This window comes from Burkholderia sp. AU6039 (assembly GCF_002223365.1).
GTDB lineage: Bacteria > Pseudomonadota > Gammaproteobacteria > Burkholderiales > Burkholderiaceae > Burkholderia.
Genome location: NZ_NKFK01000001.1, coordinates 1 through 55473, shown reverse-complemented (window position 1 = coordinate 55473; position 55473 = coordinate 1). Strand labels below are relative to the sequence as shown.

Below are 55473 nucleotides of genomic sequence, written 5' to 3'. Positions count from 1 at the left end.
TTGCGCGAAAAAGTCGGGAAGCTGTGAGCGGCTCGGGTGAGCGGTCAGCCGGCCTGGCCGACGCGGCGCGCGCGCAACGCGCGGATCAGGAAGCGTGCAGGGTCGACGGCATCGGCAAGTTCGCGCTCGAGCGGCCAAGGCTCGCCTTCGAGTTGCGACGCGATCAGTTCGGCGCCGAGCGCCGCCCATACGAGGCCGCGCGAGCCGAAGCCGAATGCGCCGTAGAGCCCGGGCATGCGCGGCAGGTCGCGTGCCTGCGCACCGCTCAGCGCGCGGGCATTGGCGATGGCGCCTGCTTCGTCCGCGAGCGGGCCGAGCAGCGGCAGGCGGTCGCCGACGACCCAGCGGAACGCAACGCGGCCGCGTAGTGTGTCGGGATCCGGCAGGTCGCCGATCAGGCCCGGCAGCAGATGTCGTACGCGCTCGATGTTTTCGAGGTGGCCGGCTGCACGCATCGCGGGATCGACGTCGTCGGGTTCGAACGTCGCGCCGATCAGCAGCGTGCCGTCGTCGAGCGGCACCGCGTAACCGTCGCCGATCGTCGGGCACGGCAGCGATGCCGTGCTGCCGGCCGGCAGCAACGTGAGCTGGCCGCGCACCGGTTGCAGCGCGACATGGTGCAGCCCGGCGAGCCGCGCGGCGTCGCCGGCATTCGCGAGCACGACGACGGGCGCTTCTGCCAGCGTGTTGCCCGCATCGTCGAGTGCATGCCATGCGTCGCCCCGCCGTTCGAGCTTGGCAACGCGGGTGGGCGCGAGCAAGCGCACGCGCTCGCCGGCCGCCGCAAATTGGGCCGCGCACAGGCCGGCCGGCCAGACGGCGCCGCCGTGCGGAAACAGCAGGCCGCCCTGCGCGACCGGCAGGTTCAGATGCGCGCGCGCGGCTTCGACGTCGAGCAGCGAGACATAGTCGGACGGCGCACCGAACGCATCGAATGCCTCGCGCATCCGCTCGAAGTCGCCGGCCGATTCGGCGAGATGGATCATCCCGTGCGTGCTGCGCGCGAATGCGTGACCTGCGCGTTCGAGTGCCCGCCAGCGTGCGAGCGCGTGCAGGAAGCCGCCGCGCGTGAGCCGGCTCGCGACGTTGTCGTCACGTGTCATCAGCGGATGGAATACACCGGCCGGATTGCCCGACGCGTCGCTCGCGATCCGGTCGTGCCGCTCGATCAGCGTGATTTCCCAGCCGCGCGCGGCCAGGCGTTCGACGACCGCGCAGCCCGCCAGCCCCGCGCCGATCACGATCGCACGGCGCGTCGCAACGGGCAGTGCGAGCGGCGGCTCGTGCCGGCGCGCGCGCCAGCGTGGCGCATATTCGCCGACGAGCAGATCGTCGACCTCGCGATACGTGAAACCCGATTTGTCGAGGGCGTGTTTCAACGCGTCAGAACTCGCATGCGCTGCAAAGGTGGCGCGTTCTCCGGCGATTTTCGACAGCGCGCGAACCACGTCGGCCGATTGGAGATCCGCGTCGCTCGATGACGCGAAGTGGTCGAGACAGAACGCGTCGGCGCGCGCGACGATCTTCCCCAACATGTCGATCGCATCGCCGAATGCCAGCGTGAGCACCACGCGCCCTTCGTCGAATTCGAGCCGATGAAGGCCCGGCACGCGCATCGGCCACGCGTCGGCAAGGGCATCGACATCCGCCGATATGGTTGTGTCCGCAACGATATGCGAAGCGGCGCGGCGCAGGTCGTCGCGTGAGAACGGATGCGGTTCGACTGCGACGAAATGCAGCCGCTCGCAGCGCGCGGGATCGTCGCGCCAGGCGGCCCAGGCCGCGAGAAAGCTGCCGCCCGCGCCGAATCCGGTCGCCACGATCGTGAACGTGCGACGGCCCTGCCAGCGCGCCGGCAGCCCGTTGCCCGCGACGAACATGCGATGCGCGAGCGCGCCGGATGCGCCGCGATGGAGATCGCCGAACTCGGGCGAGACGAGCGTGCGGTCGTCGCGGCGCGCGAGCGTGGCGGGAACAAGTCGGTCGGTCATGCGAAACAAAAAACGTGGCAGCCAAGCCTGGCAAGGGATTGCGCGGGGCCGTCCGACCGGTCGTTGGAAAAAGCCAACGGCGCGGCGCACGGGCGGACCGCGCTGCGTATCCTGTCCGGTTGGCGCTGGTCAAAAAACGGGCAGTCGATGATTCATTCGGCGAAATACCGATGAAAATCTTTGAAACCCTTGTCGTTATTGGGTTTGCGCTGCGCTATCATAGCAACGCCGTACCGCGGGGTGGCCACCGGCTCACCGGAGGGCGCGTCGCGCGGGCCAGGATTCGGCGCTGTGTCGTCGGAGTCTGACTCTCGACGGCACGGTTCGCGCACGTATAATCGGCGCGTTCGCGCTGTTCGTGTCAACCTAACCTGATAAAGGAACCTTAATGAACAAACAGGAACTGATCGACGCCGTCGCCGCCCAAACGGGCGCCAGCAAGGCTCAAACCGGCGAAACGCTGGACACGCTGCTCGAAGTCATCAAGAAGGCCGTGTCGAAGGGTGATGCGGTTCAGCTGATCGGCTTCGGCAGCTTCGGTTCGGGCAAGCGCGCAGCACGTACGGGCCGCAACCCGAAGACCGGCGAAACCATCAAGATCCCGGCAGCCAAGACGGTCAAGTTCACGGCTGGCAAGGCGTTCAAGGACGCCGTCAACAAGCGTTAAACCAGCGCCTGTTCCAAGAAAAACCCGCCTTTCGGCGGGTTTTTTGTTGGGCGCGCGCAGCATTTTCGCCACAGTCCGCGCCCCTCTTGCAAGATTTAACGGTTGTTTTTACAACGCGTTACGCGTGCACGATCTGCGTGTCGCCGTGATCGTCGTCGTCGTGCGAATCGACATCCCACGCCGGGAACGGATCGTCGAACGCGTGCCATCCGGCCGCGCCGAGCGCGAATTCCGCATCGGTCAGCAGGCACGCATCGAGCTTCTCGCGCCATGCATCCGCGTCGAGCGCGATACCGATCAGCACGAGTTCCTGCCGGCGATCGCCCACTGTGCGATCGTCGATGTCGCCGTGCCATTCGGCGCGGATTTCACCGAGCAGCTCGTCGTCGTCCGGCCATTCGGCGCGATCCTGCGCCGCCCACCAAAGCCCCGCCGGGCCATGTCGGCATACGCCGCCCGCCTGCGACAGCGAACCCGCGATGTCGTTGCGCGTCGCGAGCCAGAAGAAGCCCTTGCTGCGCAGCACGCCCGGCCACTCCTGATGCAGCAGCGCCCAGAGTCGCGCCGGATGAAACGGCCGGCGCGCGCGGTAAACAAAATTGCCGATCCCGAATTCGTCGGCTTCGCCGTGCACGTGCGCATGATGTTCGTCATGGCAGTCGGGGTCGTCGCAATGCGTGTGATCGTGATCGAGCGACGCGAGCCAGCCCGGAGCGTTCGCGGCCTCGTCGAAATCGAAGCGGCCCGTGTTCAGCACTTCGTCGAGCGGCACGTTGCCGAACGTCGACACGACCTGGTGCGCGCGCGGATTGAGTCGCGCGAGGATGTGCTGCAGGCGGGCAAGGTCGTCCGCGGCGACGAGGTCGGCCTTGTTGATCACCAGCACGTCGCAGAATTCGATCTGCTCGATCAGCAGCTCGACGAGCGTGCGGTCGTCCTCTTCCGATGCGGCGATGCCGCGCGTCGCGAGCGCATCGTCCGAGCCGTAGTCGCGCAGGAAGTTGTACGCGTCGACCACGGTGACGAGCGTGTCGAGCCGCGCGATGGTCGACAGCGACGTGCCGTCATCGTCGACGAACGTGAAGGTTTCGGCGATCGGCATCGGCTCCGCGATGCCGGTCGATTCGATCATGATCGCGTCGAAGCGGCCTTCGGATGCGAGCGTGCGGATCTCGACGAGCAGGTCGTCGCGCAGCGTGCAGCAGATGCAGCCGTTCGACATCTCGACGAGGCGCTCCTCGACGTGCGACAGCGCCTGCGCGTCGCGCACGAGCGACGCATCGATGTTGACCGCCGCGAGATCGTTGACGATCACGGCGACTTTCAGGCCCGCGCGGTTCGCGAGGACGTGATTGAGCAGCGTGGTCTTGCCGGCGCCGAGGAAGCCGGACAGCACGGTGACGGGCAACGGCTGGTTCATTGCCGGATTCATAGCGATATGCACCAACGGAAAAATTGAAAAAGCGGCCGCGACGCCCTTCCGGGGCGCGATCGTCCCGCGGACGGGCGAAATTGCGGCGTGAGATCCGCATTGTGCATCAAACGCGCGCCGGCCGGCCGGTACGGCATCAGGCCGCGCTGCGGCGCGGCGTCACTGCACGGGCGGCAGCAGCTTCCACTGCGTCAGGATGCCGGCGATCTGCCGTGCATACTTGTCGCGCAGCGACGGGGTTTCCGAATGATAGGCGCCGACCGCCTGCCACGTGTTGCCGTAACGGTTCATCTTCTGCTTGAGATGCCACGCGGCGATATAGACGTTCTTGCACGGCTCCATCAGCGTGTCGCGGCCGATGCCATAGCGCGACAGCGTCGGCAGGTGGATCGAATTGATCTGCATCAGGCCGTAGTCGACCGAGCCGTTCGTGTTCTTGTTCAGCGCGCCGGGCCGGTTGCGCGATTCCTGCCACGCGATCGCACGCAGGATCAGCGGATTGACCTGCTGATATTTAGCGGCCTCGTCGAAACAGTCCGCGCGAGCGTTCGCGCTGGCGAAATACCCGCCGGCGGCGATCAACACGATCGAAACGAACCGTCTGTTCATGGTGCGAAATCGACAAGAAAATGCGTGAGGGTCGGGAAAACCCGTGCCTGTTATTCGTGCGACGAGAATCGTGCCGCCCGTATCATACCGACAGTCCGTCAGCTTGCGACAGTCAGGAATACGGCCGCCCGGTTATACCGCATTTCCGTGTCGGTTCATCGTGAAACGGGAGCGATGGCCGCATGCCGAGAATAATGCCGAATCTTACAGATTGCATACGGTTCGCCGGATACATGTCGTATGTGAGACAGTCCTCGGATCAATGTGATATTTCGGACATGAAAAACTGCTAATGTCGCCTCTTTCGGACTTGGATCCCAGCACTACCGCCGGAAGTGGCCTGAGCCGGCATCGACCCATTCATCCATGACAAGAAATCGCTTCGTTATGCGGCGTGTCGCCACGACCCTGATCGTCGCCGGCATCATCGTCTCGCAGGCCGCCTACGCTCAGGTCACGCTCAATTTCGTGAATGCGGATATCGACCAGGTCGCCAAGGCGATCGGCGCCGCAACCGGCAAGACCATCATCGTCGACCCTCGTGTGAAGGGGCAGCTCAACCTCGTGGCCGAACGGCCGGTGCCGGAAGACCAGGCGCTGAAGACGCTGCAGTCGGCGTTGCGCATGCAGGGCTTCGCACTCGTGCAGGATCACGGCGTGCTGAAGGTCGTGCCCGAGGCCGACGCGAAGCTGCAAGGCGTGCCGACCTACGTCGGCAATGCGCCGCAGGCGCGCGGCGACCAGGTGATCACGCAGGTGTTCGAGCTGCACAACGAATCGGCGAACAACCTGCTGCCCGTGCTGCGGCCGCTGATCTCGCCGAACAACACGGTCACCGCCTATCCGGCGAACAACACGATCGTCGTGACCGACTACGCGGACAACGTGCGGCGCATCGCGCAGATCATCGCCGGCGTGGACAGCGCCGCGGGCGCGCAGGTGCAGGTCGTTCCGCTGCGCAACGCGAACGCGATCGACCTCGCCGCGCAGCTGCAGAAAATGCTCGACCCGGGCGCGATCGGCAACAGCGACGCGACGCTGAAGGTGTCGGTCACGGCCGACCCGCGCACCAACTCGCTGATGCTGCGCGCGTCGAGCGCGTCGCGCCTCGCGGCCGCGAAGCGCCTCGTGCAGCAGCTCGATGCGCCGAGCGCGGTGCCCGGCAACATGCACGTCGTGCCGCTGCGCAACGCCGATGCGGTGAAGCTCGCGAAGACGCTGCGCGGGATGCTCGGCAAGGGCAGCGGTAGCGACAGCGGCTCGTCGGCGTCGTCCAACGATGCGAACAGCTTCAACCAGAACGGGGGCTCGTCGTCGAGCGGCAACTTCTCGACCGGTACCTCCGGCACCCCGCCGCTGCCGTCGGGCGGCCTCGGCGGCTCGTCTTCGTCGTCTTCATACGGCGGCACGTCCAGCAGCGGCGGGCTCGGCGGCGGCGGCCTGCTTGGCGGCGACAAGGACAAGGGCGACGACAACCAGCCCGGCGGGATGATCCAGGCCGATGCGGCAACCAACTCGCTGATCATCACCGCATCGGATCCGGTTTACCGAAACCTGCGCTCGGTGATCGACCAGCTCGATGCGCGGCGTGCGCAGGTTTATATCGAGGCGCTGATCGTCGAGCTGAATTCGAACACGCAGGGCAACCTCGGCATCCAGTGGCAGGTGGCGAGCGGCCAGTTCCTCGGCGGCACGAACCTGAACCCCACGGCCGGCCTGGGCAACAGCATCGTCAACCTGACGGCGGGCGGTGTGACCAACGCTGCCGGCGGCATCACCGGAGGCGGTCTGGCCGCCAACCTCGGGTCGCTGACCCAAGGGCTCAACATCGGCTGGCTGCACAACATGTTCGGCGTGCAGGGGCTCGGTGCACTGCTGCAGTATTTCGCGGGCGTAAGCGACGCGAACGTGTTGTCGACACCGAACCTGGTCACGCTCGACAACGAGGAAGCGAAGATCGTCGTCGGCCAGAACGTGCCGATCGCGACCGGTTCGTATTCGAACCTGACGAGCGGCAATACGAACAACGCGTTCAATACCTACGATCGCCGCGACGTCGGCCTGACGCTGCACGTGAAGCCGCAGATCACCGACGGCGGGATCCTGAAGCTGCAGCTCTACACCGAGGATTCGGCGGTCGTCGCGGGCACCACGAGCGCGCAGACCGGCCCGACCTTCACGAAGCGCTCGATCCAGTCGACGATCCTGGCCGACAACGGCGAGATCATCGTGCTCGGCGGCCTGATGCAGGACAACTACCAGGTGTCGAACAGCAAGGTGCCGCTGCTCGGCGACATCCCGTGGATCGGCCAGCTGTTCCGTTCCGAATCGAAGGTGCGCGCGAAAACCAACCTGATGGTGTTCCTGCGCCCGGTGATCATCTCCGATCGCAGTACCGCGCAGGAAGTCACGTCCAACCGCTACGACTACATCCAGGGCGTGACGGGCGCGTACAAGTCGGACAACAACGTGATCCGCGACAAGGACGATCCGGTCGTCCCGCCGATGCCGATCGGCCCGAGCCAGGGCGGCACGGCCGCGGGCAACCTGTTCGATCTCGACAAGATGCGTCGCCAGCAGCTGCAGCGCCAGGTGGCGCCGGTGCCGGCCCAGCCGTTGCCGGAAGCGACGCCCGCGCAGCCGCAGAGCGTGCCGCAGCAGGCGGTGCCGCAACAGCCGCTGACGGCCACGCCGGGAGCGTCGCAGTGAGCGACGTGCACGCCTCTTCCGCCCACGACGGCGCGCCGGGCGAACGGCAGCCGCCGTCGCCGCTCGCCGCGCGACTGTTGCCGTACGGCTTCGCGAAGAGCGGCCAGGTGCTGATCGCGCATCAGCTCGACGACACGCTCGAGGTGTGGATCAGCGAACGCACGAGCGACGCCGCGCTCGCGGAAATCGCGCGCAACTTCGGCTCGATCTCCGTGCATCGCGTGCCGGCCGACGAGCTCGCGCAGGCGATCAACCATGCGTACGCACGCCAGGACGGCAGCGCCGCGCAGGTGGTCGGCGAAGTCGAGGGCGAAGTCGACCTGTCGCGGCTGATGCAGGACATCCCCGAAGTCGAGGATCTGCTCGAATCGGAAGACGACGCGCCGATCATCCGGATGATCAACGCGCTGCTCACGCAAGCGGCACGCGAACAGGCGTCGGACATCCACATCGAGCCGTTCGAGAACGCGTCGGTCGTGCGCTTTCGCGTCGACGGCACGCTGCGCGACGTCGTGCGGCCGAAGAAGGCGCTGCACGGCGCGCTGATCTCGCGGATCAAGATCATGGCGCAGCTCGACATCGCCGAGAAGCGCCTGCCGCAGGACGGCCGCATCACGCTGCGCGTCGGCGGGCGGCCGGTCGACGTGCGGGTGTCGACGCTGCCGACCGGGCACGGCGAGCGCGCGGTGCTGCGTCTGCTGGAAAAGGATGCGCAGCGCCTGAACCTCGAGGCGCTCGGGATGGGCCGCGACACGCTCGTGCAGTTCGACAAGCTGATCGCGCGCCCGCACGGCATCGTGCTCGTCACGGGCCCGACGGGTTCGGGCAAGACGACCACGCTGTATGCGTCGATGTCGCGGCTCGAAACCGCGACGACCAACATCATGACCGTCGAGGACCCGATCGAATACGACCTCGGCGGCATCGGCCAGACGCAGGTGAACGAGCGGATCGGGATGACCTTTGCCCGTGCGCTGCGCTCGATCCTGCGTCAGGATCCGGACGTGATCATGATCGGCGAAATCCGCGACCTCGAAACCGCGCAGATCGCGGTGCAGGCGTCGCTGACGGGCCACCTCGTACTCGCGACGCTGCACACGAACGATGCGGCCTCGGCCGTCACGCGGCTGACCGACATGGGCGTCGAGCCCTACCTGCTCGCGTCGTCGCTGCTCGGCGTGCTCGCGCAGCGGCTGGTGCGGCAGCTCTGCCCCGTCTGCAAGGAAGAACGCCAGGAAGAAGGCCGCACCGTGTGGCATCCGGTCGGCTGCGACAAGTGCGGGCATTCGGGGTATTCGGGCCGGCGCGGCGTATACGAACTGCTGCTGGTCGACGAGTCGATCCGCTCGCTGATCCACCGCAACGCGGCCGATGCGGAGATTCTCGCCGCCGGCCGGGCGGAAGGGATGCGCACGCTGCGCGACGACGCCGAGCGCTGGCTCGCGTCCGGCGCGACGTCGCTCGAGGAAGTGCTGCGCGTGACGGGAGGCGCATAGCGCGATGCCGGCATTCCGTTTCGAAGCAATCGATTCGGCGGGACGCGCGCAAAAAGGCGTCATCGATGCCGACAGCGCACGTGCCGCGCGCGGGCAACTGCGTACGCAGGGGCTCACGCCGCTCGTCGTCGAGCCGGCCGCCAGCGCGACGCGCGGGGCGCGCTCGCAGCGGCTCGCGTTCGGCCGCAAGCTGTCGCAGCGCGAACAGGCGATCCTCACGCGCCAGCTCGCGAGTCTCCTGATCGCCGGGCTGCCGCTCGACGAGGCGCTCGGCGTGCTGACCGAGCAGGCCGAGCGCGACTACATCCGCGAACTGATGGCCGCGATCCGCGCCGAGGTGCTCGGCGGCCATTCGCTCGCGAATGCGCTGGGCCAGCATCCGCGCGACTTCCCGGAAATCTACCGCGCGCTCGTCGCCGCCGGCGAGCACACCGGCAAGCTCGGCATCGTGCTGTCGCGCCTGGCCGACTACATCGAGCAGAGCAACGCGCTGAAGCAGAAGATCCTGCTGGCGTTCACGTATCCGGGGATCGTCACGCTGATCGCATTCGGCATCGTCACGTTCCTGCTGAGCTACGTCGTGCCGCAGGTCGTCAACGTGTTCGCGAGCACGAAGCAGCAGCTGCCCGTGCTGACGATCGTGATGATGGCGCTGTCGGATTTCGTGCGCCACTGGTGGTGGGCGATCCTGATCGCCGTCGTGCTCGTCGTGTGGTTCGTGAAGGCGACGCTGTCGCGCGACGGGCCGCGCCTCGCATTCGACCGCTGGGTGCTCACCGCGCCGCTCGCGGGCAAGCTCGTGCGCGGCTACAACACGGTGCGCTTCGCGAGCACGCTCGGCATCCTCACCGCGGCGGGCGTGCCGATCCTGCGCGCGTTGCAGGCGGCCGGCGAGACGCTGTCGAACCGCGCGATGCGCGCGAACATCGACGACGCGATCGTGCGTGTGCGCGAAGGCTCCGCGCTGTCGCGCGCGCTGAACAACGTGAAGACGTTTCCGCCGGTGCTCGTGCACCTGATCCGTTCCGGTGAAGCGACGGGTGACGTGACGACGATGCTGGATCGCGCGGCCGAAGGTGAAGCGCGCGAGCTCGAGCGTCGCACGATGTTCCTGACGAGCCTGCTCGAGCCGCTGCTGATCCTGGCGATGGGCGGCATCGTGCTCGTGATCGTGCTGGCCGTGATGCTGCCGATCATCGAGCTGAACAACATGGTGCAGTGACGGCCTGACCGCGGGTCGGGCCGTCGCCTTCGGCTTCAGCGCACGTAGATCGCCGGGGACGGCGTGTTGGCGGGCAGCTGGACTTCGGTGCGGGCGCCGTTGCGCTCGACGATGATCGAGCGGGGGCGGACTTCGGCGAGCTTCGCGCCGGACGTGACGTCCGCGCCGAGCGACACGGCACGCGGCGGTTCGCCACCGACACCGATGATCGCGGCGCCGCCGTGGTCGAGCGCGAGGATGCCGAACAGGTGGATGTCCTGCACGGCATTCTTGTCGAGCTGACCGCCGAAGAGCGCCGCGGCGTCCTCGGTGCGGATCGGCAGCCGCGCGGCGGCGGCGGGCAGCGGCGCTTCGCGGGCGGACAGCGTGACGACCCAGTAGGTGGCCGTCGCGCACAAACCCGCGAAGAGGGCTAGGGAGAGGATCCGGATCGAGAGCGCGTTCATGCGCGCTATTGTACGGATGTATATGAAATTTGCGTTGGGTGAAAGCCCTCGGCAATGCGCGCCTTACAATGCGTGCTCCGCGCCCGCGGGTTCGGAAGGTTGCCGTCAGGCAATCGTCCGGTGCGCCGGGTGCGTCACCCGACCAACGACATTTTTTGGAAAGAGGTAGTCAGTCATGCAAACGTGGATCACTCGCCGCAACGCGGCCGTGCGTCGCCAGCGCGGTTTCACGCTGATCGAGATCATGGTGGTGGTCGCGATCCTCGGGATCCTGGCGGCGCTCATCGTGCCGAAGATCATGAGCCGCCCGGACGAGGCACGCCGCATCGCCGCGAAGCAGGACATCGGCACGATCATGCAGGCGCTCAAGCTGTACCGTCTCGACAACGGCCGCTACCCGACCCAGGATCAGGGCCTGAACGCGCTGATCCAGAAGCCGTCCACCGATCCGATCCCGAACAACTGGAAGGACGGCGGCTATCTCGAGCGCCTGCCGAACGATCCGTGGGGTAACGGCTACAAGTACCTGAACCCGGGCGTGCACGGCGAGATCGACGTGTTCAGCTACGGCGCCGACGGCAAGGAAGGCGGCGAAGGCAACGACACCGACATCGGTTCGTGGCAATAAGCGCTCACTGACCGGCCCGACGCTTCGTCCCCTTCTTCATGCTCGCCACTCGCACGACCTTCCGCTGCGGCCGCGATCGCCGTGTGCGTCGCGGCGCGGCTTCGTCCGCACCGGTGCATGCCGACGGCGGGCAGGCGTTGCATGAGGCGCGGCGTCATCGCGCGCGCGGCTTCACGCTGCTCGAAATGCTGGTCGTGCTCGTGATCGCGGGGTTGCTCGTGTCGCTCGCGTCGCTGTCGCTCACGCGCAATCCGCGCACCGACCTGCGCGAGGAAGCGCAGCGCATCGCGCTGCTGTTCGAGACGGCCGGCGACGAAGCGCAGGTGCGTGCCCGGCCGATCGCGTGGCAGCCGACCGCGCACGGCTTCCGTTTCGACGTGAGCTCGCCCGACGGCTGGCGCACGCTGCGCGACGACCTGCTGCGCCCGCGCGACTGGGACGGTGGCGTCACGGGCGCCGACATCGATTATCCGGGGTCCGACACGCATGCGAACCGCGTCGTGTTCGGCACCGAGAGCATCGACACGCCGGTGCGCGTGACGCTGCATTCGGCGGTCGGCAGCGCGACGATCGTCGGCACCGGCAACGGCCGCTACGAGGTGCAATGACGATGCGTCGTCGCCTGCCCTCTTCCGTTTCTTCATCGCGCGGTTTCACGATGATCGAGGTGCTGGTCGCACTCGCGATCATCGCGGTCGCGCTCGCCGCATCGATCCGCGCGGTCGGCACGATGGCGACCAACGCGTCCGACCTTCATCGCCGCCTGCTCGCCGGCTGGAGCGCCGACAACGCGCTCGCGCAGATGCGGCTCACGCACGCGTGGCCGGAGATCGGCGAACAGAGTTTCGACTGCTCGCAAGGCAACGTGCAGCTCGTCTGCACGCAGCGCGTGAGCACCACGCCCAACCCGGTGTTCCGGCGCGTGCGGATTTCGGTGAGCATGCCCGGGCACACCGGCGTGCTCGCGCAAATGGTGACGGTGGTCGCGAATGAAACCAGCCGTCCGCTCTGACGCGCCGATGCGACGCCCGCTCGCCCGCCCCGCCCGCGGCTTCACGCTGATCGAGCTGATGATCGCGATCGCGATCCTCGCGGTGGTCGCGATCCTCGCGTGGCGCGGGCTCGACCAGATCATGCGCGGTCGCGACAAGGTCGCGGCCGCGATGGAAGACGAGCGCGTGTTCGCGCAGATGTTCGACCAGATGCGCATCGACGCGCGGCTCGCCGCGACCGACGACGAAGCCGGCCAGCCGGCGATCGGCGTCGCCGGCAATACGCTGCAGATCGTCCGCGAACTCGAGGTGCCGGGCGTGGCGCCGCGGCTGCAGGTGGTGCGCTACCGGATCGCCGGCGGGCGCGTCGTGCGCTATGCATCGCCGCCGATCGACGACGCGAACCGGCTGCGCAACATGCTGAAGGACAGCAGCGTCGAAGGCTGGAGCTGGGTCGCGCTGATGGGCGGCGTCGGCGCGATCGACGCGAAGCTGTATGTGCCGCGCGTGGGCTGGACCACCAACCTGCAGACGGCCAACGACGCGCTCGCGCAGAACAACGATGCGCTCAAGGTGCCGCAGATCGGCAACGCGCCGCCCGCCCGCGCGGTGACGGGGCTGCAGGTCAGCATCGGCGCGACGTCGCTGCGCGTGCCGGTCACGCGCATCTTCCTCGTCGGGGAATGACGATGCGCGCGCGCCCTCTCCGCTCATTATTGGTTGCCCGTGCCGCCGGTCACGCACGGGCACGCGGCCGCCAGCGCGGCGCGGCGATCATCACCGCGCTGCTGGTCGTCGCGCTGTCGGCGATCCTCGTCTCGGGGATGCTGTGGCGCCAGCAGGTGCAGATCCGCCGGATCGAGAACCAGCGCGTGATCGCGCAGGCGCAGTGGGTCGCGCGCGGCGCGCTCGACTGGACCCGGATGATCCTGCGTTCCGAAGGCGATACGGCGCCCGGCATCACGTATCTCGGCGGCATCTGGGGCGTGCCGATCGCGAAGACGAAGCTGTCGGACTTCCTCGGCCGGATCGGTGCGCCCAACGACGCCGGCGGCGAAGACACCTATCTCTCCGGCTCGATCGAGGACGCGCAGGCGAAGTTCAACCTGCGCAACCTCGTGGCGTCGCCGGCGCCCGGCGTGCTGCAGTTGAACGTCACGCAGGTCCAGGCGTTCCAGCGCCTGCTGACGACGCTCGGCTACGACGGCGCGTTCGCGAAGCGCATCGCGCTGCAGGTGCGCGCGAGCCTGCTGAATTCGGCGACGCGTTTCCAGATGCCGACGCTGCCGGGCGGCGGCACGGCGCCGCCGGTCACCGCGCCGGTGACGACCGATCAGCAAGGCGGCGGCGGCTTCACCGACGATCCCGGCATGACGGGCGGCGATCGCGGGCCCGCGCCGCTGATGATGACGGGCGTCGACAGCCTGCTCGACGTCGACGGCGTGACGCCCGAGATGGTCGCGCGGTTGCGCCCGTTCGTCACCGTGCTGCCGACTACCACGCCCGTGAACATGAACACCGCGCCGGCCGAAGTGATCGCGGCGCTGATGCCGGGGATGAGCGTGTCGTCCGCGCAGGCGCTCGTGTCGCGCCGCGAGACCGTGTTTTTCCGCAACGTCGGTGACGTGCAGCTCGCGCTGCGCGGCGCCGGTGCGCCGAACGTGACGCTCGACTCGAGCGTCATCGACGTCAATTCGAGCTATTTCATCGTGCATGGCCGGATCCAGCATGACCGGGCGGAGGTTGATCGCACCTCGCTCGTGTATCGTGATCCGACCACGCACTCGACACGGGTCGTGCGCATTCGCGACCAGCTATAACGACGCCAATCGGGAGAGGAGCTCTTGTGAGCACGTTGATTGTTTCTTTGCCGCCGCGCGAGCCTGCCGTGCCGTTGCAGGAATGGCAGTGGCCCGAGCTGCCGTTCACGCTCGTCGACAAGGCCGGCCACGTGCAGCGCGCCGGACGCGCCGCGCTTGCGTTGCTGCCGCGCGCGAATGCGACCGTGCTGATCGTCGCCGCGCGCGACGTGCTGCTGCTGGCCGCGACCGTGCCGCCGCTGAAGGGACCGAAGCTGCGCCAGGCGCTGCCCAACATCGTCGAGGATCAGCTGATCCAGGATCCGCTCGGCTGCCATATCGCGCTCGATCCGGACGCGCTGCCCGACGGGCGCCGCGTGCTGGCCGTCGTCGATCGCGCGTGGTTCCGCACGATCTGCGACGCGTTCACGGCGGCCGGCCACCGGCACCTGAGCGCGGTGCCCGCGACCCGCTGCCTGCCGGCGCCGCACGTCACCGCCGCGCCGGCCGACAGCGAAGTCGATGCCGCCGCGGTGGCTGCCGACGCCGTCGAGGCGCCGCCCGCGCGTCCGGCGACGGTGGCCGCGGTGCTCGGGCTTGCGGCATCGGTCGAGCCGGTACTCGTCGAAGCCGGCGCGCTGCCGGCTGCAGCCGGTGCGCCGCGCCTCGAACTCGCGGTCGCGCGCGGTGCGCTCGGCGAAGGCTTCGCGGCGCCCGCGTCGCGCGCGGCCGGCACGCTGGCCGCGCTGGCGGGCGGCGGCGACGTCGAACTGTACGAACTCGGCGAACCGGGCGCGGAGCCGCGCCTGGCATCGATCGGCCGCACCGACGGCGGCCCGCTGCTGCCGGGCGCCGCGCCGCTGTCGTTCGACGCGTTCGCGCGGCGCGCGCTGACCGAGAAGTTCGACCTGTGCCAGTTCGAATTCGAATCGCAGCCGTGGCGCTTCGACCGCGCGACGGTGAAGCGCCTGCGCGTGCCGCTCGCGCTCGTCGCGGCGACGCTCGGCGTGGCGGTGATCGGGATGAACCTGCACTGGTGGAAGCTGTCGCGCGAGCGCGATGCGCTGTCCGCGCAGATCACCGAGACGCTGCTGTCCGCATTCCCGAAAACGACGACGGTGCTCGATCCGCCCGCGCAGATGCAGCGCCAGCTCGACCAGTTGCGTCTCGCGGCCGGCGAGCTGTCGCCGAACGATTTCCTCGCGCTGGCGAGCGGGCTGTCGCGTTCGATGGGCGCGCTGCCGCTGAACGGCATCGCGTCGCTCGACTATCACGACCGGCGGCTCGACGTCGGCTTCAAGCCCGAGGTCAAGGTCGATCCCGATTTCACGCAGCGCCTCGCGCGTAACGGACTGTCCGGCGAAGTCGACAGCAACACGGGCAAATGGACGATCCGGAGCCGCTCATGAAGACGGAACAACTGAACCAGACGCTGGCCCAGTTCTGGGGCGAGCGCTCCCAGCGCGAAAAGATGCTGCTCGGCTGGGGCGGCGCCGTGCTGGCGGTCGCGATCGCGTATTCGGTGCTGTGGTCGCCCGCGCAGGAAGGCCGCGCGCGGATCCAGCGCGAGCTGCCGACGATGCGCCGCGAGCTGGCGCAGATGACCGCGCAGGCGAACGAGGCGAAGTCGTTGACGGCCGCCGCACAGGGCGTGGCACCGACCGGCCTCGCGCTGAAGGACGCGCTGACCGCGTCGCTGTCCGATCACGGGCTGCAGGGCGCGCAGGTGCAGATCGTCGGCAACGGCGTGCAGATCCAGATGAAGAACGTGTCGTTCCCGGCGTGGACGCAGTGGCTCGACGATGCGCGCCGGCAGTTCAAGGTGCAGGTCGGCGAGGCGCATGCCACCGCGCTGAAGGACGATGGCCAGGTCGACCTGACGGCCGTGATGCAACCGTCGACGCAGAAATGACGCAGTTGGACGACGCAAGTGGCGGTCGGCCGATGAGGCCGGGGATCAAGCGGCTCGTCACCGCATTGCCGTGGGTACTGGCGGGCGGCCTGGCGACGGCGGTGACGCTCGTCGCGCTTGCGCCGGCCGCGTGGATCGCGCCGCAGTTCGCGCGCGCGACCGGCGGGCACGTGAATCTCGTCGATCCCGACGGGTCGCTGTGGCACGGCTCGGGCACGCTGATGCTCGCGCCGGGGGCCGACCAGAGCGCGGCGACGCTGCTGCCCGGCCGGGTCGAATGGACCACGCGCTTCTGGCCGCTGCTGACCGGGCGCGTGCAGATGCGCATGCGGCAGACCGAGGCGATGCCCGACGCGGTCACGCTCGATGCGACGTGGCGCGGCGCGGTGCTGTCGGCGGGCACGATGGCCGTGCCCGCGTCGCTGCTCGCGGGGCTTGGCACACCGTTCAACACGCTCGACCTGCAGGGCGACGTGCGGCTTGGCTGGAGCGACTGGCGCCTGATCGGCAACAACGCGTTCGGCCAGCTGACGGTGACGATCGAGTCGATGAGTTCGCGCGTCTCGCGCGTGAAGCCGCTGGGTTCGTACCGCGCGGTGCTGCAGGCGAAGGGGGCCGGCGCCGATCTCGACCTGTCGACGACGCAGGGCCCGCTGTTCCTCGACGGCCACGGCACCTTCGGCCCGGGCCAGGGCTCGTTCCGCGGCACCGCGCACTCGGCGCCCGAGCAGCAGGCGAACCTCGCGGGGCTGCTGAACCTGCTCGGCCACCCGATCGGCAACAACGAGGTGTCGCTGATCTTCGGCGACGCGCAGCGCTGACGCGCGCATCGCCCTTTCCTTCCTACTTCTGCGCGAGCGGCGCGGCGACCGCCGGTGCGGTGGCCGCGGGCGCGGCCGCACCGGACGCCGGCACAGGTGCAGGCGCCGCCACGTCGCCGTTCTCGCGCGCCATCTCCGCGACGTTCCAGCCGCCGCCGAGCGCCTTCACGAGCCCGACCGACGACGTCATCCGCTGCCCGGCGATCGTCGCGAGCTTCTGCTGCGCGGTGAACGCGGTGGTCTGCGCGGTCAGCACGTTCAGGTAGGCGACCGTGCCGGCCTTGTACTGGTTCGTGACGATCGAAAGCGAATGCTCGGCGCTGTCGACCGCCTGCCGCTGCACGTCGATTTCCTGCGCGAGGATGCGCTGCGACGCGAGGTTGTCCTCGACGTCCTGGAACGCGGTGAGCACCGCGAGGCGGTACGCGGCGACGTCCTGGTCGTAGGTCGCGCGCGCGGCGTCGGTCTGCGCGGCGCGCAGCCCGGCGTCGAACAGCGTGGCCGCGAGCTGCGGGCCGACCGTCCAGAAGCGCGCCGGCAGCGTGAACAGCTGCGACCACACCGAGCTCTGGAAGCCGCCGGTGGCCGACAGCGTGAGCGTCGGGAAGAACGCGGCGATCGCGACGCCGATCTGCTCGTTCGCCGCCGCCGCACGGCGCTCGGCCGCCGCGATGTCGGGCCGGCGCTCGAGGATCGCGGACGGCACGTCGACCGGCGTGATCGGCGGCTCGGCGGTGAGCGGATTCGGCGGCAGCGAGAAAGTCGACGCCGGTTCGCCGATCAGCGTCGCGATTGCATGCTCGTACTGCGCGCGGGCCACGCCGTTGTCGATCGATGCGGCCTGCGCGCTCTGCAGCTGCGTCTGCGCCTGGATCACGTCCGCACGTGCGGCAACGCCCTGCGCGTACTGGTTCTGCGTGAGTTTCAGCGACTGTTCGTACGACTTCACGGTGTCGTCGAGCAGCTTCTGCAGCGCATCGGACGTGCGCAGCTGGAAATAGGTTTGCGCGAGCAGCGCCTGCTGCGACAGCCGCGCGTTCGCGAGATCGGCCGCGGCGGCCGCTTCGCCGGCACGCTGCGCGCTGACGGTGCGACTCACTTTGCCCCACAGGTCCGGTTCCCAGCTCGCGTCGAGGCCGACGCTGTAGCTGTTGTTGATCGAGCCGGACGAACCGCTGCCGAAGCTCGACGACGAACCCGACGACACCGACGTGCGCGGCGTGCGGGCGCGCGAGCCCGACGCGGTCAGCCCGACGGTCGGGAAATACGCGGCCCGCGCCTCGGTGACGAGCGCGCGCGCCTGCCGGTACGCGGCCGCCGATTGCGCGATGGTCTGGTTCGACGCGTTGAGCCTGCCGATCAGCGCATCGAGCTGCGGATCGTTGTAGACCGTCCACCACGCGCCGCGGTCGGTGCGGTCGGCGGGCTGCGCGACCTTCCAGCCGGCCGGCGCTTCCTTGTAGGCGGCGGGGATCGACGTGTCGGGCCGGTGATAGTCGGGCCCGACGGCGCAGCCGGCGAGCAGCACGGCCGTCGCGACGGCGACGGCGGCGCTCAGCGGGCGAAGGGCGCGCGGGAGGGAGGCGTACGGCATGGTGGTTTTCCTGTCTGGGCGCGACGTCCGGCGAGCGGCGTCGCGCGATGCGGTCGTCGTGCCGCTGGCGGACAAATGGTAACTGACGGCTGGAAAGCTGCGCAGCCCCAAGGGTACGGTGCGCGGCGACAGGAATGTGTTACCGGCGCGAGCGGCCGGTTTACCGGCCATTACGGCCAGCTGACGGGAAGACGGGGAGGCCACGCCGGCCGTGCGGGGCGCGGCCGGCGCTCAGTCGGAGCAGCCAGGAAGGCGGGACACGCGCGCGGTCAGCGGTCAGTGGCAGCGCGCGGGCAGCGGGAGCGGTTCGGCGGCGGACCGCCATGTCGACGGCTCCGTCGCGGCCGCCTGGCCCGCGCGGCGAGCGCCGTCTTTCGCGTTGCGCTGCCGGCGATGATCGAACCATGCGAACCCGAGCGCCGCGAGCGAGCCGCCCGGGACCACCAGCATCGTCACGTACAGCGCGATCTTCCAGCCGCGGTGCGGCCCGGAAAACGCATGATGAGCGGTATCGGTCAGGTTGCGGCGCAGCGCGCCGGCGGCATTTTTCAGGAACAGCATCGCGAACATCCTCGGGGTGCCCGCAGCGCGGGCGCATCGGTCAGAACATAGTCTCCGGCAGTGCAACATGCACGTCGTAACTGGTTGCCTCAAATAATATTGACTAAGCAAGCAATTTTCAAGATACTGGGCGCGTTTAAATCTGAAACGCACTATTGCTGCGCGCGCAATCGCATGACCGGCGGCCTCTACGATCCCGAGAACATCGCGCTGGAAACGAGCCTCGGCTATTACCTGTCGAAGGCGAAGCAGGCGCTCGTCGAGCGGATGGACCGTGCGCTCGAGCCGCTCGACCTCACCGCGCAGCAGATCGGCGTGATCCTGCTGCTGTCGCGCGGCTATGCGCGCACGCCGTTCGAGCTGTCCCGCAAGATGTCGTACGACAGCGGGTCGATGACGCGGATGCTCGACCGCCTCGAACGCAAGGGGCTGGTCGCCCGCTCGCGCAGCGAGCAGGATCGCCGGATGATCGAGCTGACGCTGACCGAACGCGGCGCCGACGCCGCGCGTGCGCTGCCGTCGCTGATCGCGAACGCGCTCAACGCGCAACTCGACGGTTTCTCGGCCGACGAGCTCGTGACGCTCACCGGCCTGTTGCAGCGCTTCATCGCCAACGGGCCCGGTTCGACCGGTTGCCCGAAACCCGACGACGAAGCGGACGGCTGAGGTGCGCGGAGGCCCCATGTCTAGGTTAAGCACTCGCTTATTTATCTGTCTGGGCAGAAGATGACAAGGCACGCGCTCCCCTTTTCCCTTTATCCGTTCCACCCGGCCGGGTTGCGCTGCGGCGCACACCCGTGCGTTGCGCCGGCGCATCGCGCGCGCCGCGTCTAGGAGATTCCGATGTCCGCCACCACGGCATCCGCCGCCCCCGCCGCCGAACCCGCGCCGTTGTCCGGCGGTGCGCTCGCGCTGCTCACCGTCGGGCTCGCGCTCGGCACCTTCATGGAAGTGCTCGACACGTCGATCGCGAACGTCGCGGTGCCGACCATTTCCGGCAGCCTCGGCGTCGCGACGAGCGAAGGCACCTGGGTGATCTCGTCGTACTCGGTGGCGTCCGCGATCGCGGTGCCGCTCACCGGCTGGCTCGCGCGGCGGGTCGGCGAGGTGCGGCTGTTCACGCTGTCGGTGCTCGCGTTCACCGTCGCATCGGCGCTGTGCGGCCTCGCGACCAACTTCGAGACGCTGATCGCGTTCCGGCTGCTGCAGGGCCTCGTGTCGGGGCCGATGGTGCCGCTGTCGCAGACGATCCTGATGCGCAGCTACCCGCCCGCGAAGCGCGGGCTCGCGCTCGGGCTATGGGCGATGACGGTGATCGTCGCACCGATCTTCGGCCCGTTGCTGGGCGGCTGGATCAGCGACAACTACACGTGGCCGTGGATCTTCTACATCAACCTGCCGATCGGCATCTTCTCGGCGACCTGCGCGTATTTCCTGCTGCGCGGGCGCGAGACGAAGACGTCGAAGCAGCGGATCGACGCGATCGGCCTGGCACTGCTCGTGATCGGCGTGTCGTGCCTGCAGATGATGCTCGACCTCGGCAAGGACCGCGACTGGTTCAACTCGACGTTCATCGTCGCGCTCGCGCTGATCGCGGTCGTGTCGCTCGCGTTCATGCTCGTGTGGGAGGCGACCGAGAAGGAGCCGGTGGTCGACCTGTCGCTGTTCAAGGACCGCAACTTCGCGCTCGGCGCGATGATCATCTCGTTCGGCTTCATGGCGTTCTTCGGCTCGGTCGTGATCTTCCCGCTGTGGCTGCAGACGGTGATGGGCTACACGGCCGGCAAGGCCGGCCTCGCGACCGCGCCGGTCGGGCTGCTCGCGCTCGTGCTGTCGCCGCTGATCGGCCGCAACATGCACCGGCTCGACCTGCGGATGGTCGCGAGCTTCGCGTTCATCGTGTTCGCCGGCGTGTCGATCTGGAACTCAACGTTTACGCTCGACGTGCCGTTCAACCACGTGATCCTGCCGCGGCTCGTGCAGGGGATCGGCGTCGCGTGCTTCTTCGTGCCGATGACGACGATCACGCTGTCGAGCATCTCCGACGACCGGCTCGCGAGCGCGTCGGGGCTGTCGAACTTCCTGCGCACGCTGTCCGGCGCGATCGGCACCGCGGCGAGTTCGACGTTCTGGGAGAACGACGCGATCTACCACCACGCGCGGCTGTCGGAATCGGTGAGCGTGTATGCGCAGAACACGACCGACTACCAGGGCGCGCTGTCGCAGCTCGGCATCGTCGGCCAGACGGCCAATGCGCAGCTCAACCAGCTCGTCACGCAGCAGGGCTTCATGATGGCGACCAACGACTTCTTCCTGCTGTCGGCGTTCATGTTCGGCGCGCTCGCGGCGCTCGTGTGGGTCACCAAGCCGAGGAAGGGGGCGGGGCCGGCGATGGGGCATTGACCGCGCGGCGGGCGGCTGTTGCGCCCGCCTCGTTCGCTTGACCACCCGCCTCGGCGGACGTCACTCCCTCGCCCGCAACCCGCCGAACGCCAGATCGTCACCCGGCGCGATCGGCAGCGTCGCCCGCGCCACGTCGAGCCACGCGCGCGCCGCGTGCGACAGATACCCCTTCTTCAGCCACCCAAGCGCGATCGCCCACGTGATCTCCGGCTCGACGATCGGCCGGCACGTGAACTGGCCCGCGTCGAGCCGCCGGCAATACGGCTCGGGCAGCAGCGCGATGCCGACCCCCGCATGCACGAGCGCGGCCATGAAATCCCAGTGGCCGCTGCGGCTCACGATCGACGGCGTGAAGCCGGCCTGCCGGCACGCGTCGAGCACCGCGTCGTGCAGCGCGAGGCTTTCCGCGTAGAACACGAACGACTCGCGCGCGAGATCCGCGAGCGGCACGGCCGCGTGATCCTCCCAGCGCGACTCGCGCGGCGCGACGAGCCACAGCGGCGCGCGCACCATCGGCAGCCGCTCGAAGGTGCCGGGATCGACCGGCTCCAGCAGCCCGCCGAGCTCCAGCTCACCCGACGTCAGCGCGGCCTCGATCATCCGCGCGCCCTGCTCGAACAGCTTCAGCTCGATGTTCGGATAGCGCTGCTTGTACGCGGCGATGATCGGCGTGAACAGCGAGCCGCCGAGCGGCGGGATGCCGATCGTCAGCTCGCCGCGCCCGAGCGTGCCGAGATCGTTCAGCTCCGACTGCAGCTGTGCCTGCGCGGCGAGCACGTCCTGGCCGCGCTGGAACACGATCCGCCCCGCGTCGGTCAGCACCATCTGCCGGCCGTCGCGCAGCAGCAGCGGCGAGCCGATCTCGTCCTCGAGCGCCTTCACCATCTTGCTGATGGTCGGCTGGGTCACGAACAGCTTGTCGGCGGCCGCCGTGAAGCTCTGCTGGCGAACCACCTCGACGAAGTACCGCAACGCGCGCAATTCCATCGATGACTCCCCAAAGTGGTGCGGCGATCAGAAAGCGAATTCCGAATTGGAATGACAAGGATAGAGACAAGTCATTTTATTTATGGTTAGGGGAAACCCTATACTCCCACCATCAACGGAATATCTGTAGGGAGCCCGCCATGACCAAGCCGACCGCCGCACTCGCCGCCCGCCCCGCCGCTTCGGGCAGCCTCGCCCGCACGGGCCGGATCGCGCTGCAGGCCGCCGCGCTCGGTGCGCTGTGGATGGCGGTCGACTGGGCCGTGCGCAAGATCGGGCTGCCGATTCCGTCCGGCGTGATCGGCCTCGCGGTGCTCCTCGTGCTGCTGTTCTCGGGCCGCGTCGCGCCCGCGTGGGTGAAGGACGGCGCGAACTGGCTGCTGTCCGACATGCTGCTGTTCTTCGTGCCGGCCGCCGTCGCGGCCGTGCAGTACGGCGGGCTGTTCCGCGAGGACGGCTGGCGCATCGCGCTGGTGATGCTCGCCGGCACCGCGTTCGTGATGGTCGCGGTGGCCGTCGCGGTCGACCTCGCCGCGAAGCTCGAGCGCCGGCTCGCCGCGCAGCGCGTGTTCGCCGAACGCCGCCGCACGCGTCTCACCGCCGCGTCCGCCCACTGAGCCGGGGCCTGCCATGCTTGCCGCATTGTCGAACCTGTCCGCCGACCAGGCGAACACCGCGATCTCGTTCGGCTGCTTCGTGCTGACGGTGGTGCTGTATTTCGCGTCGAAGCGGCTCTACGCATACAAGAAGACGCTGCTGTTCTCGCCGCTCGTGTTCGTGCCGGGCGTGCTGGTGCTGCTCGTCCTGCTGACCGGCATCCCGTATTCGGTCTACTTCCACGACACGCGCTGGCTGATGTGGCTGCTCGGCCCGGCGACGATCGCGTTCGCGGTGCCGATCTACGACTATCGCGACCTGATCCGCCGCCACTGGCTGTCGCTGTCGGTCGGCGTCGCGGTCGGGATCAGTGCGGGCGTGTGCGGGTCGCTGCTGCTCGCGAAGCTGCTGCACCTGTCGCCCGAGCTGCAGCGCTCGCTGATGACGCGCTCGGTGTCGACACCGTTCGCGCTCGCCGTGTCGGACAAGATCCACGCGCCGAAGGATCTCACCGCGCTGTTCGTGATCGCGACCGGCATCTGCGGGATGCTGCTCGGCGAACTGGTGCTCGCGCTGGTGCCGATGCGCACGCGGCTCGCACGCGGCGCACTGTTCGGCGCGGCCGCCCACGGCGTGGGCACCGCGAAGGCGCGCGAGATCGGCAGCGAGGAAGGCGTCGTGTCGAGCCTGACGATGATGATCGCGGGCGTCGCGATGGTGCTGATCGCGCCGCTCCTGACGCTGCTGCCGATCTGACCGGGCGGCGGGCGTCTGCCAGGCGCCGGCCTGGCTTGGCCTGGCTCAATCGTGCCTGCCGCCAGCGGCGCGGCAGGCCCCGCGCGGTACGGCGCTCACGCCCCACCCCACCCACCCGCTTCAGCCGCCCGCCCCGGCGGCCCTTTCCGCCCCCACTTACCCTGCATCGAGCCGACACCCGGCCGACAATCGGCTGAGATAGCCGCAAATCCCCCCTCTTTTCCGCCCATCGGCCTCGGCCCGGATGCCGAACAATGCATGCTACGAGACATCACGCACGCATTCACATGGCCTCCACGACCGCAAACCCGACCGCCGACAAGCCGGCTTCCTCCGGCAAGTTCAAGCGCATCGCGCTGATCGCCGTCATCGCGCTGGGCGCGGCAGCCGCCGCAGCCGGCGGCATGTACGTGTTCCTGAGCAAGGAAGGCGTCGGCCATGCGAGCAAGCCCGCCGAGCCGGCGCCGCTGGCCGCGCCGGTGTTCTTCCCGCTCGACCCGCTGACCGTGAACCTGCAGTCCGACGACGGCGCGCAGCACTACCTGCGCGTCGGCCTGTCGCTGAAGCTCACCGACTCGAAGGCGCAGGAGCAACTGACCGCGCGGATGCCGGAGATCCGCAGCCGGATCCTGCTCGCGCTGTCGAACAAGCATCCCGAGGAACTCGCGACGCCGGACGGCAAACGTTCGCTCGCGAAGGAACTGCGGGAGCTGATCGAGCAGCCGACGCAGCCGGGCAACCAGCGCGCGAAGGTCGACGACGTGCTGTTCACCGAGTTCGTCGTCCAGTAACGCGGCCGCGAAAGGAGCGCGTATGGGTCACCAGGAGTTCATGTCCCAGGAGGAGGTCGATGCCCTCCTCAAGGGCGTCACGGGCGAAGCCGATTCAGTCGACGAACAGCGCGACACATCGGGCGTCCGCCCCTACAACATTGCGACGCAGGAGCGGATCGTCCGCGGCCGGATGCCCGGCCTCGAGATCATCAACGACCGCTTCGCGCGCCTGCTGCGGATCGGCATCTTCAACTTCATGCGGCGCACGGCGGAAATCTCCGTCAGCCAGGTGAAGGTGCAGAAGTACAGCGAGTTCACCCGCAACCTGCCGATCCCGACGAACCTGAACCTGGTGCACGTGAAGCCGCTGCGCGGCACGTCGCTGTTCGTGTTCGACCCGAACCTCGTGTTCTTCGTCGTCGACAACCTGTTCGGCGGCGACGGGCGCTTTCACACGCGCGTCGAGGGCCGCGATTTCACGGCCACCGAGCAGCGGATCATCGGCAAGCTGCTGAACCTCGTGTTCGAGCACTACACGACCGCATGGAAGAGCGTGCGGCCGCTGCAGTTCGAATTCGTGCGCTCGGAAATGCACACGCAGTTCGCGAACGTCGCGACGCCTAACGAGATCGTCATCGTCACGCAGTTCTCGATCGAGTTCGGGCCGACGGGCGGCACGCTGCACATCTGCATGCCGTACTCGATGGTCGAGCCGATCCGCGACGTGCTCGCGTCGCCGATCCAGGGCGAGGCGCTCGAAGTCGACCGCCGCTGGGTGCGCGTGCTGTCGCAGCAGGTGCAGTCCGCCGAGGTCGAGCTGACCGCGAACCTCGCCGAGATCTCGTCGAACTTCGAGAAGATCCTGAACCTGCGCGCGGGCGACGTGCTGCCGCTGGAAATCGAGGACACGATCACCGCGAAGGTCGACGGCGTGCCGGTGATGGAATGCGGCTACGGAATTTTCAATGGTCAATATGCGTTGCGCGTGCAGAAGATGATCAGCGCGGGCGATTCGATGAAGGAAGGTGGATATGAGTGAGCTGAACCAGACGCCCGAGGACGACGCACAAGCGATGGCCGACGCGGCCCTCGCGGCATCGGCCGCCGCCGCACAGGCGGCACCGGCCGCGGCGGAAGAAGATCCGGGCATGGACGACTGGGCGGCCGCGCTGGCCGAGCAGAACCAGCAGCCGGTGCCGGCGGGCGCGACGGGCGCCGGCGTGTTCCAGCCGCTGTCGAAGGCCGCGGCAAGCTCGACGCACAACGACATCGAGATGATCCTCGACATCCCGGTCAAGATGACCGTGGAGCTCGGCCGCACGAAGATCGCGATCCGCAACCTGCTGCAGCTCGCGCAGGGTTCGGTCGTCGAGCTGGACGGCATGGCCGGCGAGCCGATGGACGTGCTCGTGAACGGCTGCCTGATCGCGCAGGGTGAGGTCGTGGTCGTCAACGACAAGTTCGGCATCCGCCTGACCGACATCATCACGCCGGCCGAACGCATCCGGAAGCTGAATCGATGAACGTAGTAAAGCCCGGCCGCCGCGCGCGCGTCGCAAGCGTGGCAGCGGCTGCCGCGGCCATTGCGGCGTCGCTTGCCTGCACGCCGGCCGGCGCCGCCGACATGAACGCGGTGAACCACCCCGGGTCGATCGCATCGAGCGTGATGGTCGGCTCGGCCGCACCGTCGCTCGGCTTCGGCGCGGTGCTGCAGACGCTGGTCGGGCTCGCGGTCGTGATCGGTCTCGTGTTCGCGTGCGCGTGGCTCGCACGCCGCTTCGGCTTCCAGCATGCACGCCGCGGCGGCCCGCTGAAGGTCGTGTCGAGCGTCGCGGTCGGCGCGAAGGAAAGCGCGACGATCGTCGAGATCGGCGACACCTGGCTCGTGCTCGGCGTCGCGCCGGGCAACGTGCGATTGCTGCATACGCTGCCGGCCGGCTCGGCGGCGGCCCCGGTTTCCGCTGACGCGCCCGCCGGCGCCGCCCCGTCCGACGGCGGCCTGCCCGGCACGTTCGGCTCGCGGTTTCGCGACGCGCTCGCGGGCGAAGCCGCGAAGCGCCTCGGTCGCGGCAAGGACCGCTGACATGGCGCCGCGCCCTCTTTCCGACCCCGCATTCCGATGAAACACGCCTTCCTGCATCGCGCGGCGCGCTTCGCGCCCGTGCTGATCCTCTGCCTCGCTCCCGCGCTCGCCTGTGCGCAGGCGAACGGCCTGCCCGCATTCAACGCGAGCCCGGGCCCGCACGGCGGCACCACGTATTCGCTGAGCGTGCAGACGATGCTGCTGCTCACGATGCTGTCGTTCCTGCCGGCGATGCTGCTGATGATGACGAGCTTCACGCGCATCATCATCGTGCTGTCGCTGCTGCGCCAGGCGCTCGGCACCGCGACGACGCCGCCGAACCAGGTGCTCGTCGGCCTCGCGATGTTCCTTACCTTCTTCGTGATGTCGCCGGTGCTCGACCGGGCGTACAACGACGGTTACAAGCCGTTCTCCGACGGCTCGATGCCGATGGAGCAGGCGGTGCAGCGCGGCGTCGCGCCGTTCAAGACCTTCATGCTGAAGCAGACCCGCGAGACCGATCTCGCGCTGTTCGCGAAGATCTCGAAGGCCGCGCCGATGCAGGGGCCCGAGGACGTGCCGCTGTCGCTGCTGGTGCCGGCGTTCGTCACGAGCGAGCTGAAGACCGGCTTCCAGATCGGCTTCACGGTGTTCATCCCGTTCCTGATCATCGACATGGTCGTCGCGAGCGTGCTGATGTCGATGGGGATGATGATGGTGTCGCCGTCCACCGTGTCGCTGCCGTTCAAGCTGATGCTGTTCGTGCTGGTCGACGGCTGGCAGCTGCTGATCGGCTCGCTCGCGCAGAGCTTTACGTAAGCCGCGGAGGAACACGCACGATGACGCCCGAACAAGTGATGACGCTCGCGCACCACGCGATGATGGTCGGCCTGCTGCTGGCCGCCCCGCTGCTGCTGGTCGCGCTCGCGGTCGGCCTGGTCGTGAGCCTGTTCCAGGCCGCGACGCAGATCAACGAGGCGACGCTGTCGTTCATCCCGAAGCTGCTCGCGGTCGCCGCGACGCTCGTGATCGCCGGCCCGTGGATGATGACGACGATGCTCGACTACCTGCGGCAGACGCTGCTGCACGTCGCGACCCTCGGCGTCGGCTGAGCCGCGCGCACCACCCGGCGGCGATGTTCTCGGTTACCTACGCGCAGCTCAACGGCTGGCTCACGGCGTTCCTGTGGCCGTTCGTGCGGATGCTCGCGCTCGTCGCGACCGCGCCCGTCGTCGGCCATGCGGCGGTACCCATCCGCGTGAAGATCGGCCTCGCCGCGTTCATGGCGCTGGTCGTCGCCCCCACGCTCGGCGCGATGCCGGACGTCACCGTGTTCTCCGCGCAGGGCATCTGGATCGTCGTCATGCAGTTCCTGATCGGCGTCGCGATGGGCTTCACGATGCAGATCGTGTTCGCGGCGGTCGGGGCGGCCGGCGATTTCATCGGGCTGTCGATGGGGCTCGGCTTCGCCACCTTCTTCGATCCGCACACGAGCGGCGCGACGCCCGCGATGGGCCGCTTCCTGAACGCGATCGCGATGCTCGCGTTCCTCGCGGTGGACGGCCACCTGCAGGTGTTCGCCGCGCTCGCCGCGTCGTTCCAGTCGCTGCCGGTGTCGGCCGACCTGCTGCACGCGCCAGGCTGGCGCACGCTCGCCGGGTTCGGCACGACGGTGTTCGAGATGGGGCTGCTGCTCGCGCTGCCGGTGATCGCGGCGCTGCTGATCGCGAACCTCGCGCTCGGCATCCTGAACCGCGCGGCGCCGCAGATCGGCGTGTTCCAGGTCGGCTTTCCCGTCACGATGCTCGTCGGGCTGTTGCTCGTGCAACTGATGATCCCGAACCTCGTGCCGTTCGTGGCGCACCTGTTCGACATGGGGCTCGACGCGATGGGGCGGGTGCTGACGGGCTGGCGCTGACGCGGCAATACTCGTCGATCGCGACAGGGTTTTCGCGCTGCCCCCTCGCTTTTCGAACGTGTCTGATTGCTCTGGACGTTCGCGAAAAATACGCTGGCGGACCCATCCAACGAAACGAGCCTCGTCGAGGGTCGATCATCCAGCATGCTCTATACGGGTACAGAAGCGGCACACGTATGGCGTGGTCGCGCGCCAGTATCTCCTGCCTGGTTCGAAATTCGGCCATCGAATCTGCCCGTTCATGCGGAGCCGCTGTTTGACAGTCGATTGGACGCCATCATCGGATACCGTACGGAAACCGGTGGCGTCGCATGTATATACGATCTCGACGGCACATGCATTTCGGTCACCGAGAAGCCGCTGGAAGCGCCGCTCATCGATCCGCTCGATGCGATTTTCGTTGTCGGTGCCGTGTGGCGATCGGGTGCCCGCGCACTGGCGAGGATCGGTGCGCACGGTACTCACGCGATCATCGGTCGGTCCGCACTATCGGGCCTCAGAACGCGCTTCGCTGCGTCGTCAGGCAAGCAACTGCGCTTCGCTGCCGTTCCGCTCGCGCATATGCAAGAACCCTGGCGCTTCGTGCCGGTTCACATTCTTCGACTGGCCATTCGTCATGGCAAGCGCATACCGGATCCCAAAGGACACCGTGGGATCTTCCAGTACACTGCACCGATGACGCACCGAGGCGTTCGCTATCAGCTCGATGTTGTCGTCCGCGAAAGCGATTACACGGTGCTGCATTTTGTCTACAGGCATTAGCCAATATGACCGGGATAATCGTTCGTGCCGCGCCGCTCGCCGTGCCGGCGACCGCTTGCATGCAATGGGACGCAGATGGCTTCACGCTGTCCTGCGACATTCGCCATGCGCCGGAGAATCCGACGGAACGACCATCCGTTCTCCGTGACCGACTTGACGACCAGTTTCGTGTGCAGCCCGACACCCGTCACGTCATCACCGCCGGCAGCTTGGCGCTCACGCTCGACGACGCCGGCCGCTTGTGTTCGTTCGACTTCTATACCAACGCCGATCATTGGCAAAAAGCCGATCCAGCGCCGCCCATTCCGGTGTCGCCGCATACGCCGAGCTTCAGTGCCGCATTTGACGCGCTCGGTCGCGCGAGCGTCCGCGAACCGGCGGTTGCCTATGACGACTCGGCACGCTGCCTCTCCCTGATCTGGCAAGACGATGCGTCGATCAGGTACGCGATCGCACCGAATCTGTCGGTTGCCGCCGCGCCCGACGGGAATCTCGCTCGCATCGACCTCGGCGGGATCGCGCCAATTTAAGCAACCGGCCGCATACGGCGCAGCCTGTCTCTTCCTGCGCCGGCCCGCTGCCCCGAAATTGCTGGAAAACCCCTAAACGAACCGCCAACCCGCGAAAGGTTGCGGAAGGTTTCGCCTCCCTATACTCGTCGTGACGATGCAGCAAGCATCGCGCCATACGAATACAACGAAGGAGACGATCCCGATGCGACCCATCCTGCGCACCCTCGCCGTTGCAGCCAGCCTCAGCTGCGCGCTTGCCGCTCACCCCGCTTTCGCCGACGACGGCGGCAAGATCACGATCATGGTCGGCGGGATCGCGAAGCTGATCTACCTGCCCGCGCGGCTCACGCAGGAACTCGGCTACTTCAAGGCCGAAGGGCTCGACGTCGAGCTGCTGTCGCAGCCGGCCGGCGTCGACGCGGAGAACGAACTGCTGGCAGGCGCCGTGCAGGGCGTGGTCGGCTTCTACGACCACACGGTCGACCTGCAGAGCAAGGGCAAGGACGTGAAGGCGATCGCCGTGCTCTGCCAGGTGCCGGGCGAAGTCGAGATGGTGTCGACCAAGGCCGCGCCGACCTTCAAGTCGATGGCCGACGCGAAGGGCAAGACGCTCGGCGTGACGGGCCTCGGCTCGTCGACGAGCTTCCTCACCCAATACCTTGCGCTCCAGCACGGCGTGCAGTCGACCCAGTACACGATGCTGCCGGTCGGCGCCGACGCGAGCTTCATCGCCGCGATCAAGCAGGGCCGTATCGACGCCGGCATGACGACCGAGCCGACGGTGTCCGCGCTCGAGAAGATGGGCGATGCGAAGGTGCTGGTCGACCTGCGCACGCTGGAAGGCACGCGCGCGGCGCTCGGCGGCACCTACCCGGCCGCGAGCCTGTACGTGCAGTCGGCGTGGGCCGATTCGCACAAGGATCAGGCGACCAAGCTCGCGCACGCGTTCGCGAAGACGATGCAGTTCATCCACACGCACAGCGCCGACGAGATCGCCGCGAAGATGCCGGCCGACTACCAGAAGGACAAGGCGCTGTACGTGAGCGCGCTGAAGGCGTCGCTGCCGATGTACACGGCCGACGGCAAGATGCCGGCCGATGGCCCGGCCACCGTGCTGAAGGTGCTGTCGGCGTTCAACCCGTCGGTGAAGGGCAAGCACATCGACCTGGCGCGCACCTACACGAACGATTTCGTGAACGCGAAGTAATCGAACTCGGCAGTCGCGCCGGCGGCGGCGATCCCGCCGCCGTGCGCTCCCCGTTCCGGCCCGGTTGACCGGCCCGGCGCCGCCACGCTGCGACGCTCTCCTCACCCGCAGGATCAATGCGATGAATCAGGCAGTCTCCCCGAGCACACCGGCGATCGAGTTTCGCAACGTGTCGTGCCGCTTCATTTCGCCGGAAGGCAAGGCCACCGTCGCGCTGCGCGACTTCAGCATGAGCGTCGCGCGCGGCGAGTTCATCGCGATCGTCGGCCCGACCGGCTGCGGCAAGTCGACGACGCTGAACCTGATCACCGGGCTGCTCAAGCCCGCAACGGGCGAGGTGCGCGTGATGGGCCGTCCGGTCGACGGGATCGACCCGCGCATCGGCTTCGTGTTCCAGGCGGACGCGGTGTTCCCGTGGCGCAACGTGATCGACAACGTCGCGGCGGGCCCGCTGTTTCGCGGCCGCTCGAAGGACGTCGCGTACACGCAGGCCGAGGAATGGATCCGCAAGGTCGGCCTCGACAAGTTCACGAAGCACTACCCGCACCAGCTGTCCGGCGGGATGAGAAAGCGCGTCGCGCTCGCGCAGACCTTCATCAACCAGCCGGAAATCCTGCTGATGGACGAGCCGTTCTCCGCGCTCGACATGCAGACGCGCACGCTGATGCAGGACGAGCTGCTGCAGCTCTGGTCGGCGAACAAGGGCTCGGTGGTGTTCGTCACGCACGATCTCGAGGAGGCGATCGCGCTGGCCGACCGCGTGTTCGTGCTGACCGCGCGGCCCGCCACGCTCAAGCGCGTGTACGAGATCGACCTGCCGCGCCCGCGCGTCACGTCGGAGATCCGCTACGACACGCGCTTCATCGAAATTTCCAAGGACATCTGGCACGACCTGCGCGAAGAAGTGCAGATCGGCTGACGCATACGCTCAAGGCAAGGACCGCAAGGACAGGAGCATGACCGACATGACGCTTCCCCCCACCGCCATTCCGGCAACGTCGCTCGAGGACGAGTCGCGCGCCGCTCAAACCCGCCTGCGCCGCCGCCGGCAACTGATCATCGGCCTGCGGATCGCCGTACTCGTAATCGTGCTGGGCGGGTGGGAACTCGCCGCACGGCTGAAGTGGATCGATCCGTTCTTCTTCTCGCAACCGACGCTGATCTTCGCGCAGATCCAGGACTGGTTCGTCAACGGCACGTCGCAGGGCCCGTTGCTCACGCAGGTGTGGGTCACGCTCGAGGAAACCGGCATCGGCTTCGTGATCGGCTCGGTGGCCGGCGTGATCTGCGGGATCGTGCTCGGCCGCAACAAGCTGATGGCCGACGTGTTCGGCCTGTACATCCAGATCGCGAACTCGATTCCGCGCGTCGTGCTCGGCTCGATCTTCGTGATCGCGCTGGGCCTCGGGATGGCGTCGAAGATCGCGCTGGCCGTCGTGATGGTGTTCTTCGTCGTGTTCGGCAACGCGTTCCAGGGCGTGCGCGAAGCCGACCGCTACCTGATCGCGAACGCGCAGATCCTCGGCGCGTCGCGCCGGCAGATCACCACGTCGGTCGTGATCCCGTCCGCGCTGAGCTGGATTCTCGCCAGCCTGCACGTGAGCTTCGGCTTCGCGCTGGTCGGGGCGGTCGTCGGCGAATTCCTGGGTTCCAAGCAAGGCATCGGCCTGCTAATCTCCACCGCCCAGGGCGCGTTCAACGCGAGCGGCGTGTTCGCGGCGATGATCGTGCTGGCGGTGGTCGCGCTGGCCGCCGACTACCTGCTGACGTGGCTCGAGAAGCGGCTGCTGAAGTGGCGCCCCGCGGCGTTCTGAACGCCGCAGACGGACGCCTGACATGACACACCCGACCGCGCCGGCGCTCCCGGCGCGGTTCGGCATTTCGGAGAAGGAGCGCAACAGGATGGCGCACAGCCTGCGCGGACGGCTGCTGTGGTGGCTGCTGCTGCCGCTCGCGGTGTTCGTGCTGATCGCCGGCGCGATGTCGTACGACACCGCGCGGACCACGGCCGCGCTCGTGCAGGACAGCGCGCTCGTCGCGTCCGCGCGCACGATCGGCGAGGACGTCGAATGGCGCAACGGGCTGCCGGTCGCCGACGTGCCGCCGGCCGCGCTGGAGATCTTCGAATCGCCGTCGCGCGATTCGGTGTTCTACAAGGTGATCGACGGCCACGACCGCCTGCTCGCGGGCACGCCGGCGCTCGACGTGCCCGCGCGGCACGGCGTCGAGCCGACGCTGTACGACACGTCGCTCGACGGCGTGCCGTTGCGCGCGGTGGCCTACGATCGCCAGCTGTACGACGAGGGGCAGATCGAGACGGTGACGGTGGTCGTCGCGAAGACGACGCGTTCGCACGGCGCGATGGTCGCGACGATCTGGCGGCCGCAGCTGGTGCGCTTGTCGCTGATGCTGGTGCTCGCGATGGGGCTCGTGTACCTCGGCCTCACCTTCGAGATGCGGCCGCTGATGAAGCTGAAGGACGACGTGGCCGACCGCGGCCCGATGGAGCTGGAGCCGATCCGCCCCGAGCGGCTGCAGCACGAGCTGCGGCCGATCGTCGACGCGATCAACCAGTGCATCGCGCGGCTGAACACGCATACGGCCACGCAGCGCCGTTTCATCGCGGATGCCGCGCATCAGCTGCGCACGCCGATCGCGGTGCTCGACACGCAGATCCAGTACGCGCAGCAGCGCGGCAACGACGATCGTGAACTCGCGTCGGTGCTCGACAGCATGCAGCGCAGCAGCCGCAAGATGGCTGACGTGACCGACAAGCTGCTGCTGCTCGCGCATGCGGAAGCGACGCCGTCGACGTTGCTGACCCATCGCGTCGATCTCGCGGCCGTGGTGTCGAGCGTGCTGGAAGAGACGATCGTGCTCGCGCAGCAGCGCAATATCGATCTCGGCGCCGATCTCGGCGAACGGCTCGACGTCGCCGGCAGCGACAGCCTGCTGACCGCGCTGGTGATGAACCTCGTCGACAACGCGGTGCGCTACACGCAGCCGGGCGGCTGCGTGACGGTCTGCGGCCGCCGCGACGGCGACGCGATCGTGCTCGACGTCGTCGACAACGGCCCCGGCATCCCGGCCGAAGCGCGGCCGCACGTGTTCAAGCGGTTCTACCGCGTGTCGGCCGACACCGAAGGCTCGGGCCTCGGGCTCGCGATCGTCCGCGAGATCGCGCAGGCGCACGGCGGCAGCGTGTCGCTCGCGCCGGGGGCCGGCAATCGCGGTATCGTCGTGACTGTACGGCTGCCCGCCTACGACTGAAGAGAACGCCGTCATGAAACTCCTGCTGGTCGAAGACAACGCCGAACTCGCGCACTGGATCGTGAACCTGCTGCGCGGCGAGGATTTCGCGGTCGATTCCGTCGGCGACGGCGAGCGCGCCGACACGGTGCTGAAAACCGAACGCTACGACGCGGTGCTGCTCGACATGCGCCTGCCCGGCATCAGCGGCAAGGAGGTGCTTGCGCGGTTGCGGCGCCGCAACGACAACGTGCCGGTGCTGATGCTGACCGCCCACGGCTCGGTGGACGACAAGGTCGACTGCTTCGGCGCGGGCGCCGACGACTACGTCGTGAAGCCGTTCGAATCGCGCGAGCTGGTTGCGCGGATTCGCGCGCTGATCCGCCGGCAGGCCGGCGTCGGCACGACGCAGCTCGTGTGCGGCGATCTCGTCTACGCATTCGGCACGCGCGAATTCCGCTGCGGAGACACGGTGCTCGCGCTGCGCCGCCGCGAGCACGCGATCCTCGAAACGCTGATGCTGCAGCAGAACAAGACGGTGTCGAAGGCGCGCCTGATGGACAGCGTGTTCGCGCTCGACGACGAACCGAGCGCCGACGCGATCGACATCTACATCCACCGGCTGCGCAAGCATCTCGCGGGCAGCACGGCCGAGATCATCACGCTGCGCGGGCTCGGTTACATCCTGCGCATGAAGAGCACGCAGGACTGACAGGTCCCATTGCGAGCCCTGAATACCGATTCGTAGCACGAAACGTCATCGATGCATGCCGGCGCCCCCGGCTTGCCGGCTTCCGCGTGCCTGCCCGATCCGTGATGGTTGCGCGTTCGGTGTTTTCACCGATCCGATTCTTGTGCCCGGGAAAGCGTCGTGAAGGATTGCCCCCTCTACGATGCTATGCGTCGGCCCTCTCGCTGTGGCCGGCAAGAGTCGGCATACATTGCGTACTGCCAACGACCAGATTCCAATGCGGCAGCTCGGAGGAGACGATCTTGAAACGAAAAACCCTTGCCCTTTCCATCGCGGCGGCTGGCCTGTGCGCCGGCACCCAGGCGCATGCGCAATCGAGCGTGCAGCTCTACGGCCTGATGGACCTGAGCTTTCCGACCTACCGGACCCACGCCGACGCGAACGGCAAACACGTGATCGGCATGGGCAACGAAGGCGAACCGTGGTTCAGCGGCAGCCGCTGGGGCCTGCGCGGCGCTGAAGACATCGGCGGCGGCACGAAGATCATCTTCCGCCTCGAAAGCGAATTCGTCGTCGCGAACGGCCAGATGGAAGACGAAGGCCAGATCTTCGACCGCGACGCGTGGGTGGGCGTCGAGGACGAGCGCTTCGGCAAGCTGACGGCCGGCTTCCAGAACACGATCGCCCGCGATGCGGCCACGATCTACGGCGATGCGTACGGTTCCTCGAAGCTGACGACCGAGGAAGGCGGCTGGACCAACTCGAACAACTTCAAGCAGATGATCTTCTACGCGGCCGGCCCGACCGGCACGCGCTACAACAACGGCGTCGCGTGGAAGAAGCTGTTCAGCAACGGCATCTTCGCGAGCGCCGGCTACCAGTTCAGCAACTCGACCTCGTTCGCGACCGGCTCCGCGTATCAGGCCGCGCTCGGCTACAACGGCGGGCCGTTCAACGTGTCGGGCTTCTACAACCACGTGAACCACAACGGCTTCCGTAACCAGACGTTCTCGGTCGGCGGCAACTACACGTTCGACATCGTGCGCCTGAATGCCGGCTACTTCCGCTACAACGGCGACCAGGGCCCGCTCGGCCAGCGTCACGACGATTCGTGGACGGTGTCGATGAAGATCGCGCCGAAGGGCGCGCTCGACTACGAGCTCGGCTACCAGCAGATGCGCATCAAGAACGCCGCGAACAACGCGGACGGCTTCACGCCGAACGCCAACCTCGGCGCGTTCAGCCTGACCAACGGCGTCGCCAACGGCTTCAAGGAGACGATCTACGGGTCGGTGTTCTACCACCTGAGCAAGCGCACCGAGGTGTACCTGGCCGGCGACTACATGAAGCTGCATGGCGGCTACACGGTGTCGTCGACGTTCGGCGCGAAGAACCAGCTCGAACTGACGTCGGGCATCCGCACGCGCTTCTGACCTGAAACGGGGCCAGACGGGCCCCGCCGCACCTCCGTCCGGGATTCTCCATGCGGGCACGCCGGCGCCTGGCGCCGACCGTGCCCTTTTTTTCGTCCTTTCCGGTGCGCCCCGCGGACGCCCGCCAGGCGCCCGCCCGTCGGCCATGCGACAACCGGCCCGAAGCCGCTGGCGGCCCGTCCGGCGGGCAATCGCGGCCGATGCCCGCACGCTCGCCCCACATCGGCGCTTGACCTCGGCCGGGTGACTCGATAGCGTTTCGGGTTTGCCCGGGCGGCCGTTGCCGCCGGGGCCGTGAGTGCGCCCGATGTCCTGGCGCGCGCGGCCGGGCTCCGATGGAAAAGACGATGCAGAAACTCGATGCGGCCAGCCCGCAGGCGATGTCGACGGATTTCACCGCCGACAACGTCGCGCGCCTGAAGGCGCTGTTCCCCGAACTCGTGACCGAAGGCCCGGACGGCGCGTCGGTCGACGTCGACGTGCTGAAGGCGCTAGTCGGCGACCGCACGGTCGGCGACGCCGACGAGCGCTACGGCTTCCACTGGCACGGCAAGCGCAGCGCGCGCCAGGCCGCGCTCACGCCGTCGACGGGCACGCTGCGGCCCTGCCCCGACGACAGCGTCGCGTGGGACGACACGCGCCATCTCGTGATCGAGGGCGACAACCTCGACGTGATGAAGCTGCTGCACAAGAGCTACGCGGGCAAGGTGAAGCTCGTCTACATCGACCCGCCGTACAACACCGGCAGCGATTTCGTCTATCCGGACGACTTCAGCGACAGCATCCGCCACTACCTGGCGATGACCGGGCAGACCCAGGGCGGCGCGAAGCGCAGCACCAACACCGAGGCGAACGGCCGGTTCCACACCGACTGGCTGAACATGATGTATCCGCGCCTGAAGCTCGCGCACGCGCTGCTGTCCGACGAAGGGCTGATCGCCGTGCACATCGACGAGCATGAAGTGCATGCGCTGGTGCTGATGCTGCGCGAGATCTTCGGCGAGGAGAACGAGCTCGGCGTGGCCGTGTGGGACAAGCGCAACCCGAAGGGCGACGCGCGCGGCGTCGCGTACCAGCACGAATCGCTGGTGCTGTTCGCGCGCAACGCGGAGACGCTGCTCGAACAGGCGCCGCTCAAGCGCCCGAAACGCAATGCGCAGCGCATGCTCGACGCCGCGCACGACGCCGTCTACCGCAGCGGCAACCCGAAGGATGCGCAGAAGGCGTACCGCGCATGGATGAAGGCGCAGACCAACCTGTCCGGCGGCGAGGTGATGTACGACCGGCTGTCGCCGGAAGGCCGCGTGTACCGCCTCGTGTCGATGGCCTGGCCGAACAAGAAGAAGGCGCCGGACGAGTATTTCACGCCGCTGATCCACCCGGTCACCGGCAAGCCGTGCGCGATGCCGGCGCGCGGCTGGCGCAACCCGCCCGCGACGATGCAGGCGCTGATCGAGCGCGGCCAGATCGAATTCGGCGCGGATGAAACCACGCAGCCGCAGCGGATCTACTACCTCGACGAGAACATGTACGAGAACGTGCCGTCGGTGCTGCCGTTCGCCGGCTCCGACGACGCGCTGCTGAAGACGCTCGGCATCCCGTTCGACCTGCCCAAGCCAGTCGATTTCGCGGCGGCCGTGATCGGCTGGTGCACGCGCGGCGACGACATCGTGCTCGACTGCTTCGCCGGTTCCGGCTCGACCGGCCACGCGGTGATGCAGGTGAACGCGACCGACGGCGGCGCGCGCCGCTACATCCTCGTGCAGCTGCCCGAGGCGCTCGACCGCCGCGACAAGACGCAGACGGCGGCCGCCGACTTCTGCGCGAAGCTGAAAAAGCCGCTGACGCTCGCCGAAATCACGAAGGAACGCCTGCGCCGCGCCGCGCAGCAGGTCGCGCGCGACTATCCGGAAAGCTATGGCGACCTCGGCTTTCGCGTGTACCAGCTCGACACGACCAACGTGATCGAGTGGGACCCGCGCCGCGACGACTTCGACCACGCGCTCTTCGCGTCCGTCGAGCACGTGAAGACCGGCCGCACCGAGGACGACCTGCTCGCCGAGCTGACGCTGAAGCTCGGCCTCGACCTGTGCACGCCGGTCGAGCATCACCAGGTGGCGGGCAAGACCGTGCACCTGATCGGCCGCGCGATCGTCGCGTGCTTCGATGCGCGCATTTCGCGCGACGACGCGGGGCCGCTGGCCGACGGCATCGTCGACCTGCTCGATGCGACCGGCACGACGCACGACGTCACGTGCCTGTTCCGCGACAGCGGCTTCGTCGACGACGTCGCGAAGCTCAATCTCGCCGCGCTGCTCGAACAGCACGGCGTGAAGCGCGTGCGGAGCCTGTGATGCGGCTGCATTTCGAAGCGGATCTCGACTACCAGCGCGAGGCGATCGACGCCGTCTGCGACCTGTTTCGCGGCCAGGAATCGTATCGTGGCGACTTCAGCGTGCTCGCGAACGCCGCGCCCGGCACGACGGCCGCCGCGCAAGGCTCGCTCGGCTTCGCGGTGTCGGAGCAAGGCGTCGGCAACCGGCTGTCGCTGACCGACGACGCGCTCGCGCGCAACCTCGCCGACGTGCAGCTGCGCGGCGGGCTGCCGCCGTCCGGCCTGCCCGGCTCGCGCGACTTCACCGTCGAGATGGAAACCGGCACCGGCAAGACCTACGTGTACCTGCGCACGATCTTCGAGCTGAACCGCCGCTACGGCTTCACGAAGTTCGTGATCGTCGTGCCGTCGATCGCGATCAAGGAAGGCGTGCACAAGACGCTCTCGATCACCGAGGATCACTTCCGCGCGCTGTACGCGGGCGTGCCGTACGACTACTTCCTGTACGACTCCGCGAAGCTCGGCCAGGTGCGCCACTTCGCGGCGAGCGCGGCGATCCAGATCATGGTGATGACGGTGGCCGCGATCAACAAGAAGGAAATCAACAACCTCTACAAGGACAGCGAGAAGACCGGCGGCGAGAAGCCGATCGACCTGATCCGCGCGACGCGGCCGATCGTGATCGTCGACGAGCCGCAAAGCGTCGACGGCGGGCTCGAAGGCCGCGGCCGCGAAGCGCTCGCCGCGATGGCGCCGCTCTGCACGCTGCGCTATTCGGCCACGCACGTCGACCGCCACCACATGGTGTACCGGCTCGACGCGGTCGACGCGTACGAGCGCAAGCTGGTCAAGCAGATCGAGATCGCGTCGGCGATCGTCGAGGATGCGCACAACAAGCCGTACGTGCGGCTCGTCGGCGTGTCGAACCGGCGCGGCGCGATCAGCGCGCGCATCGAGCTCGACGTCGCGACGACGGCCGGCGTGAAACGCCAGATCGTGTCGGCCACCGACGGCGACGATCTCGAACGCCTGACCAAGCGCGCGCTGTACGCGGGGCTGCGGATCGGCGAAGTCCATGCGGTGAAGGGCGCCGAATACGTCGAGCTGCGCCATCCGGAAGGCGAGGCGTTCCTGTCGCTGGGCGAGGCGTTCGGCGACATCGACACGCTCGCCGTGCAGCGCGAGATGATCCGCCGCACGATCCGCGAGCATCTGGACAAGGAACTGCGCCTCGCCGAACGCGGCGTGAAGGTGCTGTCGCTGTTCTTCGTCGATTCGGTCGAACGCTATCGCCGCTACGACGAGAACGGCATGCCCGCGAAGGGCGACTACGCGCTGATCTTCGAAGAGGAATATGCGCGTGCGGCGCGCGTGCCGGCCTATCGCGCACTGTTCGACGGCGTCGACGTGGCGCTCGAAGTCGGGCGCGCGCACAACGGCTACTTCTCGATCGACCGCAAGGGCGGCTGGACCGACACGAGCGAAAGCAGCGCGGCGGCGCGCGAGAACGCGGAACGCGCGTACGGCCTGATCATGCGCGAGAAGGAGGCGCTGCTGTCGTTCGACACGCCGCTGAAGTTCATCTTCTCGCACTCGGCGCTGAAGGAAGGCTGGGACAACCCGAACGTGTTCCAGATCTGCACGCTGCGCGACATCCAGACCGAACGCGAGCGCCGCCAGACGCTCGGCCGCGGGCTGCGCCTCGCCGTCGACCAGGACGGCGAGCGCGTGCGCGATCCGGGCGTGAACACGCTCACCGTGATCGCGACCGAGCGCTACGAGTCGTTCGCGGAGAACCTGCAGAAGGAAATCGAGGCCGACACGGGCATCCGTTTCGGGATCGTCGAGGAACACCAGTTCGCGGCGCTGCCCGTGCAGGAAGGCGACGGGCCCGCGCATGCGCTCGGCGTCGAGCTGTCGCGCGTGCTGTGGAACCACCTGCACGAGCAAGGCTACGTCGACGCGCAGGGCAAGGTGCTCGACCGGCTGAAGGATGCGCTGCGCCAGAGCGCGCTGGTGCTGCCGGAGGCGTTCGAGATGCTGCGCGCGCCGATCGTCGCGACGCTGCGCAAGCTGTCGGGCCGCTTTGCGGTGCGCAACGCGGACGAGCGCCGTGCGATCGCGCTGCGGCGCGATGCGTCGGGCAAGGCCGTCGTGTTCGGCGAGGATTTCCGCGCGTTGTGGGACCGCATCCGCCATCGCACCGTGTACCGCGTCGAGTTCGACAACGCGAAGCTCGTGCGTGACTGCGCGGCCGCGCTGCACGACGCGCCGGACATCGCCCGCGCACGACTGCAGTGGCGCAAGGCCGAGATCGACATCGGCAAGGCCGGCATCGAGGCGATCGAGGTGGCCGGCGCCGGCACGGTGCTGCTCGACGAAGGCGAGCTGCCGCTGCCCGACCTGCTCACCGAACTGCAGGACCGCACGCAGCTCACGCGCCGTTCGCTCGCGACGATCCTGGCCGACAGCGGCCGGCTCGAGGATTTCCGCGTGAATCCGCAGCAGTTCATCGCGGTCGCGGCCGATGCGATCAACCGCTGCAAGCGGCTCGCGCTCGTCGCGGGCATCGCGTACCACAAGCTCGGCGAGCGTCATGTGCATGCGCTCGAATCGTTCGAGAGCGAGGCGCTGACCGGCTATCTGCGCAACCTGCGGCCCGATGCGCAGAAGTCGATCCACGAAGCGGTCGTGTGCGAGACGGACGCGGAGCGCGCGTTTGCCGATGCGCTCGAGGCGCACGACGGCGTGAAGCTGTATGCAAAGCTGCCTGCATGGTTCCGCGTGCAGACGCCGCTCGGCAGCTATCACCCGGACTGGGCCGTGCTCGCGGAACAGGACGGCGGCGAACGGCTGTACTTCGTCGTCGATACGCCGAATGCGGACGGCCACGTGCCGAGCGAGCACGAGCGGGCGAAGCTCGCGTGCGGTGAAGCGCATTTCCGGGCGCTGGTGGACGGTGACGGCGCGGCGCGCTTCATGCGCGTCAGGCAGGCGGACGCGTTGTTTGAACCTGCAGTGCCCCTGGCGAGCGCCGGGCGCTGAAACGAAGGGCGGCGATGAGCCGCCCTTTTTTATCGGCTTTCTCGACGCGGCCCGGCGCGCTCGCCATGCGCGCGCCTTGCGCCGATTTCCGGTCTGTTACCCGCGTGTAAGCGATCCGTATTGGCGCCCGTCGGCGGCGCGGTTACGGCTGGTTGCAAATCGGGTCGGCACGATGTTTTCGCGCGACAGCCGCGTTGCATTCTCGCCATGAAAAAAGGGCGCCGAAGCGCCCTTCCGTCACGATTGCGCGCCGCGCCTAAAGCGTGCGGCCCAATGCGTGGTGATGTGAATGATGCGTGGACGTCGACGCGTGCGTCGTGTGGCCATGTGCATGTGCGTGCGTGTGACCGCGGCCCGGCTGCGCGCCGGCGCGATCGGCGATCGTGTCGGAGCGGTCGGCCGCGCGCGACAGGCCCTTGTCGCGGTCGCCCGCGTGCATGCCGTTCGAGTTGCTCAGCGCGTGGCCGCTCATGTGGCCGGCGGACATGCCGCCTGCATTGCCGCCCAGGCCACCTGCACCGTGACCTCCGCCGCCGCCACCACCACCGTTTCCACCGCCATTGCCGCCGGCTGCGGCATACGCGGACACCGTGCCGAGCGCGAGCAGCGCGGCCGTCAGTACGGACAGATATCGTTGCTGTTTCATCTTGTGCTCCCTGGAGCGCGTTCGTGTGACTGCATTCTATGAATGCGCAGGATTCGCGCCACGCGACGTTGTAAATGATCATAACGAGGCGCGCGGCGCGCATTCGTCAGATCAATCCGGATCGTGTTTGAGCGGGGAACGAGGCAGGCGGGCGCGGCGCCGCAGCGCCGCCCCGGTGACGATGATGCTTACTGCGCCGGCTGCATGCCCTGCGCGGCGGCTTTGTGCTGCGCGGCCTCTTCTTGCGCGTGCTTCTTCGCCATGTGGTGGCCGACGATACAACCGCCAACCGCGCCGACGACCGCGTGGTGCCCCGCATAGTGGCCGGCCACACCGCCGACCACCGCGCCCTTCATGCAGCCCGCCGCGTGCGCGCTGCCGATGGTGGCAAGCGCAACGACGGCCGCGGTGGCATACAGCCTGATGTGTCGAATGGGCGTCATGTTTTCATTCTCCTCGTGTGGAGATCAAGTCGGGCCGCTTCGCTCAATCCCAACGGCCGCCACGCCAGCCGCCGCGATCGCGCCACTCGTGCTCGCGCCATTCACGGCGGCGCCACTCGTGTTCGCGCCATTCGCGCTGACGCCAGCCGTCGCCACGCCAACCGTCGTCGCGATAGCCGACCGGCGCGTACATGACGGGCGGAGGCGGCGCCACGTAGACGGGCGCCGGCGCCACATAGGTGGGTACACCGATGCCGACCGACAGGTCGACGTGGGCCGATGCGACGCCCGAAGCTGCCAGCGCCGCTACACCGAGAACTGCACCGAGAATGAGTTTCTTGTTCATCTCGCAACTCCCTGCACGTGTCGTGCGTCATGTGAATACGGTTCGGAGTCTAGGCACCGGACACAGACACAGGTGAAACGGGTATGCGAGACAGGTAACGGACGTTTACGGGTTCCCGCAAAGCCTTGCGGGACAAGGAAGAGGCCGCATTCCAAACACCGTTGCAGCGGGGCATCGGACCGGTAAAAACGGGATTTTCGGCACGAAACCGGGGGATCGGCACGCGCCGGCGAGTATTGGAAAACACCGAAAGCGAACCGCCCGCACCGCACGCGAGCGGTTCGCAAGCACGCGCATCACGCGCGGATATCGTCGACGCTGCGCAGCCAGTGCACGCTGAACAGGTTGTCCGCGTCGGTCCACACGGTATCGGGCGCGAATCCTGCGCGGCGCGCGATCGCATGGAAGCCGTCGATCGTGAACTTGTGCGAATTCTCCGTGTGGATGCGTTCACTGGCCTCGAAGCGGAACGCGTGGCCGCGTACATGCACGGTCTGCGCGACGTCGCTGACGAGATGCATCTCGATGCGCTGCCGCACGCTGTCGTAGAACGCGCAATGCGAGAACGCGTCGACGTTGAAATCCGCACCGAGCTCGGTGTTCGCGCGCACCAGCAGGTTCAGGTTGAACTGCGCGGTCACGCCCTGCGCATCGTTGTACGCGTCGTGCAGCGTGCGCTCGTCCTTCACGAGATCCGCGCCCACCAGCAAGCCGCCGCCACGCAGCAGCCGCGCGGCGTCGCGCAGGAACGCATCGGCTTCGTCCGGCGCGAAGTTGCCGATCGTCGAACCGGGAAAGAAGCCGATGCGCCGCGCCGGTGTCGCGGTCAGCTCGGCCAGTTGCTCGGCCTTCGTGTAGTCGGCCGCGATCGGTGCGACGTCGAGCCACGGATACGCGGCACGCAGCCGCGCGGCGGCATCGTGCAGGTAGTCGGCCGAGATGTCGACCGGCACGTAGCGCGCCGGCGCGTTCGCATAGTTGCCCGCGAACGCGTCGAGCAGCACGCGGATCTTCTCGAGCGAGCCCGCGCCGAATTCGACGAGTTCCGCATGCGGGCCGACACGCCGCACGATCTCGGCCGCGCGATCGCGCAGGATGCCGAGCTCGGTGCGGGTCGGGTAGTACTCGGGCAACTCGCAGATGCGATCGAACAACGTGGAGCCGGCCGCATCGTAGAAGTATTTCGGCGGAATGCTGCGCGGCGTACGCGACAGTCCGTCGATCAGGTCGCGCTCGAACGCGCTCGGCCGCGAATCGCGGGCGGGTTGCTGGCCACCGCTCGTGGCCGTCTGGTCAGACGTCTCGCGCAAGTCGCACTCCCGTGAATTGCCAGCGCGCGGCCGGCGGAAAGAAATTGCGGTACGTCGGCCGTTCGTGCCCGGGCGGCGTCGCGATGCTGCTGCCGCGCAGGACCTGCTGGCCGACCATGAACTTGCCGTTGTATTCGGCCGCTACCCCGACGAGCGGCCGAAAGCCCGGGTACGGCTCGTAGGACGAGCGCGTCCATTGCCACACGTGCCCGAGCATCTGCCGGATGCCTTCGGCGGGGAGCGCGGCTTCCCATTCGAATTCGGTCGGCAGGCGGGCGCCCGCCCATTCCGCATACGCGGCCGCTTCGTAGAAGCTCACGTGGCACACCGGCGCGTCGGGGGCGAGCGGCTCGACGCCGTGCAGGCCGAACGTGCGCCGTACGCGCGTGGCGGCCGCATCGTCGTCGTCGGGCATCCAGTACGCGGGCCCTTGCCACCCTTCCCGCTGCACGGTGGCCCAGCCGTCCGACAGCCAGAACTCGGGGCGCGTATAGCCGCCGTCGGCGACGAACGCCGCGAATTCCGCATTCGTCACCAGGCGGCTCGCGATCTCGTACGGCCGCACGAACGCCGTATGGCGCGGCCGTTCGTTGTCGAACGAGAACGCCTCGCCGTCGTGGCCGATCTCGACGAGCCCGCCCGGCTGATGCAGCCAGTGCTGCGCGCCGGCGTCGCCCGCGGCCATCGCGCCCGCGTCCGTCCCGTTGCGCGGCCGGAACGCCGGCTTCAGCGGGTTGCACGAGAACGCGTGCAGCATGTCGGTGACGATCAGCTCCTGATGCTGCTGCTCGTGATGGAGCCCGAGCTCGACCTCGGGCGCGATCGTCTCGAGCAGCGCCGCGTCGGCGCCGGCCAGCGCGCGCAGCATCGCGTCGTCGACGTATTGCCGGTACGCATGCACCTCGTCGAGCGACGGGCGCGTGAGCAGCCCGCGTTGCGGCCGCGGATGGCGCGGGCCGAGCGCTTCGTAATAGGAATTGAAGAGGAACTGGAATGCCGCGTTGAACGGCGCGTAGCCGGGCACGCGTCGCATCAGCACGACGGTTTCGAAGAACCAGGCCGTATGCGCGAGGTGCCATTTCGTCGGGCTGGCGTCGGGCATCGACTGCACGGCCTGATCCTCGGCGGACAACGTCGCGGTCAACGCGACGCTATGGGCGCGCACGTCCTGGTAACGGCGCTGAAGCTGTGATGCAAGGAGGCTCATCGGTTTACCGTCCACGTCGCGATTCGCTGCGTTGCGTGTTGCCGGAAAAAGGAAAGCCTTGCGCGTGATGCGCGCGGCTGACGTGCGACCTGCTGCTGCGTCGTCGGGCAGCCGGCGCGCGCGCCGGGCCGCGGATGCGGCGTCACTTCATCTGCCCGTGCAGAACAGTATGGGCCAGAAATGTGAATGTTGCTGACCGAGATGCGGATGAAACGGCAGATAAATGTAAATGAAAGCAACCGATCAGTTGCCAATTGCTGACATCAGCGCGTATCGAGGGGCGTGCCGAAGTGCATGCGTCGGCCGTTGTGATCGACGCACGCCGCGGGCGTTCGCGCGGCCGTGATCGTCTCCCTGACGCGAATGCGGAATCGTCTGACCAGCACGGACGCGCGAAGCATGCTCGCCGCGTTTATCGCATTCGACGAGCACCCTGCCCGCCCTTCCCCCGCGGCCTTCCGCGCCGATCCGCTCACCGGCTTCGAAAAAAATTTTGCGTCGATGTCACACACGCGGGGGGCTCGCTCGTCATATCACCGGAACCCACACCAAAGGAGAAGGACCATGACTGCGAAACTCAACCCGTTTGCCGCCGCACCCGCGCTGATGAAGCACTGGATGACCGTCTCGGTCGCCGCCGCGCAGAGCCTCGAGCCGACGCTGGTCGAGCTGGTCAAGATCCGCGCATCGCAGATCAACGCATGCGCGAACTGCATTAACATGCACGCGGCCGAAGCCCGCGAGCAAGGCGAGACCGAGCAGCGCATCTACCTGCTGTCCGCGTGGCGCGAAGCGCCCTGCTACACCGACCGCGAACGCGCGGCGCTCGGCTGGACCGACGCGCTCACGCGGCTGTCGGAGGGCCACGCGGCGCACGAAGCGGCCTACGCGGCGCTGAACGACCACTTCAGCCAGGAGGAACAGGTGAAACTCACGCTGATGATCAACGTGATCAACGGCTGGAACCGGCTCGCGGTCGGCTTCGGGCTGTGGATCGAACCGGCCGATGCAAAGGCCGCCGCCGCGAAGATGGTGGCCTGATGCCGAACCTCGACCCGGCCAACGGCAGCGCCGAAGCACGGGCCGATGCGGCGGCGAGCTTCGACCCGCTGCGTCGCACGCTGATCCGCGTCGCGTACCGGATGCTCGGTTCCGTCGCGGATGCCGAGGACATGGTGCAGGAGGCGTTCATCCGCTGGATGGACGTCGACCGCGCCGAGGTACGCGTGCCTGAAGCGTTCCTGCGCCGCATGGTGATGCGCATGTGCCTCGACCAGCTGAAGTCCGCGCGGCACCAGCGCGAGACCTATGTCGGCCCGTGGCTGCCCGAGCCGGTCGTCGAGGAAGACGAACAGGAAGACGTCACGCTGCCGCTGCTGCTCGCGCTCGAACGGCTCTCGCCGCTCGAACGTGCAGCGTTCCTGCTGCACGACGTGTTCGGCCTCGAGTTCGACGAAGTGGCCACGACGATCCAGCGTGACCCGGCCGCGTGCCGGCAGCTCGCTGCGCGGGCCCGCACGCATGTGCGCGAGGCGCGACCGCGCTTCCATGTCGAGAAGCAGCGCGGGATCGAATTGGCGGAGGCGTTTTTTGCGGCGTCACGCAGCGGCGACATGCGCGCGCTCGGCGCGATGCTCGCCGAGGACGTGAGCCTGCACGCGGATGGCGGCGGCAAGCGCCCGGCCGCGGGCATCCCGGTGCTCGGCTTCGAGCGCGTGATGAAGGTGCACGAGTACCTGGCCAGGCTGTTCGCCACGCATGCGTCGAAGCTCGTGCGTACGGGGTTCATCAACGGGCTGCCGGGTTTCGTTACGCAGGAAGCGGACGGCGAGCTGCAGACCACGGCGCTCGAGATCGAGGACGGGAAAATCGTCGCGATCTATGTCGTGCGGAATCCTGACAAGTTGAAGCATCTGCATTGAGTGCGGCGGGATCATGCGTCAGGTGCCGTGCGCATGCGCGGCCGCGATGCGGCCTCTTTCTTCGCCCTGCCGCCCTGCCGCCCTGCTTTACCGGCTGCCGGCCGCCGGCTCCTGCGATCAATACGTCCCGGCCACGAGGTAGATCAGGAAGCCCAGCAACGGCGTCGCGATCGCGAAACCGGCTGCCGCGAGCCAGTTCGTGCCGCCCTGCGCTTCCAGCAGCGCGAGCAATGATTCGCGGGACGTCGCGCTCGGGCGCAGTTTTTCGATCTGGCGTTCGACGTGCGTCCTGTAGAGGCTGTTCCCGCACCAGCCGAGCGTGACCGCGATCCCGATGGTGACCGGGTCGAACGTGGTCGATTCGAAGTAACGCGGGAAGTACAGCAGCTCGACCAGCGTGATCGCGAGCGTCGCGCCAAGGACGGCCGCCGCCTGCCAGTACATGCATCGATACGCCATCCACACCGGGCCGAGGAAACAGGCGGCCCAGTTCCACGACTGCCGGTTCTTTCGCGACGCGGCGATCTCCCACTTCCTTTCGAACCAGGCGGCTTTCTTGCCGACGTAAGCGGCGATCTCGTCGTTGCTCGCGGATGACGTGGCGGTCGTGACGTCGGACATGGTCGTGTGCTCTCAGTCGCGCGGATCGCGCGTCGTTGTTTTGATGTGTGGGAGATCGGACAACGGTCGGAACCGCCGCGTCGATACGCACACGATTCTACGCGCGGCGAAGTGGCCGTTGTATGGCGGATCGAGGTGTCGACGAGGAAGCATGCGATGCCGTGGATCGCGCAACGCATCGGGGCGACATGCGTTGTTTCGGCCGGAAAAAGAAAAACGCCACGCGATGTTGCCGCGTGGCGTTTGTATGTTGGCGAGCCGCATTGCCTGTAGGCAAGTTGTGCTGCCAGACCCCTTCATTTGTTCGTTGGTAGGCTCGATTGGATTCGAACCAACGACCCCCACCATGTCAAGGTGGTGCTCTAACCAACTGAGCTACGAGCCTAAGAAGCCGCGAATTATAGAGAGGGTTTTTGAGGAGCACAACCCCTTTCGTGAAAATTTTTTGAATCGGCGTGCGCGGAGGCCGACGATCGATGTTGCGTGGCGATGCCGGGAACGTTGGCTTCACCTGTTCGCATCACAGCAAAACGCGTCGATGCGCTGTGGTGTTATCCACATTGCCCTTTGGATAACCCTCCGGCAAGCCTCTGGATTCACAGTGGAACGATTGAGGATATGTCGCCGCGGCTGTGAATCGACGAAAAGTTGTTCTGTGCTGCCGGGAGCTGTTCACGTCGCGCACCCAGGGTTATGCATTCTGCTTCCCGTCGAGAATTCATGGGGTTAGGGACGTTATCCACTGTGAGGCACAGGGTTTGTTAACTATCACTACGTATGTATACGAACTCTGTTAACACCTTTGGATAAGCACAGTCCGTCGACTGTGATCCGCGCAGGATATGCACTGCGTGCAGTTATCGGATAAACGAAACGGCAAGCTGTGAGGACATCGGACGATGCGCGAGCCGCTGTATCTGTAGAATCGCCGGCATTCAGGATCCGAAGGCCTGGCGCACAGGCTCACGACAGATGAGTGATTCTTCGTTGGCCCGGCTAGACGCACTCGAGATCGATGCCGTCGTACGCCGGTTGCAACAACACCCGTGCGACATCGTGTTCGAGCAACGCGTGTCGATCCCGGAGGCCGATGTCCTGTGTTGCCGCTACAAGGGCAAATGATTCAACGTGAATCCAGGGGATGATGACGACCGACACGATGGAACCGAAGCAAAACTTGGGCAACGCGAGCGCTGCCCGCAACCGGAGCGGGTAATGGGCCCCATTCACTGCGGTCGCCACGGACGCGATAACGGGATCACGACATCGAAGGGCATTGCCGCGCGCATCCGGCAGCGCGGGCAGTTCTTGTCCGGCGAGCTCGTGAAGGTTTCGCTCGATCGTCCGAAATACAGCCGGGAAATGTGGATGCTGCGTGCTGAACTTGCCGAGCACGAGGTCGATGCGACCTTCATCGACAACGTTGCGCACGTGAAGGCGTTTCCAAAAATTGCGGCGCTGGAGCGCTTGCGCGCGCATCTGTGTTCGGCATGCCTGGACGAGCTGCTAGTACGCTCCGGCGAAGCGCCCTATAAACCGACGACGAGAGAGCAGGCGTTCGACACGTCGGTCGTCGCGGCGAATGCGAAGTGGTCGCGCGGCGACGCGCGCTGCGAGTTGCACGGCTTGATCCGACCGACGCGAACCTCACCGGATATCGAGGCCGCTATCTTGTCGATCGACGTGATCCGCGATTGTCACGTCGTGCGGGTGACCAATGCCAGCGTGGAGCATGGGGCCACGCATTGGTTTGACGAAGCGTTCTTGCGCAAGGTGCTCGGGCCGGACATCGACATCGTTGAATCGACGTTTCGCATCGATGATCGGGCCACGTTCGTGCAGATGTGGGACGCCGGTGAGCTCGTGTGTCCGGTGTGCCTGCGAGAGGTGCTGGAACGTAGCGGTCTGCGCAAGGACGACACGCGGACGTGAACGCAACGGAGCAATCGTGATGGGCATGATCGCGCAGTACGACATCGGCCCTAACCCGTGATATCCGGAGAACACCATGAGCAAGCTAAATTTCGGTGTGGTCGATCGTTGTTCCGTCCGGCTCAATACCGCGACGTTGCTCGGCCTGAAGTCCGCCTATGAGGATTTTGCGAAGACCCGTCAGGACCTGCGCAACTTCGAGATCTGCATCGAGGATGAAAGTGCCGCCAAGGTCGATCCGAAGCCCGAGGACGCCGTCATCAGCGTGACGTTCTCGGCGAAGATGCCGCCGGGCATGCGCGGGCTCGGTAACGCGAGTCCGCTCGGGACCTCGATGAAGTACGTCGTTTCTCCGGAAACCGGCGAGATTCTCAGGGTTTATCTGACCAAGTGACTTCGGAGGTGGTGAAGGTCGTCAGCCTTCACGTGTGGACAACTGCGGCACAAACGATGCGAAACGCTGTGCCGACACAAGGTGAGCGTTTGCCCGGATCACAAGCTGGGCGCGGATCTCGGCGAATGTTGGCCTCGACAAGCCGATCAGAATGTTCGAGCACGCGACTGGACGGAGAGAAGCAAGCGCTGAGAATGGGGGGTATGCGGAACGTGCATCGGGTTTCGTGCGCTTGTCCACAGCGCGTATGTGGACAACTCGCATACCCAACAGTCGAATCGCTGTGCATCGAACAGGTGAGCACCATGCATTCGACCATGCGAATCAGCCCGAACGTCTTGTCTGACAGGGATTGTCCGGAATAGCGCAGGCGATGTGGAGCGTGCTCGCGCGATCCGTCATGATGGAATGCCTTGTGGATATCGAGCAACCAAGGCACTCGAAATCCTGTGCATTCAACGGGTGAGGGTACGCGAATTCGGCGAGGATGTTCGCGTTATCTCAGGGGTCGTGGATATCGCACTTTCATACCACTCGACTCCACGATTCGCAGTGCGGTTCAGGCACCGACTCGGCGAGCGTCGCGAGAGAAGGCGGCATATGCCAGGACAAAGTCGCCCAGCGAGGATGACCGTTCGCTATGCTGCCCGTGACACCGCACCGATTCCCGCCGATACACATGAGCGCAACTGCATGGACCATTCTCAAAGCCATTCTGAGCATCCCCATTGCCTTTGGGCTCGCTTATCCCCTTGTCCATCCCTCCGAAGACGGGGGCGTTCTCGGCGAAATAGCAGTGCTTGGAACAATCGGCAGCATCGTCGTCATCGCGGTATTCCTGGCGCTGGTCTATGCCTACGCGAGCGACCTCAGGACGACCCTGAAATCGGTCAACCGAGGATCGCGTGCGGCCGAACCCAACAGCGTCTGGCTGATGTTCCTCTTGCCCTACAACTTCATCGAGGACTTCTTCATTATTTCCAACGTTGCGAAGTCCCTGGAAGCGGAGTCGCGTATCAATCCGGCTCTGTCGGGGTTGCGCTCGTTCGGCCGGATCAGCGGCATCGGGTGGTGTCTTGCCCAGGTTCTTTCGTTGATACCCAATACCATTGGCTCGATCGCTGGCGGCGTCGCGGTTTTCCTCTGGGTTTGGCACTGGGTGTTCGTGCGCCGGACGAACAAGATGCTTGCCGGCAGCCAGGTCTCGGTGACGACGCTATCTGGACGGACAGAATCGTAGCCCGCCTTGGAAGCCAGATCGCTTACCCGTGATCGATGTGGATATCCCGTTCCACGGCGACTCGAAACCCTGTGATTCCAAAGGTGAGGGCGCGGGCGTGGCGCGATGTGCATAACAGCCAGGGAAAGTCACTCGAAACGCTGTGCAGGTGAATGGTGAGCGGGCGCCCGTTCAAGCCCGCCGGACCGCCCCACTGAAGGCGCTGGCAGCCACCACCAACCGCCAGCCGGGCGCGCATCCTGCCACTTCAAGTCTGCTGGTCGAGCGCCTGCACGACCGCTTTCTCCGCGAGACTCCCGGCCGGCCCGACCACCGCATAGTTGAGCCCGTTCACCGATCCATATCGCGCGAGCAACGCACCATCCACGCGTTGCCCGGCCGGCAGCAGCCGATGTTTCGATTCCGCCGGCCGCATATAGAAGCTCAGCGTCCTTCCGGCTGCATCCTCATAGAGCACCATCGCAGCCGTGGCGCCGCTGTCCGTCGTGAACAACCGCCCGCCGACCGGCCTGAACCCCGCCGCGCTCAAATCCGGCAGCTTCGCCGAAGCCCCCACGCGCCGGGTGAGCCACCCCTGCAAATCTCCCGCACCGGTCGGCCGGTAATCCACCTTGGCCGTTTGATCGACCACCATCATCCGGTAAGCCTCGACCGCATCGCTCATCGGCGCGATGGGCGGCGGCGCGTTCCATCCGCGCGCCTGCCACCCGCCGAACGTCCCCAGCCCGACGCAGAACACGAACGAAGCCGCCATCGCGAACCGCATCCGCGTGCGTTCCACGCGCCGACCACGAATCGCCGCCGGATCCAGCGCGGGGTTGTCCGCCGGCATCCGCACGCTTTCCAGCGCGGCCCGCAACCGCTGCGCATCCTGCTGCCATTGCTTCACCTGTTCCGCACGTTCAGGATGCAGCGCGAGATAGCGCTCGACCGCGGCGCGCGCATCGTCGTCGAGCTGGCCGTCGACGTAGGCCTGGAGGTCGTGTTCGTTCGGAGGCGTGTTCATTTCTTCATCAACCGGAGAGAAGGAGCGGGAAGCTCGCCGTCGCTGAGCTGGCGCAGCGCCTGGCGCGCGCGGGAGAGCCGCGACATCACGGTGCCGATCGGCACGTCGAGCAGGTCGGCGACTTCCTGATAGGTGAAGCCCTCGACCGCGACGAGCAGCAGCAGGCTGCGCTGCTCGTCGGAGAGCCGGCCGAATGCTTCGAGCGTCGCGCGCGCCGCGAATTCGCGTTCGGCGGACGGCCAGTGCGCTTCGTCGTCGTCGCGGATGCGCCCAAGCAGCCACGCGTAGCGCTTCGCACTGCGCTTGCCGTCGAGAAACTGCCTATAAAGGATCGTGAAGAGCCAGCTGCGCAGCGACGCGTCGTCGCGGCGGCTCGACCAGCGCGACAGCGCGCGCTCGAGTGTCGACTGGACGAGATCGTCGGCTGCGTGGACGTCACGCGCGAGCCAGAGCGCGAAGCGTCGCAGCCTGGGGATGAGTTCGCGCAGTGCTTCGTCGTCGAGGGCGGTGGAGGGCATGGCCGGGCCGGTTGCCGAATGGGTCGAGATGCCACGTAGGACGCCGGACGACGCCGCTTATTCCACCAGCATACGAAAAAACTTTTCGTGGAATAAAGCGGCGTGGGCGGCGTCCTACGCGGGTTCGACAATGACCTGATGGTCGGGAGTCTATATATGGAGCGATCTTCTTCCTCTTCTTCGCCGCGGCGCGAGCCCGGGCGCGGGTGGTGGCGCTGGGCCGCGATCGGCGGCGCGGTGGCCGGCGTGGCCGTGGCGTTCGGGTATGTCGGGGGCTGGCTCGCGCCGGCGCGTCTGACCCCGCACCGGATCGTCGACGCGTTGCAGACGGCCGGCGGCGGCATTCACCCGGGCTTCCGGCGCAATCACGCGAAGGGCGTGTGCGTGACCGGTTACTTCGAAGGCAACGGTGCGGCGAGCGTGTATTCGGTCGCGCCGTTCTTCAAGGCGGTGCGCACGCCGGTAGTCGGGCGGTTCGCGTTGCCGGGCGGGAATCCGTATGCACCCGACAGCAGCGTGCCGATCCGCAGCCTCGCGCTGAGGCTCACCGCGCCGGACGGCGAGCAATGGCGCACCGGGATGAACGCGATGCCCGTGTTTCCGGTGGCGACGCCGCAGGCGTTCTACGCGCAATTGATGGCGACCCGGCCCGATCCGAAGTCGGGCAAGCCCGACCCGGCGAAGGTGAAGGCGTTTTTTGGCGCGCATCCGGAGACGGCCGCGTTCCTGCAGTGGATCAAAGGTGCGAAGCCGAGCGCGAGTTACGTCACCGAGAGCTATTACGGGTTGAACGCGTTCTACTTCGTCGACGCGGCGGGCAAGCGCCAGGCGGTGCGATGGCGCGTCGTGCCGGAGCAGACGGCCGGCGCCGGCGACGTCGCGACGGCGGCGGACCCGAACGTGTTGCAGCAGGACGTGACGCAGCGGATCGCGGCCGGTCCGCAGAAGTGGAAGCTGCTGGTCACGCTGGCGGAGCCTGGCGACCCGGTGGACGATGCGACGAAGGTCTGGCCCGCGCAGCGCACGACGATCGATGCGGGCACGCTCGTGCTCGACCACGTGGAGGCGCAGGACAGCGGGCCGTGCCGCGACGTGAATTACGACCCGACGGTGCTGCCGCAGGGGATTCAGGTGTCGGGAGATCCGTTGCTGCCGGCGCGGTCGGCGGCTTACGCGGATTCGTATCTGCGCAGGACGAGTGAAGAGGCCGGGGTAGCGGGCGTGGCGCGATTGAGTGGGGAGGGACGGTGATGAAGGCTTCGACGACGTTTGGCTTGCCGGCGCGGGTGCTGCATTGGGTGATGGCCGCGATGATCATCGCGATGCTGTTCATCGGGGTGGGGATGGTGGCGTCTGTCTCTGAGCGGCATGCGCTTCTGGTGGCGATCCACAAGCCTCTGGGTATTGCCGTGCTCGTGCTGGTTTGCGTGCGGATCGTGGTGCGGATTCTGTCGAAGCCGCCGGCATTGCCCGAGGATCTGCCGTGGTGGCAGAAGGTTGCCGCGCACGGGTCGCATCTCGTGCTGTATGCGCTGATGCTTGCGATGCCGCTGATCGGATGGGCGATGCTGTCGGCGGGCGGATATCCGGTGACGCTGGGCGGCGGTGTGCAGCTGCCGGCGATCGTGGCGGCGGATCCGGTGACGTTTGCCTGGCTCCGGGTCGCGCACCGTGTGCTGGCCTATCTGTTCTTCGCGACGTTCCTCGCGCACTTTGCTGCTGCGCTGTATCACGGGCTGATTCGGCGGGACGGCGTGGTGAGGGCGATGGTGGGGCGGTGAGCGACGGCGGTTAGGCTCGATGCGGCGGGGCGGTTCACGGGCAACCGGGGCTGCTTCTGCCGTGTCGCATATATATGACCATTGGAGAGGTTCAGCGACCCCCGGCACCCCATGTCAAAATAATTTCACAAAAGGGGTTGCGAAGACTGAGACGGGTGCTTAGAATCACGCCTCTTTCGCGCTAACGGAAACGCAGCGCGGGGGAAAGAAGGGAAGCGGTGCTGTTGATGTCGGTTTTAAAGACTCCAGCGCAAATGGAATTAAACCGCAGTCGTCGCAACGAAGTAGTTAAAAAAGTTGTTGACGGATTTAAAAAAACGGTTGATAATCTCGCTTCTCTGCTGCTGAAAACGCAGCGCTGCTGAGAAACGCGAAGTTCCTCGCAGAATGCTCTTTAAAAATTAACAGCCGATAAGTGTGGGCGCTTGATGAAAGCGAGCTGATCCTCGGATCAGATAGCGAAAGTATCAAGAGTCTCACACTAAAGTAAGTCAGGTT

Annotated in this window: 57 protein-coding genes and 1 tRNA gene; 42 read left to right on the top strand and 16 right to left on the bottom strand. The window is 67.1% G+C overall.

All coding sequences use genetic code 11. From position 1 onward, the window contains the following. Positions 1-44 precede the first annotated feature (44 nt). Positions 45-1991 carry a bifunctional tRNA (5-methylaminomethyl-2-thiouridine)(34)-methyltransferase MnmD/FAD-dependent 5-carboxymethylaminomethyl-2-thiouridine(34) oxidoreductase MnmC gene (gene mnmC / locus CFB39_RS00280; RefSeq protein ID WP_089471865.1) on the bottom strand — a complete coding sequence of 649 codons (1947 nt, stop codon included), beginning with the start codon at positions 1989-1991 and terminating at the stop codon, positions 45-47. A 388-nt stretch (positions 1992-2379) separates the two neighbouring features. Here mnmC and CFB39_RS00275 point away from each other — a divergent pair, with 388 nt between their 5' ends. Beyond that, complete coding sequence (locus CFB39_RS00275) at positions 2380-2658, top strand: HU family DNA-binding protein (protein ID WP_006401505.1); 279 nt, start codon at positions 2380-2382, stop codon at positions 2656-2658. 118 nt (positions 2659-2776) lie between these two features. Here the strand turns inward: CFB39_RS00275 and CFB39_RS00270 are convergent, their stop codons facing one another. After that, positions 2777-4090 carry a GTP-binding protein gene (locus CFB39_RS00270; protein ID WP_089424129.1) on the bottom strand — a complete coding sequence of 438 codons (1314 nt, stop codon included), beginning with the start codon at positions 4088-4090 and terminating at the stop codon, positions 2777-2779. 159 nt (positions 4091-4249) lie between these two features. Next, positions 4250-4699, bottom strand: coding sequence for a lytic transglycosylase domain-containing protein (locus tag CFB39_RS00265; protein WP_069246751.1), 450 nt, complete (start codon positions 4697-4699; stop codon positions 4250-4252). 366 nt (positions 4700-5065) lie between these two features. Here CFB39_RS00265 and gspD point away from each other — a divergent pair, with 366 nt between their 5' ends. The 3 genes from gspD to gspF are packed head-to-tail and all read left to right on the top strand — an operon-like array spanning position 5066 to position 10126. Continuing rightward, positions 5066-7408, top strand: coding sequence for a type II secretion system secretin GspD (gene gspD / locus CFB39_RS00260; protein WP_089471864.1), 2343 nt, complete (start codon positions 5066-5068; stop codon positions 7406-7408). Further along, on the top strand, positions 7405-8904 hold the full coding sequence (gene gspE, locus CFB39_RS00255) for a type II secretion system ATPase GspE (RefSeq protein WP_069246749.1): 1500 nt from the start codon (positions 7405-7407) through the stop codon (positions 8902-8904). The genes gspD and gspE overlap by 4 nt, the downstream gene beginning before the upstream one ends. A 4-nt stretch (positions 8905-8908) precedes the next feature. Next, entirely contained in the window at positions 8909-10126 is a 1218-nt protein-coding gene (gene gspF, locus CFB39_RS00250) for a type II secretion system inner membrane protein GspF (RefSeq protein ID WP_069246748.1), read from the top strand. A 35-nt stretch (positions 10127-10161) separates the two neighbouring features. On the opposite strand, the gene CFB39_RS00245 is transcribed toward gspF, so the two are convergent. Further along, entirely contained in the window at positions 10162-10572 is a 411-nt protein-coding gene (locus tag CFB39_RS00245; RefSeq protein ID WP_039351532.1) for a type II secretion system protein N, read from the bottom strand. A gap of 175 nt (positions 10573-10747) precedes the next feature. On the opposite strand from CFB39_RS00245, the gene gspG reads away from it, so the two are divergent. The 8 genes from gspG to CFB39_RS00205 are packed head-to-tail and all read left to right on the top strand — an operon-like array spanning position 10748 to position 16724. After that, positions 10748-11200: a type II secretion system major pseudopilin GspG gene (gene gspG, locus CFB39_RS00240; protein WP_011350483.1), complete on the top strand. Its 453-nt coding sequence runs from the start codon at positions 10748-10750 to the stop codon at positions 11198-11200. Between the two features lie 38 nt (positions 11201-11238). Further along, positions 11239-11808 carry a GspH/FimT family pseudopilin gene (locus tag CFB39_RS00235; protein ID WP_089471863.1) on the top strand — a complete coding sequence of 190 codons (570 nt, stop codon included), beginning with the start codon at positions 11239-11241 and terminating at the stop codon, positions 11806-11808. Between the two features lie 2 nt (positions 11809-11810). Continuing rightward, on the top strand, positions 11811-12212 hold the full coding sequence (gene gspI, locus CFB39_RS00230; protein WP_046550081.1) for a type II secretion system minor pseudopilin GspI: 402 nt from the start codon (positions 11811-11813) through the stop codon (positions 12210-12212). Positions 12213-12219: 7 nt separating this feature from the next. After that, positions 12220-12879: a type II secretion system protein J gene (locus tag CFB39_RS00225; RefSeq protein ID WP_039351910.1), complete on the top strand. Its 660-nt coding sequence runs from the start codon at positions 12220-12222 to the stop codon at positions 12877-12879. Positions 12880-12881: 2 nt separating this feature from the next. After that, on the top strand, positions 12882-14012 hold the full coding sequence (gene gspK / locus CFB39_RS00220) for a type II secretion system minor pseudopilin GspK (protein ID WP_089471862.1): 1131 nt from the start codon (positions 12882-12884) through the stop codon (positions 14010-14012). Between the two features lie 26 nt (positions 14013-14038). Further along, positions 14039-15400 carry a type II secretion system protein GspL gene (gene gspL / locus CFB39_RS00215; RefSeq protein WP_089471861.1) on the top strand — a complete coding sequence of 454 codons (1362 nt, stop codon included), beginning with the start codon at positions 14039-14041 and terminating at the stop codon, positions 15398-15400. Beyond that, positions 15397-15903, top strand: a complete 507-nt coding sequence (gene gspM / locus CFB39_RS00210) for a type II secretion system protein GspM (protein ID WP_069249188.1) — start codon at positions 15397-15399, stop codon at positions 15901-15903. Before gspL ends, gspM begins: the two co-directional genes overlap by 4 nt. A 32-nt stretch (positions 15904-15935) precedes the next feature. Next, positions 15936-16724, top strand: a complete 789-nt coding sequence (locus tag CFB39_RS00205) for a type II secretion system protein N (RefSeq protein ID WP_089471860.1) — start codon at positions 15936-15938, stop codon at positions 16722-16724. Positions 16725-16746: 22 nt separating this feature from the next. On the opposite strand, the gene CFB39_RS00200 is transcribed toward CFB39_RS00205, so the two are convergent. Further along, complete coding sequence (locus tag CFB39_RS00200; RefSeq protein WP_089471859.1) at positions 16747-18318, bottom strand: efflux transporter outer membrane subunit; 1572 nt, start codon at positions 18316-18318, stop codon at positions 16747-16749. A 276-nt stretch (positions 18319-18594) separates the two neighbouring features. Further along, the gene (locus CFB39_RS00195; protein ID WP_089471994.1) at positions 18595-18879 is read right to left on the bottom strand and encodes a multidrug ABC transporter ATPase; all 285 of its coding nucleotides are present in this window, start codon (positions 18877-18879) and stop codon (positions 18595-18597) included. A 174-nt stretch (positions 18880-19053) separates the two neighbouring features. Here CFB39_RS00195 and CFB39_RS00190 point away from each other — a divergent pair, with 174 nt between their 5' ends. Both CFB39_RS00190 and CFB39_RS00185 read left to right on the top strand, forming a co-directional pair. After that, the gene (locus CFB39_RS00190) at positions 19054-19545 is read left to right on the top strand and encodes a MarR family winged helix-turn-helix transcriptional regulator (RefSeq protein ID WP_089471858.1); all 492 of its coding nucleotides are present in this window, start codon (positions 19054-19056) and stop codon (positions 19543-19545) included. 177 nt (positions 19546-19722) lie between these two features. Beyond that, complete coding sequence (locus CFB39_RS00185; RefSeq protein WP_089471857.1) at positions 19723-21282, top strand: DHA2 family efflux MFS transporter permease subunit; 1560 nt, start codon at positions 19723-19725, stop codon at positions 21280-21282. Between the two features lie 60 nt (positions 21283-21342). Here CFB39_RS00185 and CFB39_RS00180 read toward each other — a convergent pair whose 3' ends face one another. After that, positions 21343-22269 carry a LysR family transcriptional regulator gene (locus tag CFB39_RS00180; RefSeq protein WP_085041246.1) on the bottom strand — a complete coding sequence of 309 codons (927 nt, stop codon included), beginning with the start codon at positions 22267-22269 and terminating at the stop codon, positions 21343-21345. Between the two features lie 140 nt (positions 22270-22409). Between CFB39_RS00180 and CFB39_RS00175 the strand changes: the two genes are divergently transcribed. From CFB39_RS00175 to CFB39_RS00085, 19 genes are all read left to right on the top strand, one after another. After that, entirely contained in the window at positions 22410-22886 is a 477-nt protein-coding gene (locus CFB39_RS00175) for a CidA/LrgA family protein (protein ID WP_069246736.1), read from the top strand. 13 nt (positions 22887-22899) lie between these two features. Continuing rightward, on the top strand, positions 22900-23622 hold the full coding sequence (locus CFB39_RS00170) for an LrgB family protein (protein WP_069246735.1): 723 nt from the start codon (positions 22900-22902) through the stop codon (positions 23620-23622). 254 nt (positions 23623-23876) lie between these two features. Further along, on the top strand, positions 23877-24413 hold the full coding sequence (gene fliL / locus CFB39_RS00165; RefSeq protein ID WP_089424119.1) for a flagellar basal body-associated protein FliL: 537 nt from the start codon (positions 23877-23879) through the stop codon (positions 24411-24413). A gap of 22 nt (positions 24414-24435) precedes the next feature. After that, positions 24436-25434, top strand: coding sequence for a flagellar motor switch protein FliM (gene fliM, locus CFB39_RS00160; RefSeq protein ID WP_069246733.1), 999 nt, complete (start codon positions 24436-24438; stop codon positions 25432-25434). After that, a complete protein-coding gene (fliN, locus tag CFB39_RS00155; protein ID WP_089471856.1) occupies positions 25427-25918 on the top strand; it encodes a flagellar motor switch protein FliN in 492 nt (163 codons plus the stop codon). The genes fliM and fliN overlap by 8 nt, the downstream gene beginning before the upstream one ends. Then, the gene (gene fliO, locus CFB39_RS00150) at positions 25915-26478 is read left to right on the top strand and encodes a flagellar biosynthetic protein FliO (RefSeq protein ID WP_089471855.1); all 564 of its coding nucleotides are present in this window, start codon (positions 25915-25917) and stop codon (positions 26476-26478) included. Before fliN ends, fliO begins: the two co-directional genes overlap by 4 nt. 36 nt (positions 26479-26514) lie before the next feature. Beyond that, the gene (gene fliP / locus CFB39_RS00145) at positions 26515-27276 is read left to right on the top strand and encodes a flagellar type III secretion system pore protein FliP (RefSeq protein ID WP_027788754.1); all 762 of its coding nucleotides are present in this window, start codon (positions 26515-26517) and stop codon (positions 27274-27276) included. Positions 27277-27296: 20 nt separating this feature from the next. Further along, complete coding sequence (fliQ, locus tag CFB39_RS00140; protein WP_039351961.1) at positions 27297-27569, top strand: flagellar biosynthesis protein FliQ; 273 nt, start codon at positions 27297-27299, stop codon at positions 27567-27569. A gap of 23 nt (positions 27570-27592) precedes the next feature. Further along, positions 27593-28375, top strand: a complete 783-nt coding sequence (fliR, locus tag CFB39_RS00135) for a flagellar biosynthetic protein FliR (RefSeq protein ID WP_089471854.1) — start codon at positions 27593-27595, stop codon at positions 28373-28375. Positions 28376-28441: 66 nt separating this feature from the next. Then, positions 28442-29137 carry a hypothetical protein gene (locus CFB39_RS00130; RefSeq protein ID WP_256991342.1) on the top strand — a complete coding sequence of 232 codons (696 nt, stop codon included), beginning with the start codon at positions 28442-28444 and terminating at the stop codon, positions 29135-29137. A 59-nt stretch (positions 29138-29196) separates the two neighbouring features. Further along, complete coding sequence (locus tag CFB39_RS00125) at positions 29197-29667, top strand: hypothetical protein (RefSeq protein WP_143330776.1); 471 nt, start codon at positions 29197-29199, stop codon at positions 29665-29667. 184 nt (positions 29668-29851) lie between these two features. Further along, positions 29852-30856, top strand: a complete 1005-nt coding sequence (locus tag CFB39_RS00120; protein ID WP_089424287.1) for an ABC transporter substrate-binding protein — start codon at positions 29852-29854, stop codon at positions 30854-30856. Between the two features lie 121 nt (positions 30857-30977). After that, positions 30978-31775 (top strand): ABC transporter ATP-binding protein, encoded by a 798-nt coding sequence (locus CFB39_RS00115; RefSeq protein ID WP_039351969.1) that lies wholly within the window; start codon positions 30978-30980, stop codon positions 31773-31775. Between the two features lie 37 nt (positions 31776-31812). Next, positions 31813-32670, top strand: a complete 858-nt coding sequence (locus CFB39_RS00110) for an ABC transporter permease (RefSeq protein WP_089438879.1) — start codon at positions 31813-31815, stop codon at positions 32668-32670. Positions 32671-32758: 88 nt separating this feature from the next. Continuing rightward, on the top strand, positions 32759-34126 hold the full coding sequence (locus tag CFB39_RS00105) for a sensor histidine kinase (protein WP_089471993.1): 1368 nt from the start codon (positions 32759-32761) through the stop codon (positions 34124-34126). A 13-nt stretch (positions 34127-34139) separates the two neighbouring features. After that, positions 34140-34817 (top strand): response regulator, encoded by a 678-nt coding sequence (locus tag CFB39_RS00100; protein WP_089471851.1) that lies wholly within the window; start codon positions 34140-34142, stop codon positions 34815-34817. 281 nt (positions 34818-35098) lie between these two features. Then, complete coding sequence (locus tag CFB39_RS00095) at positions 35099-36229, top strand: porin (RefSeq protein WP_089424113.1); 1131 nt, start codon at positions 35099-35101, stop codon at positions 36227-36229. A gap of 335 nt (positions 36230-36564) precedes the next feature. After that, positions 36565-38583 (top strand): site-specific DNA-methyltransferase, encoded by a 2019-nt coding sequence (locus tag CFB39_RS00090; RefSeq protein WP_089471850.1) that lies wholly within the window; start codon positions 36565-36567, stop codon positions 38581-38583. Continuing rightward, a complete protein-coding gene (locus tag CFB39_RS00085) occupies positions 38583-41609 on the top strand; it encodes a type III restriction-modification system endonuclease (protein WP_089471849.1) in 3027 nt (1008 codons plus the stop codon). The genes CFB39_RS00090 and CFB39_RS00085 overlap by 1 nt, the downstream gene beginning before the upstream one ends. 256 nt (positions 41610-41865) lie before the next feature. Here CFB39_RS00085 and CFB39_RS00080 read toward each other — a convergent pair whose 3' ends face one another. The 5 genes from CFB39_RS00080 to egtB form a co-directional block, all read right to left on the bottom strand. Beyond that, on the bottom strand, positions 41866-42255 hold the full coding sequence (locus CFB39_RS00080; protein WP_089471848.1) for a hypothetical protein: 390 nt from the start codon (positions 42253-42255) through the stop codon (positions 41866-41868). Positions 42256-42443: 188 nt separating this feature from the next. Beyond that, positions 42444-42698 carry a hypothetical protein gene (locus CFB39_RS00075; RefSeq protein WP_089471847.1) on the bottom strand — a complete coding sequence of 85 codons (255 nt, stop codon included), beginning with the start codon at positions 42696-42698 and terminating at the stop codon, positions 42444-42446. A gap of 43 nt (positions 42699-42741) precedes the next feature. Next, positions 42742-43044, bottom strand: coding sequence for a hypothetical protein (locus CFB39_RS00070; RefSeq protein WP_089471846.1), 303 nt, complete (start codon positions 43042-43044; stop codon positions 42742-42744). Between the two features lie 296 nt (positions 43045-43340). Beyond that, positions 43341-44354 (bottom strand): L-histidine N(alpha)-methyltransferase, encoded by a 1014-nt coding sequence (gene egtD, locus CFB39_RS00065; RefSeq protein WP_089471845.1) that lies wholly within the window; start codon positions 44352-44354, stop codon positions 43341-43343. Further along, entirely contained in the window at positions 44338-45561 is a 1224-nt protein-coding gene (egtB, locus tag CFB39_RS00060) for an ergothioneine biosynthesis protein EgtB (RefSeq protein ID WP_089471844.1), read from the bottom strand. The genes egtD and egtB overlap by 17 nt, the downstream gene beginning before the upstream one ends. A gap of 564 nt (positions 45562-46125) precedes the next feature. Between egtB and CFB39_RS00055 the strand changes: the two genes are divergently transcribed. Continuing rightward, positions 46126-46602: a carboxymuconolactone decarboxylase family protein gene (locus CFB39_RS00055; protein ID WP_089471843.1), complete on the top strand. Its 477-nt coding sequence runs from the start codon at positions 46126-46128 to the stop codon at positions 46600-46602. Beyond that, positions 46602-47483, top strand: coding sequence for a sigma-70 family RNA polymerase sigma factor (locus CFB39_RS00050; RefSeq protein ID WP_089471842.1), 882 nt, complete (start codon positions 46602-46604; stop codon positions 47481-47483). Before CFB39_RS00055 ends, CFB39_RS00050 begins: the two co-directional genes overlap by 1 nt. Before the next feature lie 117 nt (positions 47484-47600). Here CFB39_RS00050 and CFB39_RS00045 read toward each other — a convergent pair whose 3' ends face one another. Both CFB39_RS00045 and CFB39_RS00040 read right to left on the bottom strand, forming a co-directional pair. After that, a complete protein-coding gene (locus tag CFB39_RS00045; protein WP_089471841.1) occupies positions 47601-48104 on the bottom strand; it encodes a DUF2628 domain-containing protein in 504 nt (167 codons plus the stop codon). Positions 48105-48412: 308 nt separating this feature from the next. Then, positions 48413-48489, bottom strand: a tRNA-Val gene (locus tag CFB39_RS00040). A 587-nt stretch (positions 48490-49076) separates the two neighbouring features. Here CFB39_RS00040 and CFB39_RS40085 point away from each other — a divergent pair. The 4 genes from CFB39_RS40085 (at position 49077) to CFB39_RS00025 (ending at position 51670) form a co-directional block, all read left to right on the top strand. Beyond that, positions 49077-49226, top strand: a complete 150-nt coding sequence (locus CFB39_RS40085) for a hypothetical protein (protein ID WP_179257629.1) — start codon at positions 49077-49079, stop codon at positions 49224-49226. Positions 49227-49319: 93 nt separating this feature from the next. Next, positions 49320-50036, top strand: a complete 717-nt coding sequence (locus CFB39_RS00035) for a hypothetical protein (RefSeq protein WP_089471840.1) — start codon at positions 49320-49322, stop codon at positions 50034-50036. Positions 50037-50112: 76 nt separating this feature from the next. Further along, positions 50113-50430 carry a hypothetical protein gene (locus CFB39_RS00030; protein WP_089471839.1) on the top strand — a complete coding sequence of 106 codons (318 nt, stop codon included), beginning with the start codon at positions 50113-50115 and terminating at the stop codon, positions 50428-50430. Between the two features lie 679 nt (positions 50431-51109). Then, the gene (locus CFB39_RS00025; RefSeq protein ID WP_256991341.1) at positions 51110-51670 is read left to right on the top strand and encodes a hypothetical protein; all 561 of its coding nucleotides are present in this window, start codon (positions 51110-51112) and stop codon (positions 51668-51670) included. A 247-nt stretch (positions 51671-51917) separates the two neighbouring features. Here the strand turns inward: CFB39_RS00025 and CFB39_RS00020 are convergent, their stop codons facing one another. Both CFB39_RS00020 and CFB39_RS00015 read right to left on the bottom strand, forming a co-directional pair. Then, complete coding sequence (locus CFB39_RS00020) at positions 51918-52676, bottom strand: anti-sigma factor (protein WP_089471837.1); 759 nt, start codon at positions 52674-52676, stop codon at positions 51918-51920. Further along, positions 52673-53194 carry a sigma-70 family RNA polymerase sigma factor gene (locus CFB39_RS00015; protein ID WP_089424099.1) on the bottom strand — a complete coding sequence of 174 codons (522 nt, stop codon included), beginning with the start codon at positions 53192-53194 and terminating at the stop codon, positions 52673-52675. Before CFB39_RS00015 ends, CFB39_RS00020 begins: the two co-directional genes overlap by 4 nt. 156 nt (positions 53195-53350) lie before the next feature. Between CFB39_RS00015 and CFB39_RS00010 the strand changes: the two genes are divergently transcribed. From CFB39_RS00010 to CFB39_RS40080, 3 genes are all read left to right on the top strand, one after another. Then, on the top strand, positions 53351-54445 hold the full coding sequence (locus CFB39_RS00010; protein WP_089471836.1) for a catalase family peroxidase: 1095 nt from the start codon (positions 53351-53353) through the stop codon (positions 54443-54445). Next, positions 54445-54975 (top strand): cytochrome b, encoded by a 531-nt coding sequence (locus tag CFB39_RS00005; RefSeq protein ID WP_179257630.1) that lies wholly within the window; start codon positions 54445-54447, stop codon positions 54973-54975. Before CFB39_RS00010 ends, CFB39_RS00005 begins: the two co-directional genes overlap by 1 nt. Positions 54976-55193: 218 nt before the next feature. Then, the gene (locus tag CFB39_RS40080; protein ID WP_157687156.1) at positions 55194-55340 is read left to right on the top strand and encodes a hypothetical protein; all 147 of its coding nucleotides are present in this window, start codon (positions 55194-55196) and stop codon (positions 55338-55340) included. The last annotated feature ends 133 nt before the right edge of the window (positions 55341-55473 follow it).

Excerpts from the sequence above, each read along its gene's own strand:
- mnmC (WP_089471865.1), bottom strand. The coding sequence starts at position 1,991 with ATGACCGACCGACTTGTTCCCGCCACGCTCGCGCGCCGCGACGACCGC.
- CFB39_RS00275 (WP_006401505.1), top strand. The coding sequence starts at position 2,380 with ATGAACAAACAGGAACTGATCGACGCCGTCGCCGCCCAAACGGGCGCC.
- CFB39_RS00270 (WP_089424129.1), bottom strand. The coding sequence starts at position 4,090 with ATGAATCCGGCAATGAACCAGCCGTTGCCCGTCACCGTGCTGTCCGGC.
- CFB39_RS00265 (WP_069246751.1), bottom strand. The coding sequence starts at position 4,699 with ATGAACAGACGGTTCGTTTCGATCGTGTTGATCGCCGCCGGCGGGTAT.
- gspD (WP_089471864.1), top strand. The coding sequence starts at position 5,066 with ATGACAAGAAATCGCTTCGTTATGCGGCGTGTCGCCACGACCCTGATC.
- gspF (WP_069246748.1), top strand. The coding sequence starts at position 8,909 with ATGCCGGCATTCCGTTTCGAAGCAATCGATTCGGCGGGACGCGCGCAA.
- CFB39_RS00245 (WP_039351532.1), bottom strand. The coding sequence starts at position 10,572 with ATGAACGCGCTCTCGATCCGGATCCTCTCCCTAGCCCTCTTCGCGGGT.
- gspG (WP_011350483.1), top strand. The coding sequence starts at position 10,748 with ATGCAAACGTGGATCACTCGCCGCAACGCGGCCGTGCGTCGCCAGCGC.
- CFB39_RS00235 (WP_089471863.1), top strand. The coding sequence starts at position 11,239 with ATGCTCGCCACTCGCACGACCTTCCGCTGCGGCCGCGATCGCCGTGTG.
- gspI (WP_046550081.1), top strand. The coding sequence starts at position 11,811 with ATGCGTCGTCGCCTGCCCTCTTCCGTTTCTTCATCGCGCGGTTTCACG.
- CFB39_RS00225 (WP_039351910.1), top strand. The coding sequence starts at position 12,220 with ATGCGACGCCCGCTCGCCCGCCCCGCCCGCGGCTTCACGCTGATCGAG.
- gspK (WP_089471862.1), top strand. The coding sequence starts at position 12,882 with ATGCGCGCGCGCCCTCTCCGCTCATTATTGGTTGCCCGTGCCGCCGGT.
- gspM (WP_069249188.1), top strand. The coding sequence starts at position 15,397 with ATGAAGACGGAACAACTGAACCAGACGCTGGCCCAGTTCTGGGGCGAG.
- CFB39_RS00205 (WP_089471860.1), top strand. The coding sequence starts at position 15,936 with ATGAGGCCGGGGATCAAGCGGCTCGTCACCGCATTGCCGTGGGTACTG.
- CFB39_RS00200 (WP_089471859.1), bottom strand. The coding sequence starts at position 18,318 with ATGCCGTACGCCTCCCTCCCGCGCGCCCTTCGCCCGCTGAGCGCCGCC.
- CFB39_RS00195 (WP_089471994.1), bottom strand. The coding sequence starts at position 18,879 with ATGCTGTTCCTGAAAAATGCCGCCGGCGCGCTGCGCCGCAACCTGACC.
- CFB39_RS00190 (WP_089471858.1), top strand. The coding sequence starts at position 19,054 with ATGACCGGCGGCCTCTACGATCCCGAGAACATCGCGCTGGAAACGAGC.
- CFB39_RS00185 (WP_089471857.1), top strand. The coding sequence starts at position 19,723 with ATGTCCGCCACCACGGCATCCGCCGCCCCCGCCGCCGAACCCGCGCCG.
- CFB39_RS00180 (WP_085041246.1), bottom strand. The coding sequence starts at position 22,269 with ATGGAATTGCGCGCGTTGCGGTACTTCGTCGAGGTGGTTCGCCAGCAG.
- CFB39_RS00175 (WP_069246736.1), top strand. The coding sequence starts at position 22,410 with ATGACCAAGCCGACCGCCGCACTCGCCGCCCGCCCCGCCGCTTCGGGC.
- CFB39_RS00170 (WP_069246735.1), top strand. The coding sequence starts at position 22,900 with ATGCTTGCCGCATTGTCGAACCTGTCCGCCGACCAGGCGAACACCGCG.
- fliL (WP_089424119.1), top strand. The coding sequence starts at position 23,877 with ATGCATGCTACGAGACATCACGCACGCATTCACATGGCCTCCACGACC.
- fliM (WP_069246733.1), top strand. The coding sequence starts at position 24,436 with ATGGGTCACCAGGAGTTCATGTCCCAGGAGGAGGTCGATGCCCTCCTC.
- fliN (WP_089471856.1), top strand. The coding sequence starts at position 25,427 with ATGAGTGAGCTGAACCAGACGCCCGAGGACGACGCACAAGCGATGGCC.
- fliO (WP_089471855.1), top strand. The coding sequence starts at position 25,915 with ATGAACGTAGTAAAGCCCGGCCGCCGCGCGCGCGTCGCAAGCGTGGCA.
- fliP (WP_027788754.1), top strand. The coding sequence starts at position 26,515 with ATGAAACACGCCTTCCTGCATCGCGCGGCGCGCTTCGCGCCCGTGCTG.
- fliQ (WP_039351961.1), top strand. The coding sequence starts at position 27,297 with ATGACGCCCGAACAAGTGATGACGCTCGCGCACCACGCGATGATGGTC.
- fliR (WP_089471854.1), top strand. The coding sequence starts at position 27,593 with ATGTTCTCGGTTACCTACGCGCAGCTCAACGGCTGGCTCACGGCGTTC.
- CFB39_RS00125 (WP_143330776.1), top strand. The coding sequence starts at position 29,197 with ATGCAATGGGACGCAGATGGCTTCACGCTGTCCTGCGACATTCGCCAT.
- CFB39_RS00120 (WP_089424287.1), top strand. The coding sequence starts at position 29,852 with ATGCGACCCATCCTGCGCACCCTCGCCGTTGCAGCCAGCCTCAGCTGC.
- CFB39_RS00115 (WP_039351969.1), top strand. The coding sequence starts at position 30,978 with ATGAATCAGGCAGTCTCCCCGAGCACACCGGCGATCGAGTTTCGCAAC.
- CFB39_RS00110 (WP_089438879.1), top strand. The coding sequence starts at position 31,813 with ATGACCGACATGACGCTTCCCCCCACCGCCATTCCGGCAACGTCGCTC.
- CFB39_RS00105 (WP_089471993.1), top strand. The coding sequence starts at position 32,759 with ATGGCGCACAGCCTGCGCGGACGGCTGCTGTGGTGGCTGCTGCTGCCG.
- CFB39_RS00100 (WP_089471851.1), top strand. The coding sequence starts at position 34,140 with ATGAAACTCCTGCTGGTCGAAGACAACGCCGAACTCGCGCACTGGATC.
- CFB39_RS00090 (WP_089471850.1), top strand. The coding sequence starts at position 36,565 with ATGGAAAAGACGATGCAGAAACTCGATGCGGCCAGCCCGCAGGCGATG.
- CFB39_RS00085 (WP_089471849.1), top strand. The coding sequence starts at position 38,583 with ATGCGGCTGCATTTCGAAGCGGATCTCGACTACCAGCGCGAGGCGATC.
- CFB39_RS00080 (WP_089471848.1), bottom strand. The coding sequence starts at position 42,255 with ATGAAACAGCAACGATATCTGTCCGTACTGACGGCCGCGCTGCTCGCG.
- CFB39_RS00075 (WP_089471847.1), bottom strand. The coding sequence starts at position 42,698 with ATGACGCCCATTCGACACATCAGGCTGTATGCCACCGCGGCCGTCGTT.
- CFB39_RS00070 (WP_089471846.1), bottom strand. The coding sequence starts at position 43,044 with ATGAACAAGAAACTCATTCTCGGTGCAGTTCTCGGTGTAGCGGCGCTG.
- egtB (WP_089471844.1), bottom strand. The coding sequence starts at position 45,561 with ATGAGCCTCCTTGCATCACAGCTTCAGCGCCGTTACCAGGACGTGCGC.
- CFB39_RS00055 (WP_089471843.1), top strand. The coding sequence starts at position 46,126 with ATGACTGCGAAACTCAACCCGTTTGCCGCCGCACCCGCGCTGATGAAG.
- CFB39_RS00050 (WP_089471842.1), top strand. The coding sequence starts at position 46,602 with ATGCCGAACCTCGACCCGGCCAACGGCAGCGCCGAAGCACGGGCCGAT.
- CFB39_RS00045 (WP_089471841.1), bottom strand. The coding sequence starts at position 48,104 with ATGTCCGACGTCACGACCGCCACGTCATCCGCGAGCAACGACGAGATC.
- CFB39_RS40085 (WP_179257629.1), top strand. The coding sequence starts at position 49,077 with ATGAGTGATTCTTCGTTGGCCCGGCTAGACGCACTCGAGATCGATGCC.
- CFB39_RS00035 (WP_089471840.1), top strand. The coding sequence starts at position 49,320 with ATGGGCCCCATTCACTGCGGTCGCCACGGACGCGATAACGGGATCACG.
- CFB39_RS00030 (WP_089471839.1), top strand. The coding sequence starts at position 50,113 with ATGAGCAAGCTAAATTTCGGTGTGGTCGATCGTTGTTCCGTCCGGCTC.
- CFB39_RS00025 (WP_256991341.1), top strand. The coding sequence starts at position 51,110 with ATGAGCGCAACTGCATGGACCATTCTCAAAGCCATTCTGAGCATCCCC.
- CFB39_RS00020 (WP_089471837.1), bottom strand. The coding sequence starts at position 52,676 with ATGAACACGCCTCCGAACGAACACGACCTCCAGGCCTACGTCGACGGC.
- CFB39_RS00015 (WP_089424099.1), bottom strand. The coding sequence starts at position 53,194 with ATGCCCTCCACCGCCCTCGACGACGAAGCACTGCGCGAACTCATCCCC.
- CFB39_RS00010 (WP_089471836.1), top strand. The coding sequence starts at position 53,351 with ATGGAGCGATCTTCTTCCTCTTCTTCGCCGCGGCGCGAGCCCGGGCGC.
- CFB39_RS00005 (WP_179257630.1), top strand. The coding sequence starts at position 54,445 with ATGAAGGCTTCGACGACGTTTGGCTTGCCGGCGCGGGTGCTGCATTGG.